General features: G+C 66.6%; 47 protein-coding genes and 1 pseudogene (1 of these 48 running past the window's edge). 32 read left to right on the top strand and 16 right to left on the bottom strand.

Features of this window, described 5'->3' with window-relative positions:
* From mnmA to AC07XS_RS04230, 5 genes are all read right to left on the bottom strand, one after another.
* Positions 1–1,044, bottom strand: a 1,044-nt coding sequence (gene mnmA, locus AC07XS_RS04210) for a tRNA 2-thiouridine(34) synthase MnmA (RefSeq protein WP_182713716.1), incomplete at its 3' end; no start/stop codon positions are given.
* Between the two features lie 92 nt (positions 1,045–1,136).
* Positions 1,137–1,421: a CtrA inhibitor SciP gene (gene sciP / locus AC07XS_RS04215; protein ID WP_054765220.1), complete on the bottom strand. Its 285-nt coding sequence runs from the start codon at positions 1,419–1,421 to the stop codon at positions 1,137–1,139.
* A 172-nt stretch (positions 1,422–1,593) separates the two neighbouring features.
* Positions 1,594–3,369 (bottom strand): flagellar hook protein FlgE, encoded by a 1,776-nt coding sequence (gene flgE / locus AC07XS_RS04220; protein WP_054765221.1) that lies wholly within the window; start codon positions 3,367–3,369, stop codon positions 1,594–1,596.
* 46 nt (positions 3,370–3,415) lie between these two features.
* A complete protein-coding gene (locus AC07XS_RS04225) occupies positions 3,416–4,138 on the bottom strand; it encodes a flagellar hook assembly protein FlgD (RefSeq protein WP_054765222.1) in 723 nt (240 codons plus the stop codon).
* A gap of 3 nt (positions 4,139–4,141) precedes the next feature.
* The gene (locus AC07XS_RS04230) at positions 4,142–6,163 is read right to left on the bottom strand and encodes a flagellar hook-length control protein FliK (RefSeq protein ID WP_287396397.1); all 2,022 of its coding nucleotides are present in this window, start codon (positions 6,161–6,163) and stop codon (positions 4,142–4,144) included.
* A 419-nt stretch (positions 6,164–6,582) separates the two neighbouring features.
* Between AC07XS_RS04230 and flgK the strand changes: the two genes are divergently transcribed.
* The 8 genes from flgK (at position 6,583) to AC07XS_RS04270 (ending at position 16,267) form a co-directional block, all read left to right on the top strand.
* A complete protein-coding gene (gene flgK / locus AC07XS_RS04235; protein ID WP_182713715.1) occupies positions 6,583–8,697 on the top strand; it encodes a flagellar hook-associated protein FlgK in 2,115 nt (704 codons plus the stop codon).
* Positions 8,694–9,659: a flagellin gene (locus tag AC07XS_RS04240; protein ID WP_152949832.1), complete on the top strand. Its 966-nt coding sequence runs from the start codon at positions 8,694–8,696 to the stop codon at positions 9,657–9,659. Before flgK ends, AC07XS_RS04240 begins: the two co-directional genes overlap by 4 nt.
* A 66-nt stretch (positions 9,660–9,725) precedes the next feature.
* A complete protein-coding gene (locus tag AC07XS_RS04245; protein ID WP_182713714.1) occupies positions 9,726–10,964 on the top strand; it encodes a putative DNA modification/repair radical SAM protein in 1,239 nt (412 codons plus the stop codon).
* Positions 10,965–11,245: 281 nt separating this feature from the next.
* Complete coding sequence (locus AC07XS_RS04250; RefSeq protein ID WP_182713713.1) at positions 11,246–12,556, top strand: UdgX family uracil-DNA binding protein; 1,311 nt, start codon at positions 11,246–11,248, stop codon at positions 12,554–12,556.
* A 218-nt stretch (positions 12,557–12,774) separates the two neighbouring features.
* Entirely contained in the window at positions 12,775–13,893 is a 1,119-nt protein-coding gene (locus AC07XS_RS04255; protein ID WP_182713712.1) for an MlaE family ABC transporter permease, read from the top strand.
* The gene (locus AC07XS_RS04260; protein WP_054765228.1) at positions 13,890–14,675 is read left to right on the top strand and encodes an ABC transporter ATP-binding protein; all 786 of its coding nucleotides are present in this window, start codon (positions 13,890–13,892) and stop codon (positions 14,673–14,675) included. The genes AC07XS_RS04255 and AC07XS_RS04260 overlap by 4 nt, the downstream gene beginning before the upstream one ends.
* A gap of 12 nt (positions 14,676–14,687) precedes the next feature.
* Positions 14,688–15,626: an MlaD family protein gene (locus AC07XS_RS04265; protein ID WP_182713711.1), complete on the top strand. Its 939-nt coding sequence runs from the start codon at positions 14,688–14,690 to the stop codon at positions 15,624–15,626.
* A complete protein-coding gene (locus tag AC07XS_RS04270; protein WP_182713710.1) occupies positions 15,623–16,267 on the top strand; it encodes an ABC-type transport auxiliary lipoprotein family protein in 645 nt (214 codons plus the stop codon). The genes AC07XS_RS04265 and AC07XS_RS04270 overlap by 4 nt, the downstream gene beginning before the upstream one ends.
* 10 nt (positions 16,268–16,277) lie before the next feature.
* Here AC07XS_RS04270 and chrA read toward each other — a convergent pair whose 3' ends face one another.
* The 3 genes from chrA to AC07XS_RS04285 are packed head-to-tail and all read right to left on the bottom strand — an operon-like array spanning position 16,278 to position 18,859.
* Entirely contained in the window at positions 16,278–17,465 is a 1,188-nt protein-coding gene (gene chrA, locus AC07XS_RS04275; protein WP_321207971.1) for a chromate efflux transporter, read from the bottom strand.
* Positions 17,466–17,498: 33 nt separating this feature from the next.
* Positions 17,499–18,155 carry a 3-oxoacid CoA-transferase subunit B gene (locus AC07XS_RS04280; protein ID WP_182713709.1) on the bottom strand — a complete coding sequence of 219 codons (657 nt, stop codon included), beginning with the start codon at positions 18,153–18,155 and terminating at the stop codon, positions 17,499–17,501.
* Positions 18,155–18,859, bottom strand: a complete 705-nt coding sequence (locus tag AC07XS_RS04285) for a CoA transferase subunit A (RefSeq protein ID WP_182713708.1) — start codon at positions 18,857–18,859, stop codon at positions 18,155–18,157. The genes AC07XS_RS04280 and AC07XS_RS04285 overlap by 1 nt, the downstream gene beginning before the upstream one ends.
* 275 nt (positions 18,860–19,134) lie before the next feature.
* Between AC07XS_RS04285 and AC07XS_RS04290 the strand changes: the two genes are divergently transcribed.
* The 6 genes from AC07XS_RS04290 to AC07XS_RS04315 all read left to right on the top strand — a co-directional run bounded on the left by AC07XS_RS04290 (position 19,135) and on the right by AC07XS_RS04315 (position 24,769).
* A complete protein-coding gene (locus AC07XS_RS04290) occupies positions 19,135–20,160 on the top strand; it encodes an SAM-dependent methyltransferase (RefSeq protein WP_182713707.1) in 1,026 nt (341 codons plus the stop codon).
* A gap of 22 nt (positions 20,161–20,182) precedes the next feature.
* Positions 20,183–20,596, top strand: coding sequence for a DUF2177 family protein (locus AC07XS_RS04295; protein ID WP_054765234.1), 414 nt, complete (start codon positions 20,183–20,185; stop codon positions 20,594–20,596).
* 89 nt (positions 20,597–20,685) lie between these two features.
* The gene (locus AC07XS_RS04300; RefSeq protein WP_182713706.1) at positions 20,686–21,600 is read left to right on the top strand and encodes a DUF459 domain-containing protein; all 915 of its coding nucleotides are present in this window, start codon (positions 20,686–20,688) and stop codon (positions 21,598–21,600) included.
* Between the two features lie 2 nt (positions 21,601–21,602).
* Entirely contained in the window at positions 21,603–22,865 is a 1,263-nt protein-coding gene (locus AC07XS_RS04305; protein WP_182713705.1) for a GDSL-type esterase/lipase family protein, read from the top strand.
* Positions 22,865–24,268, top strand: a complete 1,404-nt coding sequence (locus tag AC07XS_RS04310) for an MBOAT family O-acyltransferase (RefSeq protein WP_182713704.1) — start codon at positions 22,865–22,867, stop codon at positions 24,266–24,268. Before AC07XS_RS04305 ends, AC07XS_RS04310 begins: the two co-directional genes overlap by 1 nt.
* A 15-nt stretch (positions 24,269–24,283) precedes the next feature.
* Entirely contained in the window at positions 24,284–24,769 is a 486-nt protein-coding gene (locus AC07XS_RS04315) for a hypothetical protein (RefSeq protein ID WP_182713703.1), read from the top strand.
* A 49-nt stretch (positions 24,770–24,818) separates the two neighbouring features.
* Here AC07XS_RS04315 and AC07XS_RS04320 read toward each other — a convergent pair whose 3' ends face one another.
* Positions 24,819–25,280 (bottom strand): peptidylprolyl isomerase, encoded by a 462-nt coding sequence (locus AC07XS_RS04320; RefSeq protein WP_182713702.1) that lies wholly within the window; start codon positions 25,278–25,280, stop codon positions 24,819–24,821.
* 72 nt (positions 25,281–25,352) lie between these two features.
* Between AC07XS_RS04320 and AC07XS_RS04325 the strand changes: the two genes are divergently transcribed.
* Entirely contained in the window at positions 25,353–26,063 is a 711-nt protein-coding gene (locus AC07XS_RS04325) for an RlmE family RNA methyltransferase (RefSeq protein WP_182713701.1), read from the top strand.
* Positions 26,064–26,070: 7 nt separating this feature from the next.
* Here AC07XS_RS04325 and AC07XS_RS04330 read toward each other — a convergent pair whose 3' ends face one another.
* Positions 26,071–26,619 (bottom strand): DUF2061 domain-containing protein, encoded by a 549-nt coding sequence (locus AC07XS_RS04330; protein WP_054765241.1) that lies wholly within the window; start codon positions 26,617–26,619, stop codon positions 26,071–26,073.
* Positions 26,620–26,746: 127 nt separating this feature from the next.
* Between AC07XS_RS04330 and guaB the strand changes: the two genes are divergently transcribed.
* The 11 genes and pseudogenes from guaB (at position 26,747) to AC07XS_RS04385 (ending at position 39,888) form a co-directional block, all read left to right on the top strand.
* The gene (gene guaB, locus AC07XS_RS04335) at positions 26,747–28,204 is read left to right on the top strand and encodes an IMP dehydrogenase (protein ID WP_182713700.1); all 1,458 of its coding nucleotides are present in this window, start codon (positions 26,747–26,749) and stop codon (positions 28,202–28,204) included.
* Between the two features lie 4 nt (positions 28,205–28,208).
* On the top strand, positions 28,209–28,610 hold the full coding sequence (locus tag AC07XS_RS04340) for an MAPEG family protein (protein ID WP_152949845.1): 402 nt from the start codon (positions 28,209–28,211) through the stop codon (positions 28,608–28,610).
* 1 nt (position 28,611) lies between these two features.
* Complete coding sequence (locus tag AC07XS_RS04345) at positions 28,612–29,913, top strand: RsmB/NOP family class I SAM-dependent RNA methyltransferase (RefSeq protein ID WP_152949846.1); 1,302 nt, start codon at positions 28,612–28,614, stop codon at positions 29,911–29,913.
* A complete protein-coding gene (locus tag AC07XS_RS04350; protein ID WP_152949847.1) occupies positions 29,913–30,617 on the top strand; it encodes a 5'-methylthioadenosine/S-adenosylhomocysteine nucleosidase in 705 nt (234 codons plus the stop codon). Before AC07XS_RS04345 ends, AC07XS_RS04350 begins: the two co-directional genes overlap by 1 nt.
* Positions 30,614–32,176 (top strand): glutamine-hydrolyzing GMP synthase, encoded by a 1,563-nt coding sequence (gene guaA / locus AC07XS_RS04355; protein WP_152949848.1) that lies wholly within the window; start codon positions 30,614–30,616, stop codon positions 32,174–32,176. The genes AC07XS_RS04350 and guaA overlap by 4 nt, the downstream gene beginning before the upstream one ends.
* A 217-nt stretch (positions 32,177–32,393) precedes the next feature.
* A pseudogene (locus AC07XS_RS04360) lies at positions 32,394–32,513 on the top strand (IS5/IS1182 family transposase); the annotation flags it as partial.
* Positions 32,514–32,726: 213 nt separating this feature from the next.
* The gene (locus AC07XS_RS04365) at positions 32,727–33,272 is read left to right on the top strand and encodes an RNA polymerase sigma factor (RefSeq protein ID WP_182713699.1); all 546 of its coding nucleotides are present in this window, start codon (positions 32,727–32,729) and stop codon (positions 33,270–33,272) included.
* Positions 33,250–34,194: a FecR domain-containing protein gene (locus tag AC07XS_RS04370; protein WP_182713698.1), complete on the top strand. Its 945-nt coding sequence runs from the start codon at positions 33,250–33,252 to the stop codon at positions 34,192–34,194. The genes AC07XS_RS04365 and AC07XS_RS04370 overlap by 23 nt, the downstream gene beginning before the upstream one ends.
* A 95-nt stretch (positions 34,195–34,289) precedes the next feature.
* Entirely contained in the window at positions 34,290–37,580 is a 3,291-nt protein-coding gene (locus AC07XS_RS04375; protein WP_182713697.1) for a TonB-dependent receptor, read from the top strand.
* 53 nt (positions 37,581–37,633) lie between these two features.
* Positions 37,634–38,926, top strand: a complete 1,293-nt coding sequence (locus AC07XS_RS04380; protein ID WP_182713696.1) for a dicarboxylate/amino acid:cation symporter — start codon at positions 37,634–37,636, stop codon at positions 38,924–38,926.
* Positions 38,923–39,888: a dienelactone hydrolase family protein gene (locus AC07XS_RS04385; RefSeq protein ID WP_182713695.1), complete on the top strand. Its 966-nt coding sequence runs from the start codon at positions 38,923–38,925 to the stop codon at positions 39,886–39,888. Before AC07XS_RS04380 ends, AC07XS_RS04385 begins: the two co-directional genes overlap by 4 nt.
* Positions 39,889–39,943: 55 nt before the next feature.
* On the opposite strand, the gene AC07XS_RS04390 is transcribed toward AC07XS_RS04385, so the two are convergent.
* Both AC07XS_RS04390 and AC07XS_RS04395 read right to left on the bottom strand, forming a co-directional pair.
* The gene (locus AC07XS_RS04390; RefSeq protein ID WP_321207969.1) at positions 39,944–42,520 is read right to left on the bottom strand and encodes a M14 metallopeptidase family protein; all 2,577 of its coding nucleotides are present in this window, start codon (positions 42,518–42,520) and stop codon (positions 39,944–39,946) included.
* Between the two features lie 627 nt (positions 42,521–43,147).
* On the bottom strand, positions 43,148–44,446 hold the full coding sequence (locus AC07XS_RS04395) for an MFS transporter (protein ID WP_182713693.1): 1,299 nt from the start codon (positions 44,444–44,446) through the stop codon (positions 43,148–43,150).
* 68 nt (positions 44,447–44,514) lie between these two features.
* On the opposite strand from AC07XS_RS04395, the gene AC07XS_RS04400 reads away from it, so the two are divergent.
* Complete coding sequence (locus AC07XS_RS04400) at positions 44,515–44,757, top strand: TonB-dependent receptor plug domain-containing protein (protein ID WP_152949854.1); 243 nt, start codon at positions 44,515–44,517, stop codon at positions 44,755–44,757.
* Here the strand turns inward: AC07XS_RS04400 and AC07XS_RS04405 are convergent.
* Positions 44,739–46,313 carry a sodium/sugar symporter gene (locus AC07XS_RS04405; protein WP_182713692.1) on the bottom strand — a complete coding sequence of 525 codons (1,575 nt, stop codon included), beginning with the start codon at positions 46,311–46,313 and terminating at the stop codon, positions 44,739–44,741. The genes AC07XS_RS04400 and AC07XS_RS04405 overlap by 19 nt on opposite strands.
* A gap of 130 nt (positions 46,314–46,443) precedes the next feature.
* Here AC07XS_RS04405 and AC07XS_RS04410 point away from each other — a divergent pair, with 130 nt between their 5' ends.
* The 4 genes from AC07XS_RS04410 (at position 46,444) to AC07XS_RS04425 (ending at position 51,895) form a co-directional block, all read left to right on the top strand.
* Positions 46,444–46,629 (top strand): hypothetical protein, encoded by a 186-nt coding sequence (locus AC07XS_RS04410; RefSeq protein ID WP_054765350.1) that lies wholly within the window; start codon positions 46,444–46,446, stop codon positions 46,627–46,629.
* 106 nt (positions 46,630–46,735) lie between these two features.
* Positions 46,736–49,666 (top strand): TonB-dependent receptor, encoded by a 2,931-nt coding sequence (locus AC07XS_RS04415; RefSeq protein ID WP_054765351.1) that lies wholly within the window; start codon positions 46,736–46,738, stop codon positions 49,664–49,666.
* A gap of 64 nt (positions 49,667–49,730) precedes the next feature.
* Entirely contained in the window at positions 49,731–51,020 is a 1,290-nt protein-coding gene (locus tag AC07XS_RS04420) for a purple acid phosphatase family protein (RefSeq protein ID WP_182713691.1), read from the top strand.
* Positions 51,020–51,895, top strand: coding sequence for a glycerophosphodiester phosphodiesterase family protein (locus AC07XS_RS04425; protein WP_182713690.1), 876 nt, complete (start codon positions 51,020–51,022; stop codon positions 51,893–51,895). The genes AC07XS_RS04420 and AC07XS_RS04425 overlap by 1 nt, the downstream gene beginning before the upstream one ends.
* A gap of 387 nt (positions 51,896–52,282) precedes the next feature.
* On the opposite strand, the gene AC07XS_RS04430 is transcribed toward AC07XS_RS04425, so the two are convergent.
* The 3 genes from AC07XS_RS04430 to AC07XS_RS04440 all read right to left on the bottom strand — a co-directional run bounded on the left by AC07XS_RS04430 (position 52,283) and on the right by AC07XS_RS04440 (position 56,929).
* Entirely contained in the window at positions 52,283–55,288 is a 3,006-nt protein-coding gene (locus tag AC07XS_RS04430) for a TonB-dependent receptor (protein WP_182713689.1), read from the bottom strand.
* 157 nt (positions 55,289–55,445) lie between these two features.
* Entirely contained in the window at positions 55,446–56,429 is a 984-nt protein-coding gene (locus AC07XS_RS04435; protein ID WP_054765356.1) for a FecR family protein, read from the bottom strand.
* On the bottom strand, positions 56,426–56,929 hold the full coding sequence (locus tag AC07XS_RS04440; RefSeq protein WP_182713688.1) for a sigma-70 family RNA polymerase sigma factor: 504 nt from the start codon (positions 56,927–56,929) through the stop codon (positions 56,426–56,428). The genes AC07XS_RS04435 and AC07XS_RS04440 overlap by 4 nt, the downstream gene beginning before the upstream one ends.
* A gap of 246 nt (positions 56,930–57,175) precedes the next feature.
* On the opposite strand from AC07XS_RS04440, the gene AC07XS_RS04445 reads away from it, so the two are divergent.
* Positions 57,176–57,671 carry the 5' portion of a tryptophan halogenase family protein gene (locus AC07XS_RS04445; RefSeq protein WP_182713687.1) on the top strand. Its footprint extends 1,010 nt past the window's final position, so 496 of the gene's 1,506 nt are visible here — the first part of the coding sequence; its start codon is at positions 57,176–57,178; its stop codon lies off the right edge, out of view.

Genomic DNA, 57,671 nt, shown 5'->3' on the forward strand with positions numbered 1-57,671 from the left:
CTGGCGGGTCGAGCGGACGCGGGCCAGGACGGGGAGGGCGGACGCAGCGGCCTCGACGAGGGTGGCCTCGTCGCCCAGCCAGTTGGTCTCTTCCAGCGTCAGAGACGCGGTCAGCAGGGCTTCGCGCGGGCCGACGACGACGCGGCGGGTTTCGGGCTCCAGCCTGACGACGAACAGGGGCTCGCCCACCGCGACGTTCAGGCCCCGGCGCTGGCCGATGGTGTAGTCGGTGATGCCGGCATGGCGTCCCAGCACCCGACCGTCCATGTGCACGATCTCGCCGGCCTCGCGCCCTTGCGGGCGCAGGCGGTCGATCAGGGTGCGGTAGTCGCCGGAGGGCACGAAACAGATGTCCTGGCTGTCCGGCTTGGCGGCGATCTTCAGCCCCAGTTCGGCGGCGACGCCGCGCACCTGGGGCTTTTCCAGATCGGCCAGCGGAAAGCGCAGATAGTCGAGCTGGTCCTGGGTGGTGGCGAACAGAAAGTAGGACTGGTCGCGCGAATGGTCGACCGCCTTCCTCATCTGCGAGCGATTGCCGACGGCGGCGCGGCGGACGTAGTGGCCCGTGGCCATGGCCTCGGCGCCCAGGTCGCGGGCGACGTCCAGCAGGTCGCGGAACTTGACCGTCTGATTGCAGCGGATGCAGGGAACCGGGGTCTGGCCCTTCAGATAGGAGTCGGCGAATTGGTCGATCACCGCGTCCTTGAACCGGCTCTCATAGTCCAGGACATAGTGGGGGATGCCTATGGTCTCGGCGGCTAAACGGGCGTCGTGGATGTCCTGACCCGCGCAGCAGGCGCCCTTCTTCTTCAGGGCCGCGCCGTGGTCGTAGAGTTGAAGGGTCACGCCGACGACGTCATAGCCCGCCTTGTGCAGCAGGGCGGCGACGACGGTGGAATCGACCCCGCCGGACATGGCGGCGACGACGCGCGCCCCGACCGGCAGGCCGACCGCCGCCCGAGCGCTCTCGACCGCCGCATCCATGTCAGTGCGGCGGATGTCGGGAACGGGGCAGAGATCTTCGACCAGGGTCATGGCCGCCATTTAGTGCGGAACCGGCGCGATTTCGAGGCTGGGAAACGAAAAGGGCCGCATCCGTCGCCGGACACGGCCCTCTTCGTCTTCGGGGAGAAGCCTTAGGAGCGGTAGCTCTGGATCCGCGTCGTGCGCAGGCCCTGCATGCCCCATTTGTCGATGGCCTTCTGCCAGGCGAGGAATTCTTCCGCCGTCAGGCGGTACTTCGCCAGGGCGTCGTCCAGGCTGAGCAGGCCGCCGCGAACGGCGGCGACGACCTCGGCCTTGCGGCGGATCACCCACCGGTCCGTGTTGGCCGGGGGCAGATCGTTCAGGGTCAGGGGCGTGCCAGTCGGTCCGACCACGTATTGTTCGCCTTTGCTATTCAGGCGTCGCTCTTGCAACATGGGCTTATGCCTCTTTCACCATCACCGTAGTGAGATGACTGTAGGCCTGCCCCTCTAAGGTCGGTTTAAGCGTCGTGGTGAAGGAACGGATAAAATCCGACCTCGCCAGAGGGACTCTGTAAACCTTGCTTGAGCGACGATTCATTAGAACTAACGGTTACTTACTGGCCGATCAGCGTTTGATGTTGATCAGTTCAGCGAGCATTTCGTCCGCCGTGGTGATGATCTTGGACGAGGCGGAATAGGCGCGCTGGGTCGTGATCAGGCCGGTGAATTCCGCCGACAGATCGACCGTGGAAGACTCCAGCTGCTGGGCGGCGACCTTGCCCGCGCCGCCGGTGCCTGCGGCCTTCAGATTGTAGGTGCCGCTCTCAAGGCTGACCGCATAGGCGTTGCCGGACACCTCCTTAAGGCTGTCGGGGCTGGGGAAGGTGGCGATGGCGACCTGGGCGATCCGACGCATCACGCCGTTGTCGAAGATGGCGGTGACGAAGCCGCCCTCGTCGATGGTGATCTCGCTCAGATTGCCGAAGGCCGTGCCGTTGGTGACCGTCGATTGGACCACCGAGGCGGTGTTCAGCTGGCTTAGGCCGCCCGCGGAGGTGTTCAGGTCCAGGGTCACGGTCTGGGCCGCGATGCCCAGGCCGTCGGCCCATTTGACCTTGCCGTTGTCGCTCGGATCAGCGGGGTCGATCGTATTGTTCGGATCGGATTCCAGGAAGTTCAGGCTCGCCTGTTCCGGATCGTCGAACAGCCCCTTGCCTGCGGGCCAAGCCTGCATGGTCTCGATATCCAGGCGGCCTGAGGGGGTGAAGGCGATAAGGCCGGTCTTGATCTGACCGTGGGAGTAGGGCGCGCCGGTGACGACGTCGCTGGCCGGCACGGCCACCACTTCCGCATACCATTGGTTCGGTTCGGCGCTCTTCAGGAAGCGGATTTCCAGGTTGCGCTGGCCGCCTTTCGAGTCCGACACCGGGATGTTCATCTTGAAGTCCGGCTTGACGCCCACCGGATTGTCGTCCTCGGCGTTGTACATGGCCATGGAGTTGGCCGAGGGGTCGTACTTGGTCTTGGCCACGCCGTCCGTCGACATGCCGATATCGGCGAAGTTGATCGCGAAGGGCGTGCCCGCGACAGGCGGCGTGCCGCTGGTCGGGGTGATGGTGAGGGCCGTCGCGGTTGCGGTGGCTGAACCGTTGCTTCCCGCAGTGGGGGTGAAGCCCGTCAGGGCGCCGGCGGCGTAGGTCGCGGTGCCGGTGATCTTGGTGATGCCCGTCTTGATCGTCACCTGATAGGTGTTGGCGCCGGTGCGGACGTAGGAGACGTCCACATCATGTTCGACCGGCGGGGTGGCGGCGTCATCGACGCCGTTATAGCGATTGGCGGCGGCGGCGGAGGAAACCGTCTGGGTCGAACGCAGATTGGCGTTGATCTGAACCCGGGTCGTCGGTTCGGCGGTGCCGCCGACCTGGCCGATGTTGATCGAGCGCAGGCGCGACAGGTCGGACGGATCGGTCGAGATGTCGCCGTTCGAATCCACCGGCCAACCCTGCAGATAGAGGCCGGCGCTGTTCTTCAGATAGCCCAGATTGTCGACCCGGAAGGCGCCGGCGCGGGTGAACAGGCGGGTGTCGGTGGCGCCGACGTTCTCGGCCTGGGTGGTGGTGACGAAGAAGCCCTGGCCGCTGACGGCCAGGTCGGTGTTCTCGGTCGTCCGCTGAAGCTGGCCTTCCTGGCTCACGAAGGAACGGGTCGCCGACATCACGCCGCCGGCGGAATAGGAGCCGCCGGTCCGGGTCTGGCTGTTGACCAGGGTCTGGAACTCGCCCTGCGAGCGCTTGTAGCCGACGGTGTTGACGTTGGCGATGTTCTGGGAAATCGCCGCCAGGGCGGCGGAGTTGGCGGCCAGGCCGGACACGCCGGCCAGCATTGCGCTGTTCAAGCTCATGAATACGCTCCTTGAATGGAAGTCATCGGGAAGGCGGCGGAGCGCATCATGCGGCCGCCTCCTCGGTCGGGACGTCCGGCTTCTCCGTATCGTCATTGTCTGCGCGATCCGTGATCTCGTTCAGCGAAATCACGGTCGAAAGCGGAAGGATGGAATCGCCGATCACCAGATAGGGGGCGCCGTCGTACATCTCGACGCCGGTGACGCGACCGCGGATCAGGGCCTGGCTTTCGACGGCGGCGCCCGCCTCGTTGGTGGCGCTGACCTTCAGGGTGTAGACACCGCCGTCGTCCAGCTGATCGCCCTGGGTCGTCTTGCCGTCCCAGACGAAGTCGTGCAGGCCCGTCGTCTTGTTCGGGGCGTCGCCTTCCCAGACGACCTTGCCGGCGCTGTCGACGACCTGCAGCTTCGCGCTCTCGGCGTTGGAGGCCAGTTCGTAGCTCCAAGTCGCCTTGCCTTCGTCCAGGGTGGTGGCGGTCCAGGCGGCGGTCACCTGTTTGCCAATATAGTTGGCGGCGTTGTCCAGGCCGCCCCCCGTCTGGGCGGCGACCAGGCTTTTCAGCAGGTCGTTGGTCAGCAGTTGCTGCTCGACGCCCGCCATCTGGGTCAGCTGGGCCGTGAACTCATTGGAATCCAGCGGCGACAGCGGGTCCTGGTTCTTCATCTGGGTGGTCAGCAGGGTCAGAAAGGTCTCGAAGTTCGAGGCCATCATCGCCTTGCCGCTGTTCAGGCGGCCTTGGGCGTCGACGGAAGAAATCGCGGTGGCCATGTGTCAGACCCTCACATCGACGCGGTCGCGCGTCTGGGAATGGTTGGTCCAGGCGCCCGGAGGCGGCGAGACGGGGAGATCGGTCTCGGCGGTCAGCCGGGCGGCGCCGGTGAATAGGGCCTGGCGTTGCTGGTGCTGACGCTCAAAGCCGCCGCCGGACGAGGAATCGCGCTGAGTAAAGTCGAGGGAGTCGTTCGACAGTTGGAAACCGGCGTCCTGAAGCTGGCGACGCAGTTCATCGGCCCGGCCGCGCAGTTCGGCGGCGGCGGCGGGATTGTCGAACGCCAGTCGAGCCGCAAGTTGGCCGTCGGACCCGATCTCAAGGCTGACGTCGACCCGCCCCAGATCCTCGGGCGTCAGAACCATGTCGAACCGCGTCGAGCGGCCTTCCAGCTTGCGCGCCATCTGGGCGGCCAGATGGGCCGTGGTTTCGATGGTGGCGTGCGAGAGGGCGGAGGCGGACGGCGCCGGACCCGATCCTGCGAGGGTCTCCGCAGCGTGGGCCGTCTTATGCCCTTCGATCGGCGTCGCCGCATCGGAGGGGGCGGGAGGAGCCGACGGAACGGCGGCCTCGGCCGACGCCGCAGCGGCGGGAGCCGCGGTCTGAGCCGAGGACGAAGGCGAGGATGGCGCCGCCGGCGCGGCCAGGGCTGAGGCCGCAGCCGTGTCGGCGTTAGACAACGAGCCGGCCGGGAGCGCCTCGGCCGAGGCCGGCGTGGGAGACGACTCTGCCGCCGGACGACGCTGAGGCGCCGGTTGCGGCGTCGGCTGCGGTGACGTGGAGCCGGCCTTGGCGAGGCTGTCTCGGGACGCCGCCTCGGCGGTCGCAGGCGTCGCGGCGTTCACGGACGTCTGCGCCGTCTGCTCTTCGGCGGGGACGGCCGCCGTTTCGATCGCTGCGATCGCCTCCAGGGCATCGGCCGCCGTCAGGACGGACGCGACGATCGGAGCCGCGGGCGACGCCGGCGCTACTGCAGGCGCAGGCGTGATCGCCGGGCGAACCGTGACCTTGACGTCCAGTCGGGTCGGGTCGATGTCGGGTTTCGCCCCAAAGTCTGGAGCGAGGCTCTGGACGGGGGGCGTCGCGGGCGATTGAGGCTTGGCCTCTTGAGCGACCTTGGCCCCCGTAACCGTAGGCTGTTCTGCGACCTTGGCCTCGAGGGGCGGGGGCGAGGAAGAGCTGGAGGCGAGGTCCGGCGTCGGCTTCATCGTCGCGCCATGTTCGATAGAGGCGGCCGCCTTCAGGGCCGTGGCGACGTCTGACGACGTCTCGGGCTTATCGGACGAAGGCGTCTTCGTGACGGAGACGGTTTCCATCGCGGCAGTCGGCGCTGTTTCAGGCTCGGCCTTCAATGCGACGTGAGCGATCGTCGATTGGACCGGCGCAGCGGGCGCGGCCTGGGTCGCCGACTGCGGGGCGGTCGTCATTGGCGTGGACGCGTCCTCTGGCCCGGCTGCCGTGCCGGCGGTCTCGCCGCTTACGTCGCCAGTTGCAGCCGCCTCTTCTTTGTTTGAGATCGACGGGAAAGAGACCAAGGACGCCGCCGGTTCGGCTGAGACGGTCGCTTGATCGACGCTGATCTCGGCCGTGTCGCCGGGCTGAAGGACCACAGGCGGCGGGGCAATCGGCGCCGGCGCAACCGGCGCAATCGGCGGAGCCGCGAGCGCCGCTTCCGTGTCGGACGCGGGCTCGACGGAGGCTTCAGGCAAGACGGGCGCGGGCGTACCGCCTGATGCCTCGGCGACCACGGGGCCGGGCTGAGCGGTCGCCGTCTCGACGACAGGGTCAGCGGTCTGCGCCGCGTCCTGTTCTTCCGCCATGACGACCACCAAGGACAGAAGCGTCGCCGCACGGTGGGCCGGTTCGACGGGCGTCGCCTCGGTCTTGCCCACGGCCTGAAGCACGTCCCCCAATTTCGAAGAGAACAGCCCAGCGGTTTCGTCGGTCACAGCGCCGGACGCAGCCTCTGGCGCTCCGGTCGAAACCGGAAGCGGGGCGGCGAACAGGGCGGATGCAGACGGCATGAGGGCGCAGGCGGCTTTCAGATGGGGCGGCGCCTGCTGCGCCTGGTGATTCCGTCAGCCCGTCGCAAGCCTCAGGCCAGTTCTTCATTCCTTGTTTTGTAAAGAAAAATCGCGCTCGCCCTGCTCGTGTCGCTCATCAGCCTGGGCCTTTCTTGCCGTGCTTTCGCCCCTTTTTGCCCGGCGCCGATCGCCGTGAGGGCGCTGCAAGCTTACGGCGCGCCCGGTCGGCGCCGCCGACACAGCCGCAGTCTGGCCTGACCCTTGCGCCGCATCTTCACCATGAAGTCTGTGCTGTCAGCTATGTCGTTTAAAAACAACGCTCTCCCTGGGCGTCGTCAATGCGTCGCCAGGCAAGATTTGCGCGCGACGGGGCAGGGGCTGCCGGGCGCCGGGTCGCCCGAGGCGAAGGGGATGCGTCCATGTCGCTGACGTCCATCATGAATATTGCGACGTCGGGCCTGCAGACGGCTCAGGCTCAGTTGCGGGTCACGTCGGACAACATCGCCAACGTCAACACCGCCGGCTATGTGCGGAAAGTCGTCGATCAGACTTCGGCGGTAACCCAGGGGCGCGGCGCTGGCGTCGACGCCGCGCGCGTTCGGCTGGCGACGGATCGCTTCCTTCAGGCCGCAGGCATGGCCGCCAAGTCGGATGCGGCGCGCGAGACCGTTCGCTACGAGCTTTACGATCAGATCCAGACCCAGTTCGGCGACCCCAGCGGCAACGGCGGCTTCTTCGCCGACATCGACAAGCTGTTCGCAAGCTACGCCACCCTGGCGGAAAGTCCGACGTCGTCGGCGGCGCGTCAGGACACCGTCTATAAGACCCAAGCTCTGTTCAATGAGGCCGCCGGCATCGCCGCCCAGATCCAGTCGGCGCGGCAGGAGGCGGACGGGCGGCTGCAAAGCGCGATCGAGACGGTGAATCCGCTACTGGAACAGATCGATACGCTGAACAAGACGATCTCGGCCGGGTCGATCATCAATCAGGACGTCACCGGCGCTCAGAACGCGCAACAGACGCTGATTAACGAGCTGTCCAAATATATGGACGTCAAGATCGAGCAGCGGCCGAACGGCGGCGTCACGGTGCGGACGGGCACCGGCATGACCCTGGTCGGCGACGGGCACGCCACCCTGTCCTATCAGGCGGCCGGCACGGTCGACGCCACGACCGCCTTCGCCGACATCATGATCACCGAGCCCAACGGCACGCGCTGGCCGCTGCTGGACGGGGTGTCGTCGGGTGAGATTCGCGGACTGATCGATCTGCGCGACACCGATGCGCCCAAGGCCGCGGCGCGGCTGGGCGAGCTGACGGCGAAGCTGGCCGATGAGATGAACCGCGCGCACAACGCCCACAGCAGCGTGCCGGCGCCGGCCAGTTTGAACGGGCGCAACACCGGCCAGTCGCTCGAAAACGCGCTGACGGGCTTCACCGGCAGCACCACCATCTCCGCCGTGAACAGCGCCGGGGTGGTGCAGGGGTCGGCGACGATCGTCTTCTCCGGCGCCACCATGACCATCAACGGCGTCGCGGCTGATCCGACCACCTTCCTGGCGACCTTGAACGCTCAGCTGGGCGGAACGGCCACCGCCACCTTCTCGGACGGCCGTCTGAGGCTGGAAGGGCAGGGCGGGAACGGAGTGGCCGTCGCCGACGACGCCGCGACGCCGAGCGCAAAGGGCGGGCGGGGCTTCTCCCACTGGTTCGGACTGAACGATCTGGTCAGCACGACCACGCCCACCTTCTATGAGACGGGTCTGACCCTGGCCTCGCAACACGGCTTCGACCCCGGCGAGAGCCTGACCTTCCGCATCGGCAGCGAGACGGGATCGCGTCTGCGCGACGTCACCGTGGCTGTGCCCGCCGGGACGGGCACGATGGGTGAGCTGCTGACCGCCCTGAACGATCCGGTCACCGGCATGGGACGCTACGGCGCCTTCAGCCTGGACGCCGCCGGCGCGCTCAGCTTCAGGGCCTATGACGGCGGCACGACGATGAGCATCGTCAAGGACGCCACCACCCAGGCGCCGTCGGGCCTGTCGATGTCGCAGCTGTTCGGCCTGGGCGGGACCGGGGCGACCCGCGCCGGCGCATATTCAGTGCGCAGCGACATTCAGCAGGATCCGGGCAAACTGGCCCTGTCCCAGTTCAATCTGTCAGCGGCGGCGGGCACGGCTGCGCTGAGCAAGAACGACGGGCGCGGCGGCCTGGCGCTGGCCGACGCCGGCAAGAAGAACGTCAACTTCGCCGCCGCCGGCGGTATGGGCGCCGCGACCAAGACGGTTTCGGCCTATGCCGCCGATTTCGCCGGCGACATCGGCGCCAAGGCGTCTGCGGCCAAGACCCGCAGCGAGACGGCCGAGGCCCTGGCGAAGGAGGCCGAAAGCCGCAGATCCTCCGCCGAGGCCGTGAACATGGACGAGGAACTGGTCAATATGACCACCTTCCAGCAGGCCTATAACGCCTCCGCCCGCCTGATCCAGGCGAGCAAGGACATGTACGACACCTTGATCGGGATACTGAGATGACACGTGTCGCCACTCATGCGGGCTATCAGTCGGCCCTGTTGAACCTGATGAGCGCCCAGAGCCGGGCCCAGCAGGCCCAGGAGCGGATCGCCAGCGAAAAGATCGCCACCGACATGGCGGGCTACGGCCGCAGCGCCGAGCAGTTGACGACCCTGACCGCGACCCAGGAACGGCTGGAGGGCTTCATCGGCGCAGGCCAGAGCGCGGCGGCGCGGCTGGACGCGCAGGACCTGGCCATGGGGCGGATCTACGAAGGCGGCGCCGGCGCGCGCGAAGCCATCGCCAACTCCCTGGCGGCCGGCGGCGTGACCAATCTGATGACCGAGCTGCAACTGCACTATCAGACCATCCAAGGCGGGCTGAACGCTCAGCATCAGGGCAGCTATCTGTTCGGCGGCGGCAACAGCGACGACGCTCCAGCGACCGCCTCCACCATGGCTGATCTGGCCGCCGCTCCCTCCACGGCCTCGACCTTCGCCAATGACACCCTGAAACAGAAGTCGCGCATCGACGAGAACACCTTGGTCGAGACGGGCTTTGTGGCCAGCGAGCTGGGCGGCGGTCTGACGGACGTGTTTCGCACCATCCAATCCTACCAGAACGGCAATGCTGTCGTCATAGACGGCGTGACCTATACCCCCGCCGCGCCCGGTTCGATCACCGGCAAGCCGACCGCTGAGGTAGAGGCCTTTTTGAAGGCGACGCTGAAGGCTCTGGACGCCGCCAATACGGAAGTCACCAACCAGACCGCGAAGAACGGACTGGTTCAGAACCAGGTCAAGTCCGCGCTGGACGCCCATGAGTCGCAGAAGATCGCCTTGGAAAAGCTGATGAACGACAAGACGGGCTATGATCCGGCCCAGGCGGTCACTGATCTGCAGATGGCGCAGGTCGCGATACAGGCGTCGGCCCAGGTGATCAACACGCTGCGCAGCACCTCCCTGCTTGACCTGCTCCGTTAAGCCTTCCCCAAAATAGATTTAAAGCCACGCTGGACGGCGTCGCCGATTGGAACGTATCATGAACATATGGCGCGTCTCGATCTCCGAAAGAAGCTGTCGATCCTTGCAGATGCGGCCAAGTACGACGCCTCCTGCTCGTCGTCGGGGACGTCGAAGCGGGATTCGGTCGGCGGCAGGGGGATAGGGTCAACCGAGGGCATGGGAATCTGCCACGCCTATACGCCGGACGGGCGCTGCGTCAGCCTGCTGAAGATACTGCTGACCAATTTCTGCATCTACGACTGCGCCTATTGCATCAACCGGGCCTCGTCGAATGTGGAGCGGGCGCGGTTCAGCGTGGACGAGGTGGTGGACCTGACGCTGAACTTCTATCGCCGGAACTATATCGAAGGGCTGTTCCTGTCGTCGGGGGTCATTCGCAACAGCGATTATACGATGGAACAGCTGGTTCTGGCGGCCAAGACCTTGAGAGAGGTCCACGACTTCCGCGGCTATATCCATCTGAAGCTGATCCCCGAGGCGGACCCGAAACTGGTGGAGATGGCGGGGCTTTACGCCGACCGGCTGTCGGCCAATATCGAACTGCCGCGCGACGAGGCCCTGGCGCGGCTGGCGCCCCAGAAGGACGTCGCGGTCATCAAGAAGGCGATGGGGCAGGTGCGGCTGGGCGTCGAGGCGGCCAAGCCGGGCAAGCGCGACAAGATCAAGCCGCCCAGGTTCGCACCGGGCGGGCAGAGCACTCAGCTGATCGTCGGCGCGGACGGGGCGCCGGACACCGAGATCCTGGACCGGAGCGCCTCGCTCTACGGCGGCTATGGTTTGAGGCGGGTCTATTATTCGGCCTTCAGTCCGATCCCCGACGCCAGCTCGGTCCTGCCGCTGTCGAAGCCGCCGCTGATGCGCGAGCACCGGCTGTATCAGGCGGACTGGCTGATGCGCTTCTACGGCTTTTCCGCCCCCGAGATCGGGGAGGGGACGGCGGGCGGAATGCTGGATCTGGCGGTCGATCCGAAACTGGCCTGGGCGTTGAACCGGCGTGAGCAGTTTCCCGTCGATGTGAACCGGGCGCCGCGCGAGATGCTGCTGCGGGTGCCGGGCCTGGGGGTGAAGGCGGTGGACCGGATCGTGTCGGTGCGGCGGTATCGGACGCTGAGGCTGGAGGACGTCGGGCGACTGACCCGATCGGTGGGCAAGGTCCGGCCCTGGATCACCGCGCTGGACTGGACTCCGGGCAGGCTGACCGATGCGGCGGATCTGAAGGCGCGCGTATCGACGCGGGCGCCGCAACAGTTGAGCCTGTTCTGATGCGGACTGCGGTCTTGGCGTCCGAAACGGACTTCGACGGGTGGCGGACGGCGGCGCGCGAAATGCGGCTGGCGGGAGTGGAGCCGGCGGCGGCGCGGTTCGTGGTCGAGGGGGCGGCGGCGTCGGGGCAGGGCGGCTTGTTCGACGAGCCAGCTCGTTTTTCTCACTCGCCCCCCACACTTCATCATCCTCGCCCTTGTGGCGAGAATCCATACGCCGTGACGAAGAGGGGGGGCACGCTGGCGACACCGGGAGTAGGGATTCTCGGGACAAGCCCGAGGATGACGGATTTGGGGAATCGCGAACGGGCGGAGTCTGGCTTCTCGGCGCCCGCCGCCTTCGTCGACCTGGCGCGCGAGGTGATCCTGCATCGGTCCGCCGACCGGTTCGATCTGTTGTACCGGCTGCTGTGGCGCCTGCGGGACGAGCCCGATCTGATGAAGGTGATCTCCGACCGGGACGTGGCCGAGGCGATGGAGCGGGCCAAGACCGTCAGTCGGGCCTCGCACAAGATGAAGGCCTTCGTCCGGTTCCGGCAGGTCGAGGATGGGCGGGGCGAGGCCTGGGTCGCCTGGTTCGAGCCGCCGCATCGGGTGCTTGAGAAGACCGCCCCCTTCTTCCAGCGCCGGTTCCCGACCATGCGCTGGTCGATCCTGACCCCGGACGGCTCGGCGTTTTGGGACGGGGAGCAACTGGCCTTCGGCCCGCCGGCCACCCGCGACATGGCCCCGGCCGAGGACGAGATCGAGGAATTCTGGAAGACCTACTACGCCTCGACCTTCAATCCCGCCCGGCTGAAGGTGAAGGCGATGAAGGGAGAAATGGCCAAGGGATACTGGAAGAACCTGCCCGAGGCGGCGCTGTTCCCGGAACTGGTGGCGGCGTCGTCGGTTCGCACCGATGTCATGGTCGCCAAGCCCGCTCCCGAACCCAACGCCCGTTTCTCCCGGGCCATCGCGCCGGATCTGCACGCCGGGCGGCCCACAGCGGATGCGGTTCCCGATGATCTGAGCGAGGTCGAGCGCGGGGTGCAGGCCTGTCGCCGCTGTCCCCTGTATCGCGACGCCACCCAGGGGGTCTGCGGCGAGGGCCCCAGGGGCGCGCGGCTGATGATCGTGGGCGAACAGCCGGGGGATCAGGAGGATCTGGCCGGCCAGCCCTTCGTCGGCCCCGCCGGCGGGGTGCTGGACGCCGCCCTGGAAGAGGCGGGGATCGAACGCGCCGATGTCTATGTCACCAATGCGGTCAAACACTTCAAGCATGAGCCGCGCGGCAAGCGAAGGCTGCACAAGACCCCGAACGCGGGCGAGGTCCAGGCCTGCCGCTGGTGGCTGGACGCCGAGCGTCGCCTGATCCGCCCCAGGCTGGTGCTGGCCCTTGGGGCGACGGCGGGACTGGCGGTTCTGGGTCGCAAGCCGGCCGTGACGAAGGAGCGGGGGCAGGCCCTGACTCTGGAGGACGGTTCGGCCGGCATGGTCACCGTTCACCCCTCTTATCTGCTTCGCCTGCCGGATGCGGATTCGCGGGCGGAGGCGCGTCGCGGATTCGTCGATGATCTGATCGCCGCGAGTCGGCTTATAAGCCGGTCCTAGAACCAAACCGGGTCGGCGGCGTTTTAACACGCCGCCAGCGTGGCGGCTGGAGGGGTGATGAGGCGCGCAGGTTCGACACAGTGCACGGGGAAAGCACGGCGCCAATGTCATCGCACGTTGACTAAGGTCCAAGGCTTCACCATTAGCCGAGGCGGGATTTCGGCTGTTCCTTGCGCGGCTTGGGAGCGTTCGAAGGCCTTTCTGACTGCCGGGGCGCGATGAGCCAGACCGATTACGAAATCACGGATGCGGGCGGCGGCGCGGCGAAGCTTCGTCTCATCGGCGACTGGACGACGACGGCCCTAGGGCGGCTGCCGCAGCGACTGGACAAGGATCTGAACGGGCGGAAGATCGAGAGCCTGGACACCCGCGACCTGGGCCGGTTCGATACGGCCGGCGCCCTGGCCCTGGTGAAGGCTTCGCAGCACGGCGTGCCGAAATCGGCCTGGGCGGACCGACCCGAGGCCGGGCGCATCTACACGATGATCGAGGCGCTGGAGCGCAAGAGTCAGCCGCCGCCTCAGAGACCCAACGCCTTCACCCGCAGCTTCGCCAAGATCGGGCGGGGCGTTGACGACTTCGGTCAGGAGGCCATGCTGTCCCTGGCCTTCCTGGGTCGGTTGATGGCGGCGGTGGTCGAGGCCGCCAAACATCCGGGCGGCATCCGCTGGCCCGCCTGGGTCAGCCAGGGCGAGCGGGCCGGGCTGGACGCCATTCCGATCGTCATGGTGACGAACTTCTTCATCGGCGCGGTGGTGGCCTTCATCGGCGTGGACCTGCTGACCGACTTCGGGGCGCAGGTGTTCGCGGTGCAGCTGATCGGCGTGGCCATGTTCCGCGAGTTCGCCGTGGTGATCGCCTCGGTCCTGCTGGCCGGGCGGTCGGCCTCCGCCTTTGCGGCCGAGATCGGCTCGATGCGTATGAACCAGGAGGTCGACGCCATGCAGGTGATGGGCGTCAATCCGTTTCAGGCCCTGGTGGTGCCGCGCTTGGCGGCCCTGGTGCTGATGCTGCCGCTGCTGACCTTCACGGGCATGATCGGCGGCCTGATCGGCGGGCTGATCGTCTGCTGGAGTTCGCTGAACCTTGGGCCGGCCTTCTTCTTCCAGCGTCTGGTCGAGGACGGCAGCATGGCCCAGCACATGATGGTCGGTCTGGTGAAGGCGCCGGTCTTCGCCCTGGTGATCGCGGCCATCGGCTGCCGCCAGGGCATGTCGGTGGCGGGCGACGTCGAAAGCCTGGGGCGACGAGTGACGGCGGCCGTGGTGCAGGCGATCTTCGCCATCATCCTGCTGGACGCGGTCTTCGCCCTGATCTTCCTGGAGCTGGACATATGACCGACGCTCCCCAAGCCAAGACCGAGACCCTGATCGAGGTGCGCGGTCTGCTGAGCCAGTTCGGCGAACGCACTATCCATGAGAATCTGGACCTCGATCTGGAACGCGGCGAGGTCCTGGGCGTGGTCGGCGGGTCCGGCGCGGGCAAGACGGTGCTGCTGAACACCATCATCGGCCTGAAGGAGCCCGAGGGCGGGTCGGTCAAGGTGCTGGGCTATGACCGCGCCACCCTGACCAGCGATGAGGCGGCCGACATCGAGCGCAGGACCGGCATCCTGTTCCAGCAGGGCGCGCTGTTTTCGTCGCTGAGCGTGCTGGAGAATGTGGCGTCGCCCCTGGTCGAACACACCAAACTGCCCAAGGCCGTCATCTATGAGCTGGCCGAGCTGAAGATCGCCATGGTGGGTTTGAAACCCGAACACCATCATCTGAAGCCCGCCGAACTGTCGGGCGGGATGAAGAAGCGGGCCGGTCTGGCGCGAGCCCTGGCCCTGGACCCCGAACTGGTGTTTCTGGACGAGCCCACGGCCGGGCTGGACCCGATCGGAGCGGCGGCCTTCGACGAGCTGATCCGTCAGCTGTCCGACGACCTGGGCCTGTCCGTCTTCATGATCACGCACGACCTCGATAGCCTGTACGCCATCTGCGACAAGGTGGCGGTGCTGGCCGACAAGCGGGTCGTCGAAAAGGCCACGGTGAAAGAGCTGGAAGGCTCCGATCATCCGTGGATCAAGGAATACTTCCTGGGGCCGCGCGGTCGCGCGGCCGTCAAGGCGGCTTGAGGAGAGCCAGGTATGGAAAGAGACGCACACTACGCCGCCGTCGGCATCGCCACCGTCGCCCTGCTGGCGGCCCTGGCGGTGTTCACCATCTGGCTGGCCCGGCTGCAGTTCAACAGCGACTATGACCTGTACGACATCGTCTTCTACGGGCCGGTCAACGGCCTGTCGGAAGGGGGCGAGGTGCATTTCAACGGCATCCGCGTGGGCGAGGTGACCGACCTGAACATCGACACCAAGCGCGGCGACCAGGTGATCGCGCGGGTGCGGGTTGACGCCTCCACCCCGGTGCGCGTGACCTCGCGCGCCCAGCTTGAGCCGCAGGGGATCACGGGTCTGAACTATATCCAGATCACGGCCGGCTCGCCCAACAGCGCCCTGCTGAAGGAACAGTACCCCGACAATGTCGTGCCCGTGCTGCAGAGCCAGCCGTCGCCGATCGCCGAGCTGCTGAGCGGCTCGGGCACGGTCCTGGCCCAGACGGTGGACGCGCTGAACCGGATCAACCGGGTCATGTCCGACGACAATATCCGCAGCTTCTCGACCAGCGTGAAGAACGTCGAAGCCCTGACGACCGAGCTTGAGGCGCGCAAGGCCATCTTCGCCGAGCTGGAGGAGGCGATAAAGAACGCCAACGCCACCATTCTGGAATACCAGGGGTTGGCCGCCGACATGCGGGCCGTGGTCAATACCGACGGCCGCGAGGCCATCGCCAACATCAACCAGGCCACGGCGGAGGCGCGGGTCGCCATCGCTTCTGCCAATCGCTCGATCACCGGACTGGAGCGGCCTCTGGGCGACTTCGCCACCTCCAGCCTGCCGCAGCTGAGCGGAACCATCGAGGAACTGCAGGAGGCGACCCGGTCGCTTCAGGCCCTGATCGACGACGTCCGCGCCAGCCCGCGAGACTTCATCGGGAAACCGCAATCGAAAGAGCTGGAGGTGCAGCCGTGATCCGTTCCCTGGTTCAACTGGGCGCCGTCGCCGGCGTCGTGGTCTCGCTGAGCGGCTGTTCGCTGCTGTCCACGCCGGACCCGGTGCAACTGTATCGGTTCGGTCTGCCCATGGATGCGCCGTCCGCCGAGGGCGACACGCCGGCCCCCCTGTCGGTGTCGATCCGGCGCATCGAGTTCCCGGAGGCCAGCAGCGACGACCGGATCCTGGGAGTGACGGGCACCGAGACAGCCTATATCGGCGGGGCGCGCTGGGTGTCGCCGGCTGCGACCCTGTTCGACGACAGTCTGAAGGCCGCCTTCGCCAATCGGGCGGATCAGATCCGGGTGCTGGGCCGCCGCGAGCCGGGCACGCCGCCGCTGGTCCTGCAGGTGACGGTCACCACCTTCGAGGCGCGTTACGCCGCGCCGGGCGCGACGCCGGATGTGGTCATCACGGCCCGGGCCCAGCTGCGCTCGACCCCTGAGCGCCGAGGCGAGGGCGCCATCCGGCCGGAAGAGGGGCGCTCGGTCGAACGGGTCTTCACCGTGACCCAGCCGGCGAGCGAGAACCGGGTCTCGGCCATCGTCGCCGCCTTCGATACGGCGACGCGCGACATCAACACCCAGATCGCCGACTGGACCATCCGCTCGGCGCGCTGAGGCCGAGGCTTCAGCCGAAGAGCAGCCGGCCGCCCAAGGCGCCCGAGACGACGAGGACCGGCGCCGCCCAGCGGCCCTTGGCGAAGAAGGCTGCGACCAGGGCGACGAAGAACAGCAGGCCCGCGCCCCACAAGGACGGGGCGCGCTGGGCGGTGGACCACATCAGCTGGACGGCCGTGGCGGCGATGACGCCCGTCACCGCCGCCGCCACCCCGGCGAGGGCGCGGTGCAGAGGCGGGTGGTCGACGACCGCCTCCAGCCGTTCGAACAGGATCATCGAAAAGGCGAAGGCGGGCAGGAACATTCCCGCCGTCACCGCCAGGGCGCCGGCCCAGCCGCCCGCGAGATAGCCGACGAAGGTTCCGAAGATCACCAGGGGGGCGGGCAGGACGCCGGCGACGGCGACCCCGTCCAGGAAGGCGCCGTCCGAGATCCAGCCCCGCCCCACCGTGTCGGCGCGCAGATAGGGAATGGCCGTATAGGCGCCGCCGAAGGTCAACAGGCCGCCCTTCAGTCCCGCCAGGAAGAGGTCCAGGCCTCCCGCCGGCGCGCCCGTCGGTTGGATCAGGGGCGTAGAGAACGCCCCGTCGCCGCGCAGGAAAACGGCCAGAACGACGGCGGCGACGGCGAGGCCTGCGGCGATCCAGGGCCGACCGCCGAAGGCGTAGACCAGACCCCCGGCGACCAGGGGGATCCAGAAGGGGGCGCCGATCAGGCTGGCGGCGCAGGCGAAGGCCGCGACCAGCCACAGCAGGCGATCCTGAAGCGCATGACGTCCGATTCGCCGCACGGCCCAGACGATCAGGGCCAGGACCACGATCTGCATGCCCAGGAGCGGGCCGGCCCAGGCGGCGCTGTCGGCGACCAGCCGCCCGTAAGCCCAGGCCGCCGCCAGCATCAGGAGCAAACCGGGCGCCATGAAGCCCAGGCCCGCCAGCAGGCCGCCGAGACGGCCCCGCGCCATCATGCCCATGTGGACGCAGAGCTCGTGCGCCTCCGGGCCCGGCAGGGCCTGCATGACGGCCAGCAGGCGATTGAACCGGGCGCCGGACATCCAGCGCTCGCGCTCCACCAGGTCGCGGCGGATCATGGCGATCTGGGCCACAGGCCCGCCGAAGGCCAGGAGGCCGAAACCGAGGAATTTCAGGAAGAGGGCCGCCAGGGACAGGTGGGGGACCTGGGGTTCCAGTTCATCCACGGCGCTGGCCTCCGAGCAATCGCGGGGGCCGGGTCAGCCCGCCTTCAGCGCCTCGGAGACAGTATAGGCCGCCTCGGTCTTGGCGGCCACCTCGTCCAGGCTGACGCCCTCGGCCAGTTCGATCAGCTCCAACCCCGCGCCGTCCGGCTTGACGTCGAAGGTGGCCAGGTCGGTGATGATGCGGCTGACCACGCCCGTTCCGGTCAGGGGAAGGGTGCAGGATTTCAACACCTTGGACTGGCCGTGCTTGTTGGCGTGCTCCATGACGACGACCACCCGCTTGACGCCAGCGACCAGGTCCATGGCGCCGCCCATGCCCTTCACCAGCTTGCCGGGGATCATCCAGTTGGCGATGTCGCCGTTCTGGGCCACCTCCATGGCGCCCAGGATGGACAGGTTGATGTGGCCGCCGCGGATCATGGCGAAGCTGTCGGCGCTGGAGAAGTAGGAGGACTCCGGGATCTCGGTGATCGTCTGTTTGCCGGCGTTGATCAGGTCGGGGTCCTCGTCGCCCTCATAGGGGAAGGGGCCCATGCCAAGCATGCCGTTCTCGGACTGGAGCGTCACGGTCATGCCGGCGGGGATGTAGTTGGCGACCAGGGTCGGAATGCCGATGCCGAGGTTCACATAGAAGCCGTCCTGCAGCTCCTGGGCGGCGCGTTCAGCGAGTTGTTCGCGGGTGCGGGGCATTATGCAGTCTCCCGGCTGCGGACGGTGCGCTGTTCGATGCGCTTCTCGGATACGGTCTGGACCAGGCGGTCGACATAGACGCCCGGGGTGTGGATGTGGTCGGGGTCCAGAGAACCGACGGGGACGATCTCCTCGACCTCTACGACGGTGACCTTGCCGGCCGTGGCCATCATCGGGTTGAAGTTGCGGGCGGTCTTGCGGAAGACGAGGTTGCCGCGCTCGTCGGCCTTCCAGGCCTTGACGATGGACAGGTCGGCGACCAGGCCGGTCTCCATGACATAGTCGCGGCCGTTGAAGTTGCGGACCTCCTTGCCCTCGGCGACCAGGGTGCCGACGCCGGTGGCGGTGAAGAAGGCGGGGATGCCGGCGCCGCCGGCGCGGATGCGTTCGGCCAGGGTGCCCTGGGGGTTGAACTCCAGCTCCAGCTCGCCGGCCAGATACTGGCGCTCGAACTCCTTGTTCTCGCCGACGTAGGACGAGATCATCTTGGCGATCTGGCGAGTGCCCAGCAGCTGGCCCAGGCCGAAGCCGTCGACCCCGGCGTTGTTGGAGATGACCGTCAGGCCCTTGACGCCGCTGTCGCGCAGGGCGGCGATCAGGTTCTCGGGGATGCCGCACAGGCCGAAGCCGCCGGACATGACCGTCATGCCGTCGAAGGTCAGACCCTCCAGCGCGGATGTGACGTCAGCGTAGATCTTACCCATCGCTCTCCCTCTTTTCATCGCCTGATGAATATCGGCGTGTTGGGCCACGCCTAACCCGGCGCGGACGACAGGGCAAGCGGGGGATGGTTCGCCCGTTCGGCCGTCCGCAAAAAACAGTGTCCGAACTGTCCGGACTGTCCGATTTCCCCTCGAGACGCGCGACCTTCGGAGAGGTGGGGAAGGGCAATCCAGGCGGCAAGGGAGGCGCAGCATCCGCAAGAGGCCACCGGGCGTATGATTTTCGAAACCGCCGCAACCGCCGATCAGAGCCTCCGATGAACCTGACCAATGTCGCGATCCGTCAGTTTCAGGACGCGCCGTTCCCGGACGTCATCACCCGCCCGGCCATCGACAGCCTGGTGACGGAGGCGCGCAGGCGGCTGGACAAGGACGGCCCGCACGACGAAGCCGCCTTCGCCGCAGAAATGGCCCGGCGCGCCATCGCCGAACACGCCGACGCCGCCAACGCCCAGCACTACGAACTGCCGCCCGAGTTCTTCCGCCTGTGCCTGGGCGAACGGCTGAAATATTCGTGCTGCCTATATCCGACGGGAACGGAGACGCTGGACCAGGCCGAGGTCGCGGCCCTACTGGAAACCTGTGCCCACGCCGATCTGGCGGACGGGCAAACCATTCTGGAAATGGGCTGCGGCTGGGGCTCGCTGTCGCTGTGGATGGCCGAGACCTATCCTCGGGCGCGGATCACGGCGGTGTCGAATAGCCACGGCCAGCGCAAACATATCGAAGGCGAGGCCCGAGCGCGGGGGCTGACCAATCTGACGGTCGTGACCCAGGACATGAACCGGTTCGACACCGACCAGAGGTTCGACCGGATCGTCTCGGTCGAGATGTTCGAGCATATGGCCAACTGGCGCGCCCTGCTGACCAAGGCCAAGTCCTGGCTGAAACCGGATGGGCGGATGTTCATCCACGTCTTCACCCACCGCGACGCCCCTTATCGGTTCGACCACACTGACAGCGGCGACTTCATCGCCCAGCATTTCTTCACCGGGGGGATCATGCCCAGCCGCGGACTGATCCGGCAGTTTCCCGACCTGTTCGCGGTCGAGCAGGAGTGGACCTGGAACGGCGGCCATTACGCCCGCACCGCCAATCACTGGCTGGCCAATATGGACCGCAACGCCGGGCGGGTCGCCGTGCTGATGCGCGAGACCTATGGGGCGGACGCCAAGCTTTGGACCCGGCGGTGGCGGCGCTTCTACCTGGCGACCGCCGGTCTGTTCGGCAACGACGGCGGCCGCACCTGGGCGGTCAGCCACTATCGCCTGAAACCGGCCTGAAAACCCGTCTGAGGAGTTTGTCGTGATCAAATATGTCTTCGCCTATCTGGGCGCCGGGATCACCTTCGCGGTGATCGACGCTGTCTGGCTGACCACCATGACCAACCGCTTCTACAAGCCGGTGTTGGGCCCGATCCTGGCCGAGAAGCCGGACATGAAGGCGGCCGTGCTCTTCTATCTGATCTCGATCGCCGGGACGGTCTTCCTCGCCATCGCCCCCGCCTTGAAAGAGGGAAGCTGGACCAAGGCGGCGATCCACGGGGCGGTCCTGGGCTTCGTCGCCTACGCCACATATGACCTGACCAACCAGGCCACCCTGGCCGCGTGGCAGACCAAGCTGACCGTCGTCGATCTGATGTGGGGCACGGTCCTGACGACGATCTCGGCGACGGGGGGCTATTTCGCCGCGCGCTGGGCCGAGGGGCGGTTCGGCTGAAACTTCCGTTCGCCTGACAAGAGTCAGCCATGGCGCCCGGCGCATGTTAAGCTATAGGTAACCGCTTTACGTCGGAGGGGCGCCCCACTTTGCGTGTCGGCATAAACGGACTGACCTGGGCGCTGGTCGTCGGGGTGGTGATCGGCCTGGCCCTGACGCCGGACGGGCGCGGCTGGCTGCGTCATCCCACCCTGATGCTGGGCGGATCGGCCGTCGCCTCGGCCAGTCCGCCTGAGAACCGCGCGCCTTCGCCCGAAACCGCCGCACCGCCCGACGCGCCGACGCCGGCCGTTCAGCCCCTGGTCACGCCCTTGAAGGCGCGACTCGCTGAGGGGCGTCTGAGCGTGGGGGTGTTCGGCGATTCCATGGCCGACGGCTTGTGGGCCGCCCTCTATCGCGATCTGAACCACCAACCCGGCGTGACGGTGACCAAGTTCAGCGAGGTCTCCACCGGTCTGTCGCGCTACGACTATGTGGACATTCAGGCCAAGACCGAGCGCCAGCTGCGCGAGACCCCGGTCGATGCGGCGGTGGTGCTGTTCGGCACGAACGACGCCCAGGGCATCAGCCTGGACGGGGTGATCCACGACTTCGGCACGCCGGGCTGGAAGGCCGCCTACGCCAAGCGGATCGACGACCTGGTCGGCCTGCTGCGCGCCAATGACGTCGCCGTCTATTGGGTCGGCCTGCCCAAGATGAAGCGCACCGGGTTCGACGCCAAGATGGCCGTGATCAATGCGGTGGTGCGCGAGCGGATGAAGGCTCTGAGCGTGCCCCTGATCGAGACGTCCGCCCTGACGGCGGATGCGGCGGGCGACTACGCCGCCTATCTGCCCGGCCCCAGCGGGCGGCCCCAGCTGATGCGCGCCAATGACGGCATCCACATGAGCATGGCCGGCTATCTTCGGATCGCCGCCCCGGTGGCCGAGCGGTTGAAGCGCGACGCCGGCCTGATCGAGGTGAAGACGGCCGATCCGCGGCTCGACACCCCGCCGACCGGCTGATCATGAGTCTGGGGGCCGTGGGGGCGGCGATACTGATCCTGGCGGGGCAGGCGGACGTGCAGGCCGGAACGGGCGCGGTCGCCTATAGGCCGGTCGCGGCGCCGACGCCGGGCGTGTCTTCGATCTGTCCGGACGGCCTGTGCGGCGAGGCGGCCCTGGAGGGGCTGTTCCAAGCCCTGGAGGCGACGGAGGCCGGCGCGCGCGACCGCCCCGTCCATATCCTGCAGATCGGCGACAGCCATACGGCCGGCGACCGGATCACCGGCGCCGTGCGCGCGCGCTGGCAGGCCCGGTTCGGCGTTGGAGGACGAGGCGTTCTGCCGCCGGGCGTCCCCTACGCCGGCTATGCCCCGATGCAGGTTGAGGTGACGACGACCGATTGGCCGCTGCGGACGGATGTGTTGTCTGGCGGTCGTCTGCCGGTCGGCGTCGGGTTCACAGGCAGCGAGGCGGACGTCGCGGACGGCGCGGTGATAACCATCGCGGCCGAAAACAGCGCGGCCTTCGACAAGGTCCAGATTTGTGGAGAGGGTTGGCCGAAGGACGCCGAACTGACTCTGACGGGTAGCGCGGGCTTGCGGACGATGGTGTTTCCCGGTCCCCGCGACGAAATCTGGCAACCCGTTTGTCAGACCGCGATCTTCGACACGCTGCAGACGCGGCTCGAGATTCGCCCGACGGGCAGGGTGAAGCTCCATGACGTGCGGCTGACGCGACAGGGGCCGGGCGTGGAGCTGTCCAATCTCGGCGTCGTCGGAGGGACCATTCAGGATTTGGTGCTGAGGAACGGCGACTGGACGCGATTGGAGCTGGACGCCTGGCGACCGGACCTGGTCATCATCGCCTTCGGCGTCAATGATGGGTTCGCGCCGAACTTCGACGCCGACGACTATGAGTCCTGGCTGCGCGGAGCCTTGGCGGGCCTGCCTTCGGGCCTGCCTGTACTGATCCTCGGCGCGCCGGAGGGACTGAAGGCCGGAACCGCCGGACCGTGCGGCGGACGGGCCGCGCCCGCATCTCTGGCGGTGGTCCGGGACGTGCAGCGTCGCGTCGCGAGCGAGACGGGCGTCGCATTCTGGGACTGGTACGGACGCATGGGAGGCGACTGTTCGGCGGAGCGGCTGGCGACTGCGCCGGAACCCTATATGCGGCCCGACCGGGTGCATTTCACTTCCCAGGGGGCGGAGTGGATCGGCGGGGTGCTGAGCGACGATCTGCTGGCCGCCTATGACCGCTGGAAGGCGGCGAAGGGGGAGGCGGACTGATGCTGTTTCCGACCCTGGCCTTCGCGGTCTTCTTCCTGTTCGTCTATCTGGTCAGCTGGAGCCTGGATCGAGAGAACGGGCGGCGCAAACTGTTCCTGCTGCTCGCCAGCTGGTTCTTCTACGCCCAGTGGGACTGGCGGTTCGTGGGGCTGCTGATCGTCTCGGCCGTGCTGAACTGGGGCGTGGCGGCCCTGGTCGTGCGCAGCGACCGGTCCGCGCGGCGCAAACTGTGGGTCAGTCTGGGCGTGGCGGCCAATCTGCTTATCCTGGGCTTCTTCAAGTATTACGGCTTCTTCGTCGAACAGGCTGTTGATCTGCTTGCCCAATTTGGTTGGGAGCGGGACCTGCCCCTGTTGCAGGTGGTGCTGCCGGTGGGGATCAGCTTCTTCACCTTCCAGGGCATCAGCTATGTGGTCGACGTCTATCGCGGCAAGACGGCGCCGGCCGAGAGCCTGCTGGACGTCATGCTGCTGATGAGCTTCTTCCCGCACCTGGTGGCTGGGCCCATCGTGCGGGCCTCGGACCTGTTGCCCCAGTTCGCCCGGGTGCCGCGGCTGACGCGCGAGATGGCGACCCATGGGCTGCTGCTGATCGTCTGGGGCCTGTTCAAGAAGACCGTGATCGCGTCCGAGCTGGCGACGCGGCTGGTGGATCCGGTCTTCTTCGATCCTGCGGCCTATGGGGCAATCGACATAGCGGCGGCGGTCTATGCCTATGCAGTTCAGATCTACTGCGACTTCTCGGCCTATTCGGACATGGCCATCGGCGTCGCGGCCTTGCTGGGCTATTCCTTCCCGCGCAACTTCGACCAGCCGTACCGGGCGGCCTCGATGCAGGCCTTCTGGCGGCGGTGGCACATCAGCCTGTCCAGCTGGCTGCGCGACTATCTGTATGTGCCGCTGGGCGGGGGGCGCAAAGGGCTTTGGTCGTCGTGCATGAATGTGATGATCACCATGCTGCTGGGCGGGTTGTGGCACGGGGCGGCCTGGACCTTCGTGGCCTGGGGCGCCCTGCACGGCGGGGCGCAGGTGGTGGAGCGTTTAGGGCGCGCGTTGGTCAAGGACCGCAAGGTCGTCCCGACCTGGCTGGGGGTTCTGATCACCTTCCACGTCGTCTGTCTGGGCTGGATTCTGTTCCGCGCCGAAACCTTCGATCTGGCGATGCAGATGTTGGTCGGCCTGGGTCGGTTCGAGGGCTTCAGCCTGTTGACGCCCTTTGTGCTGGCGTTGATCGTCGGCGGACTGGCGATGCACGGACTGCCGCCGCGCGCGGTGGAGGGGCTGGCCGAACGGCTGAAGACGGCGCCGTCGCCGACCCTGGGCATCCTCATCGGACTGGCGATCCTTCTGGTCGAGGCGATGCGGCCCGAGGGCGTGGCGCCCTTCATCTATTTCCAGTTCTGAGGCCTTGATCCGACGATGAGCGAGCCGACGGACCCGATCGACCCCTTTCCCACCCGCGCCCAGCCGCCGGTGTCGCCGTTTCCGCCGCTGGAGGAGCCGACGGCCGCCGATCCGCCCAGCGACTGGATCGACGCCGCCGACGCCCATGACTTGCCGACGCGGGAGAACGCGCTGGTCGCCCTCGGTCGTTTCGCCTTTCCCCCCGCCCCGCCGTTGGACGAGGAAGGGGAGGCGGCGCGCGCGCGGCGGTGGACCAGCCAGACCGTGCTGGTCGCCTGCGTCTTCCTGATGATCTTCAACGCGGGATCGGTGCAGAACTGGGCGCGCCAGCAGCCGCCGGGCTGGACTCAGTCAACGATTGATCGACTCGCGACGGTCTGGGTCGAACAACTGGCTCTGCTGGGGGCGGACCAGCCGGTCGAGGCGCTGCGGCAGCTGTGGCGCGAGGCGCAGACGCTGCGGTTCGACGGCGGCCGGGACAAGGCGGCGCCGGAGGCCTGAGATCGCGCCGACGGCCAAGGCCGGCGCGATCTTTCGGTGTGGAGCCGGCTTAGTTGACCGTCGCCTTGACGATCTTGCCGGGGCTGCGCGGCGGCTCGCCCTTCGGCAGGGCGTCGACGTGTTCCATGCCGGACTCGACCACGCCCCAGACGGTGTACTGACGGTCCAGGAAGGTGGCGTCGTCGAAGCAGATGAAGAACTGCGAGTTCGCGCTGTTCGGATCGGCGGTGCGGGCCATGGAACAGACGCCGCGCACGTGCGGCTCGGCCGAGAATTCCTGCTTCAGGTTCGGCTTGTTGGAGCCCGAGGTGCCGGTGCCGGTCGGATCGCCGCCCTGGGCCATGAAGCCGGGGATGACGCGGTGGAAGACGACGCCGTCGTAGAAGCCTTCCGAAGCCAGTTCGGTGATGCGGGCGACGTGGTTGGGGGCCAAGTCGGGGCGCAGCTTGATGACCACGTCGCGGGCTTCGCCGTCTCCGGTGTCCAGGGTGAAGGTCAGGGTGTCGGCCATTTCGGTCGTCCTCTCGGGGTTGATTTGAGGCGGGACATAGCCCGCAACGCCGGTCGGGGCTATGTGGGAACGATGAGTGAAGACGAAAAGCCTCAAGAACGCCGTCGAATGGTGCGGCCGCCCAGCGGCGGAACGGCCGCCGGTCGCGGCATGGGCACGAAGATGAAGACGGCCGACACCAAGTCCATGTCGAGCCAGCAGTGGATCAAGCGCCAACTGTCCGACAAATGGTCCGAGCGGGCGCGGGCGGAGGGCTGGCGTTCGCGCGCCGCCTTCAAACTGATCGAGATCGACGACAAGTTCCGCCTGATCAAGCGCGGGTCCAAGGTCATCGACCTGGGCGCGGCGCCGGGCGGCTGGGTCCAGGTGGCGCTGAACCGGGGCGCGGGCGCCGTGGCCGGGGTGGACCTGTTGATGATCGAGCCGATCCCCGGCGCGACCCTGCTCCAGGCCGACTTCACCCACCCCGGCGTGGATCAGCAGCTGATCGAAGCCATCGGCGGACAGCCGGACCTGGTTCTGTCGGATATGGCGCACAACACGGTCGGCCACCGCCAGACCGACCACCTGAAGATCATCGCCCTGATCGAAATCGCCGCCGACTTCGCCATCCGCACCCTTCGGCCCGGCGGCGCCTTCGTCTCCAAGAACTTCCAGGGCGGCGACGCCGGGGGCGTTCTGGCGCGACTGCGCGAGGAGTTCGAGACGGTGAAGTACGTCAAGCCGGAGTCCAGTCGGAAGGACAGCGCCGAGGTGTTTCTGGTGGCGTTGAATAAGCGCTAGGCGGCCTTCAGGCCGTCGCGGGTCTACGGGCCGCGCGGCGTTCTTCCATCCGCGACCAGACCCGGTCGTGCAGGGTGAAGAAGACCGTCTGAACCAGGGGCTCGATGACGCCGATGGCCAGGGCGGCGCGGATGTCCTGGGTCAGGGCGAAGGCCACCAGGACGGCGACGGTGAAGTGCATGACGCCATAGGTCACGGTCTTGACCGCCACCTGTTTCAGCGAGCGGGGCAGGGCGTGGCTGTGGCCATGGCCGTGGTTGTCGTGGACGCGGGCCTGTTCCTCGGGCGACATGATGTCGAGCCGAGCGGTGAAGGCCTCGGCCGCCTCTTCGATGTTCGAGGCCATGCGGCGGCGTTCGATCCGGTGCCAGACGCGGTCGTGGATCGAATAGGCGATGGTCTGGAAGAAGGGCTCGACCATGCCGACGGCCAGGGCGATGCGCCAGTCGCGGGTGATGGCGAAGGCCACCAGAATGGCCACCACGAGGTGCATGACCCCGTAGCTGGCGATCTTCAGGGCCAGTTTTCGTGCGGTGCTGAGGATGACGCCGACCATGATGCGAGAATGGTCATTGGGGCGCTGGGTTGCAAACCAATAAAATCTATCGGGTGCATAAGCCGCAAGACCCTTGCCCCCGACCCCCGCACCCCGTTATACGCGGCCCGCAAAACGGAGACTCCCCATGGAGATACGCGAAGGACTGACCTTCGACGATGTTTTGCTGGAACCCGGCCCGTCCGAGTTCATGCCGGCGATGGTCGACGTCTCGACCCAGCTGACGCGCGACATCAAACTGAACATCCCGCTGCTGTCGTCCGCCATGGACACGGTGACGGAAAGCCGCCTGGCGATCGCCATGGCCCAGTCCGGCGGCCTGGGCGTGCTTCACCGCAACATGACCATCGAGGAGCAGGCCGATCAGGTCCGCGCCGTCAAACGCTATGAGAGCGGCATGGTGGTCAATCCGGTGACGGTGAGCCCCACGACGACCTTGGGCGAGGTGCGCGAGATCGTCGAACGCAAGAAGATCACCGGCTTTCCGGTCGTCGATCCCAAGTCGGGCAAGCTGGTCGGCATGCTGACCCACCGTGACATGCGTTTCGAGAGCGATCCGAACGTCACGGCCGCCTCTCTGATGACCACCGGCGACCTGATCACGGTGCGCGAGGGCGCCGGCCGCGAGGAGGCGCGCGAGCTGCTGCGCACCCGCAAGATCGAGCGGGTCATCGTGGTGGACGAGGATTATCGCGCCGTCGGCCTGATCACCATGAAGGACATCGAGAAGGCCCAGGCCTTCCCGAACGCCGCCAAGGACGAGCAGGGCCGGCTTCTGGTCGGCGCCGCCTCGACGGTCGGCGACGCCGGCTTCGAACGGGCCATGGCCCTGGCCGAAGCCGGATGCGACGTCGTCGTGATCGACACCGCCCACGGCCACTCGGCCTCGGTCGCGGCGGTGGTCGAACGGATCAAGCGCGAGAACAATCGGCTGCAGATCATCGCCGGAAACGTCGCCACCTATGACGCGACACGGGCCCTGATCGACGCGGGCGCCGATGCGGTGAAGGTCGGGATCGGTCCGGGCTCCATCTGCACCACCCGCATCGTCGCCGGCGTGGGCGTGCCCCAACTGACCGCCGTGATGGACGCCGCGCGGGCCGCCAAGGGCTCCGGCGCCTCGGTGATCGCCGACGGCGGGATCAAGTACTCGGGCGACTTGGCCAAGGCCATCGCGGCCGGCGCGAACGTGGCCATGATGGGCTCGATGTTCGCCGGCACTGACGAGAGCCCCGGCGAGGTCTTCCTGTACCAGGGCCGGTCCTACAAGTCGTACCGCGGCATGGGTTCGGTCGGCGCCATGGCGCGCGGCTCGGCCGACCGCTATTTCCAGAAGGAAGTCTCGTCCGAGAAGCTGGTGCCCGAGGGCATCGAGGGCCAGACGCCTTACAAGGGGCCTATTGGTCCGGTTTTGCACCAGCTCGTCGGCGGGCTTCGCGCCTCGATGGGCTATGTCGGCGCCGGCACGATCCCGGACTTCCAGGACCGCGCCCGCTTCGTGCGCATCACCGGCGCCGGCCTGCGGGAAAGCCACGTCCACGACGTGATGATCACGCGCGAGGCGCCGAACTACAGACAGGGATAAGGCCATGACGACCGAACTGACCTATCTGGCCCTGACGCTCATCCTGGCCCTGGTCCACATTCTGGCGCCGGCCCTGGGGCGGACGGCGCAGTTCGGTCTGGCCTGGAACGCCGGCGCACGCGATACGCCGGCCGGGCCGTCCCGCCCGGTGGTGGGGCGCCTGGAGCGGGCGCAGTCGAACCTGTTCGAGACCCTGCCCCTGTTCATCGGCGCGGTGCTGATCGCCCATGTGGTCGAGGCCTCCGGACCCCTGACGCTGTGGGGGACGACCCTCTATTTCTGGGGTCGCGTCGTCTATTTGCCGCTCTACGCCCTTGGCGTTCCCTATATCCGGTCGCTGGTCTGGCTGGTCTCGATCGTGGGACTGGTCATGGTGCTGGCGTCCCTGTTTCTTCTGAAAGCCTAGATTGACCCCAGCCGCCCGTCTCGCCGCCGCCGCCTCCGTTCTGGACGCCATCGCCCAGGGCCGCCAGCCGGCGGAAACCGTCCTGAAAGCCTGGGGGGGCGCCAACCGATACGCCGGGTCCAAGGACCGGCGCGCCATCGCCGACCGCGTCTACAAGGTGCTGCGGGCGCGCGGCCGCCTGTCCTGGATCATGGGCGGGCGCGAGGACGGCCGGGCCCTGGTGATCGGGTCCCTGCACGCCATCGACGGCCTGTCGCTGGAAGAGATCGAGGCCCTGCATGCGGGCGACGGCTACGGGCCGCGGCCCCTGTCGAAACAGGAACGCGGCCGGATCACGGCGGGGGAGGGGGAGCTTCCCGGCTGGGTCGCCGCCGGCCTGCCCGAGTTCGTGGTCGAGGATTTCAAGGCGACCTTCGGCGAGCGTTGGGCCGAAGAGGCACGCGCCCTGATGGCGCCGCGCGCCCCGATCGACCTGCGGATCAATGACTCGGCCGCCACGGTCGAGGAGGTCGAGGCCGAACTGAAGGCCGCCGGGCTGGACGTTTCGCGCACGCCCTGGTCGGCCGTCGGCCTGCGCGTGCCGTCCGAGCCGCCGCCCAATATCCAGGCGCTGGAGGGGTTCAAGTCCGGCAAGTTCGAGATCCAGGACGAGGGTAGTCAGGTCGTCTGCTGGCTGGCCGGGGCGCAACCCGGCGCGACGGTTGTGGACTATTGCGCAGGCGGCGGCGGCAAGACCCTGGGTCTGGCCCAGGCCATGAAGGGGGAGGGGAGATTGACGGCCTCCGACGTGGTCAACAAGCGGCTGGAGAATATCCGCCCTCGCCTGCAACGCGCGGGCGTCGAGGCCGAACTGGTGCTGATCGGCCAGAACGGCGGGGGGCTGGAGGCGCTGAACGGCCAGGCCGATCTGGTCTTCGTCGACGCCCCCTGTTCGGGCTCGGGCACCTGGCGGCGTCGGCCCGAGGACGCCTGGCGTCTGACGGCGGACGAGGTCGAGAAACTGCACGCCGTTCAGGTCCGTATCCTGAGCCAGGCGACCAAGCTGGTGAAACCGGGCGGGCGTCTGGTCTATGTCACCTGTTCGATGCTGGCGCGCGAGAACGAGGCCAGCGCCGACGCTTTCGAGGCCGCCCATCCCGAGTTCAAACCGGTCCCGGTCGCCGACCTGCTGGGCGCGCCGCAACTGACCGACGCCGCCCGGACCAGGTTCGCTGAACTGGCGTCCGGCGCGCGGCTGCGGCTGTCGCCGGCCTCGGCCGACACCGACGGCTTCTTCGCCGCCGTCTATCAGCGGGCCGCCTGATGGGGGCGGCGCCGGTTCGGCACGGCGAGATTTCGGTCCTCTACGTTATGGCCGCGCCCGCCGAATACGGCGACTGTCTGCGCGCCCGCATCCAGCCCCTGATGACCGGCGTCGGCCCGGTGGAGGCCGCCGTGGCCCTGACCGCAGCCCTGGCCCGGCTGGAGGCGGCGGGCGATCTGCCGGATCTGATCGTCTCCCTGGGGTCGTGCGGCTCGCGGGTGCTGGAGCACGCCTGCGTCTATCAGGCTTCTTCGGTCGCCTATCGCGACATGGACGCCAGCCCTCTAGGCTTTCCCAAGGGGGTGACCCCGCTGCTGAACCAGCCTGCGGTCCTGCCCCTGCCGTGCCCCGTCCCGGGCCTGCCGACCGCCAGGCTTTCGACCGGCGCCAATGTCGTCTCCGGCGTCGCCTATGACGCCATCGACGCCGAGATGGTGGATATGGAGACCTGGGCCCTGGTCCGGGCGGCCCAGACCTTCGGCCTTCCTCTGGTCGCCTTGCGCGGCGTGTCGGACGGCCGGACCGAGCTGAAGGCGCTCGAGGACTGGACCTCCACCCTTTGCCATGTGGACGAGAACCTGGCCGCCGCTCTGGACCGTCTGATCGCGGTGCTGGAGGCCGACGGCCTCGCCGCCCTTGAAATCCCGGCCGCACAAGGCCAAGACCCCGCGCAACCTCCCGCCCCGGATTCGATCACGCCATGACCTTGCCGCACGACCACCGATCAGTCCTCATCGTCGACTTCGGCAGCCAGGTGACCCAACTGATCGCCCGCCGCCTGCGCGAGGCCAGCGTCTATTGCGAGATCCATCCGTTCCAGAAGGCCGAGGCGGCCCTGGCGGGGATGAACCCGGCGGCCATCATCCTGTCGGGCGGGCCCGAGAGCGTCCACGAAGAAGGCAGCCCCCGCGCGCCCCAGGCCGTGTTCGAGGCCGGGGTGCCGGTCCTGGGCATCTGCTACGGCGAGATGACCCTGTGCGAACAGCTGGGCGGCAAGGTCGAGGGCGGCCATACGCGCGAGTTCGGCCGCGCCGCCATCACGGTCCAGAAGGACTCGCCCCTGCTGGCCGGTCTGGCCCCGGTGGGCGAGGACGAGGAAGTCTGGATGAGCCACGGCGACAAGATCGTCGCCATCCCCGAAGGCTTCGACGTGGTCGCCTCGTCCGAGGGCTCCCCCTATGCGGTGATCGCCGACGAGACGCGGCGCTTCTATGGCGTGCAGTTCCACCCGGAGGTGATGCACACCCCGCGCGGCCACCAGATGCTGAAGAATTTCACCCACGGCATCGCCGGGCTGAAGGGCGACTGGACCATGGCCGCCTATCGCGACGAGAAGATCGCCCAGATCCGCGAACAGGTCGGCGACGCCAAGGTGATCTGCGGCCTGTCCGGCGGCGTCGACAGTTCCGTCGCCGCCGTGCTGATCCACGAGGCCATCGGCGACCAGCTGACCTGCGTCTTCGTCGACACCGGCCTGCTGCGCAAGGACGAGGCGAAACAGGTCACCACCCTGTTCCGCGAACACTACAACATCCCGCTGATCCACGTTGATGCGTCCAAGGAATTCCTGGGCGAGCTGGCCGGGATCTCCGACCCGGAAACCAAGCGCAAGACCATCGGCCGCCTGTTCATCGAAGTGTTCGACCGCGAGTCGGCCAAGATCGAGGGCGCCGAGTTCCTGGCCCAGGGCACCCTCTATCCCGACGTGATCGAGAGCGTCTCCTCGTCCAGCGGCAAGGCACACGTCATCAAGAGCCACCACAATGTCGGCGGCCTGCCCGACTATATGAAGCTGAAACTGGTCGAGCCCTTGCGCGAACTGTTCAAGGACGAGGTCCGGGCGCTGGGCCGCGAACTGGGCCTGAGCGACGCCTTCGTCGGCCGCCACCCCTTCCCAGGACCGGGCCTGGCCATCCGCATCCCCGGCGAGATCACGCCGGACGCCGTGGCGACCCTGCAGGACGCCGACGCCATCTATCTGGAGGAGATCCGCAAGGCGGGCCTCTACGACGACATCTGGCAGGCCTTCGCCGTCCTGCTGCCGGTCAAGACCGTCGGCGTCATGGGCGACGCCCGCACCTACGAAAAGGTTCTGGCCCTGCGCGCCGTCACCTCGACGGACGGCATGACGGCCGACTTCTACCAGTTCCCCTGGGACGTCCTGGCCAAGACGGCGACGCGGATCATCAACGAGGTCCGCGGCGTGAACCGCGTGGTCTATGACGTGACGTCCAAGCCGCCGGGCACGATCGAGTGGGAGTGAGAGGCGGCGGGCATGCGGGTGCGACCTCTGGCGAAGGTGGGGGTTGCTGACAGGGCGACATTGGCGCTCCGGCTCGGCCAATGCGATCCTGTAGGACTACGGCGGTAGATTTGCAGGACGTATGCTCAGCCTATGCTCTTGAGTTGCGCCAGTTGTTGGCGCTCGATCCGCACTTGCCCACCCGTGCCCCGGTCGAAATCGCTGCGATCGGGACATCCGCCTCAAGCACTTCCGCCGCGTCGCAACCCGCTTCGACAAGCTGGCAAGAGACATCCTCGCCGCCGTCCTGCTGACCTCGACCCGCCTCTGGCTCAGGGCTTATGAGTCCAGAACCTAGGCGAACGGAGCGTGGGGGGGGGGGGGGTCGTTTTTATCGACCGTCGACGCCGGCTTTGTAACAACTGCGCGACAGCGCCCGAAAAAAGGAGGGCATCCTCCCGGTGCGGGTGATTTCAGAGATCGCGGGCTTGCTGCCTTGTGAAGGCGCGTGCCAGTCTCTGTGGCCATGGGGGTTTCAGAAGACACAGCGCGTTGGCTTGCGCGAAGCGTGATGCCGCATGAGCCTGCGCTGCGCGCATGGTTGCGCCGGGCGGCATCGCCAGCCGACGTTGATGATATCGTGCAGGAAACCTACGCGAAACTGATCGGTGTCGCGGATGTCGGATCCATCCTTAACGTGCGCGCTTATCTTTTTCGCACGGCCCGGTCTGCTGCAGTCGATCGCTTAAGACGGAAGAGCGTGGTGCCGCTCGACGCCGTCGCAGATATTGACAGACTTCAGGTGGCGGCAGATGCGGTGACGCCAGAAGACGAAGTCGCGGGCCGAAACGAACTTCGGCTTCTCGCGAAAATGATTGACCGCCTTCCCGATAAGACACGCCGCATCTTCATTCTCAGTCGGGTCCAAGGACGCTCTCAAAAAGAGATTGCGCGGGAGACGGGATTCCCGGAAAGCACCGTCGAAAAGCACATAGCCAAGGCCTTTGTCCTCTTGATGGCCGCATACGCCGATGGAGGATATGATGCTCCAGATGCGTCTAGGTTGCGAAACGTGCGGATCGGACGAAGGGCGGATGGCAGAGACGGAAACGGCTGAAGAGATCGATCGCCGCGCCGCCCAGTGGGCCGCGCGGCTTGATCGTGGGCCGTTTTCACCGGCGCATCAGCGGGAATTCGACGCCTGGGCGGGAGAGGACCCACGTCGCCTGGGCGCGTTCGCCCGCGCCCGCGCCATAGCGGTTCATACCAGACAAGCGGCGGCCTTGGCAGGCGGACCCGTCGCCGAACAACCGATGGTCGCGCGACGCTCTCTGCTGGCGGCGGGCGTCGCTGTGGCGATGTTGAGCGGAACGGGTCTGGCCGCCGCCTACTGGCGGCGGTCTCAACGTCTCGACACGCAGCGCGGCGAGATTCGCTCGGTAACGCTGGATGACGGCAGCGTCGTGACGCTCAACACCCTGTCGCAGGTCAGCGTCCGCTATACGCGATCTGTCCGGGAAGTCGTCCTCATGTACGGCGAAGCCCTGTTCGAGGTGGCCGTCGATCCCGTGCGGCCGTTCGTCATGCGGGCTGCGGGCGCGGTGCTGACCACCTATGACGGCGCATTCCTGCTGAAGCGGCTGAATCAGGCGCCGCTCGAGATCGTCGCCTTGGCGGGATCGGTCCATATGCGGGTCGGGCGGGACAGGGCGCACATCCTGACCGCCAACCAGCTGATCAGCCTGGCCGGCGGCGAAGCGACCAGCCCTCGTTTCGTCGATGCGCCCCAAACCGGGCGGCTTCTCGCCTGGCGTGACGGAAAGATCGAGTTCCACAACGACAGCCTCGAACAGGCGGCCGCCGAGTTCGCGCGTTTCAGCGACGTTCCGATCCTGCTGGCGGATCGGGACGTGGCCGAAATGAAGATCACCGGCCTGTTCGAAGCGAACGATCCTGCGGCCTTCGCCCGGGCGGCGGCGCGCAGTCTGAACCTCCGCGCGGAAATCAGCTCGACCCGGATTCAGCTTCTTCACGGTTAAATATTTTCCGGACGCTGGAGGATTTCTGATCCCTGAACCGTCTTGTCTATGTCCGGTGCGCCGGGGGAACATAGACAGACGGATCGGGGGATCTCATGGTGTCGTGGAAGAGTTGGCTGGCGGCGGGCGTCGCCGGCGGGGTGCTTGTCGTGGCCGCCCATGGGGCAGCTGCTCAGGTGAGGCAGTTCAATGTGGCGGCCCAGCCGCTCGCTCAAGCCATTCCTGACTTGGCGCGTCAGGCGGGCGTGACGATTTCAGCGCCCACCGGCCACCTCACGGGCCGCGTCGGACCCGCCGTCTCGGGGCAGATGGACGTCGAAGACGCGCTCAGCCGCCTGCTTGAAGGCACCGACCTCTACGTCGCCTCGCATGAGGGATCGACCATCATCCTGCAAAAGCGAACGCACGGCGACGGACGCGCAGCCGAGGTCGAAGAGGTCGTGGTCGTCGGTAGCCGGATCAGGGGGACACGCATAAACGAAGCCCTGCCGGTCACCGTCGTCGATCAGTCTGATCTGGATGCGATCGGCGCCGCAGACGGCGACGATCTTTACCGCTCCATCGCACAGATGGGCGACGTCGGTTTCAATGAGGCGGACAGCGACAACGGCGGGATCAACAATGCGCGGGGCGATGTGGCTTCGATCGATCTGCGTTCGATCGGCACGGGCAATACGCTGGTACTGCTGAACGGCCGGCGATTGGTGCCTCACCCCGGTACGCAGATTGAAGGCTATGTGCCGGTTCAGACGGTCAACACCAACGCCATCCCGACATTCGGCCTGCGTCGGGTCGAGGTTCTCGCGGACGGCGCTGCGGCGCTTTACGGCACCGACGCGGTGGCCGGCGTCGTCAACAACGTCCTGCGCGACAACTTCGAAGGCTTCACGGTCCAGGCCGCCATGGGGCACGACGAAGGGGGAATGGAGGAATATTCCTTCGATTTTCAGGCTGGCAAGGACTTCAACAACGGCAAGACCAACGTCTCAATCATGGGCGGCTACCTGACCCGGGATCCGCTCTACATCTGGGAACGCGACTATGCGACGGTCGCGGGACGGGTGGCCGCCTTCAACGGCCGCGCCTCTGGCCTCGACTATGGGACCTACAGCACGATCACGGCCTGGGCTGAGGGCATCAAGCTGGATCCGACGACCTACAAGAACGCGGGAACCACCACGCGCGTCAACGGAACGACCCTGACATCTACCGCCGGCACCTTCCACGTTCAGCCCAGCACCAACGCCGGCTGCATCACCGGCGCCTATACGACGGGGACCTGTTTCGACAACTCAACCCTGTCGACGACGAGCGAGGACAACAATCTCCGATATGGTCTGGACTCTATGCGGACCATCAGTTCGGCGGTGGACCGCGCCAATCTGTTCACCTTCATCAACCACGAGTTCGATAACGGCGTCGAGTTCTTCGGAGAGCTGAGCTACTACTGGGGCGAGACTTGGTCGCAGCGCCAGCAGGACACGCCGCTGGACACGCAGCGCGTCCTCATGTCGCCGACCGCCTACTGGAATCCTTTCGGCGCCACGGGCGTGACGGCGCGGCTGAGCGGATTGTCCGGGGTGCCGACAACGGGTTCAGCGATCCAGATTCAGGACTACCGTTTCGCCGATCTCGGCTATCGGGAGGTCGAGGTCGAAAACGTCACCACCCGATATCTGGGCGGTCTGCGCGGCGAACGCTTCGGCTTCGATTGGGAAAGCGCCTTGCTCTACAGCAAGGCCGAAACGACCGACGAAATGGACGGGGTCAGCATGACCTTGCTCCAGGACGCGATCAATAGGACGACGCCTGACGCCTATAATCCCTTTGTGGGCGGCGATCTGAACAGTCCCCGGAACGGCGCGACGGGTTTGAATAACCAGGAGACGATCGACAGTTTCATGGTCAAGGTCTACCGCTATGCCGAGACCGAGCTCATGCAGTGGGACTTCAAGGTCTCCAAGGGCGACTTCTATCCGGTGCCGGCTGGACATGTGGGCCTGGCGGCGGGGGTAGAAGCGCGTCGCGAAACCTTCGCTGAAGATCGCGACCCGCGTCTGGACGGAACGATCACCTTTACGGACCTGGCAGGCGTCGTATCCCAGAGCGACGTGATGGGCGTGTCCTACACCCCGGACAGCTCGGGCGCCCGCAACGTCTACTCGGCCTTCCTCGAACTGGCCGTACCGGTCGTTTCGCCCGAGATGAACATCCCGCTGGTGCAGTCGATCGACCTCCAGATTGCGGGTCGCGTGGAGAACTACACCCTGTTCGGGACGGTCGGGGCCCCGAAGATCGCGCTGGCCTATCGCCCGACGCCTTGGCTGATGTTCCGCAGCGCCTGGTCGGAAGGCTTCCGGGCGCCCAACCTGCTGCAACTCCACCAGCCGGATTTCGAACGCTCCAACAGCCGGCGTGATTACGCCGCCTGTGCGGTGCAACTCGCTATCGGCGCAATCCCGACGCTGACGACCAGCAACGACTACTGCACCAGCGAAGATCGGATCGAAAAACGGTCGGGGAACACGGACCTCAAGGCGGAGACCTCCGAGAACCTCAGCCTGGGCCTGGTGTTCGAACCCGAACTCTGGTCCGACCGGTTCGGCGACCTGACGCTGACCGTCGATTACTGGAAGATCCGGCAGGAGGATCTGGTCGGAATTTTCGGCGGTACGAACCAACTGATCAGGGACTACTACCTGCGTCAGATCGGTAGTTCGAACCCCAATGTGGTTCGCGATACGCCCAACGCCCAGCAGATCGCCGATGCGGCCGCAGCGGGCCTCGCGCCCGTCGGCGACCTCTTGTACATCACCGACGAGTACATGAACCTGCAGCCGCGCGAGTCTGAAGGCCTCGATTTCCGCCTCTTCTACACGCTGCGCGACACCCCGGTCGGCGACTGGCGGCTCAGCCTCAACGCCAGCCAGAAGCTGAAACTGTATCAGGAGGCCAGCGAACAGCATCAGATCCTGCTGGACGCCCTGGCCGACGGCACGATCGCGGGCGTGACGGTCGGCGGCGTGGAAGACCTGATCGGACAGAACGGCCGGCCGGAATGGAAGTTCACCGCGTCCCTGACGTGGGACCTGGGGCAGTGGACCTCAGGCTGGTACACCAGCTACGTCTCCGACTTCGTCGACACCAGCGCCACCTATGTGGATACCGACGACTATTGGGTGGTGGACGAGTGGCTGACCCACAACCTCTATGTCCAATACGAATTCGACAAGGGCGGCCCGCTGGACGGCGCCCGGGTCCGGATCGGCGCGCGCAATCTGTTCGACGAGGACCCGCCGCTGGCCGACGACCGGTTCGGCTACAACGGCAGCGTCCATTCCAACCGCGGCCGCTGGTGGTACGCCAGCATCCGCAAGTCCTTCTAATGGCGACGCCCGGGCGAGGCTGAGGCCTCGTCCGGGCCTCTCTGGAAATCGACATGTCCTCCCTTGCGCCTTCGGCGGGCTTGGCCCGACCGGTGCGGATCGTCACGCGCCTATGGTTCGCCACGCCGCTGTGGCGACGGATCCTGCTGGGTCTGGGGCTGGGCGTGCTCGCGGGCCTGGTGCTCGGAGAACGCGCCCAGGATCTGAAATGGATCGGCGACCTCTTCGTTCGGCTGATCCGCATGTTGGTGACCCCGCTGGTGTTCGTGACCGTCGCCGCCGGCGTGTCGGCCATGTCCGACCCGGCGCGTCTGGGAGCGGTCGGTCTCAAGACCATGGTTCTCTACTTCGGCTTGATGCTGGTGGGCGCCGCCGTCGGTCTGGGCCTGGGCGCGCTGATCCAGCCGGGCGCCGACGTCGATCTAGCGGGCGTCGCGCCCGCGCCTCTGGCCGACGCACAGGATCTCGCCGCCGTCCTCGCCGACATCGTGCCTTTGAACCCGATCGCGGCCATGGCCGAGGGCGACATTCTCGCCGTCATCTTCTTCGCCCTGTTGATCGGCTCCGCTCTGTTGGTGACGGGCGAGGACGGACGCCCCTTGCAGAAAGTTCTGGAGTCCGGATCGGCCGTGCTTCTGCGCGTCGTCCAGTTCGTAATGGAGCTGGCGCCGTTCGGCGTCTTCGCCCTCATCGCCTGGGTGATGGGAACCAGCGGGCCGTCGGCCTTCGTCAGCGTCCTGCGGCTGTCTTGCTGTGTTGTTGTCGGCGCGGCGTTTCAGACCTTCATCGTTCACGGCGCCGTACTGCGTCTTCTGGCGCGAACGCCGGTTCTGCCCTTCTATCGCGACATCGTAGACGCGGTGGCGGTGGCCTTTTCGACCTCGTCCAGCGCCGCGACCCTGCCTGTGGCGCTGCGGGTGGCCCAGAGAAATCTCGGCGTCAGCCCGGCGATCGCCTCGACGGTCTTGCCGCTCGGAGTGACCCTGAGCATGGACGGCGCCGCCCTCTACGTCGGCCTCTTGGCCGCCTTTTCCGCCCAGGTTTTCGGCGTGGCCCTGGGGCCAGCCGACTATCTCGCCATAATGGCGGTCACCGCCATGGTGGCCCTGGGCGCCGCGCCCGTGCCTTCGGCCTCCCTGTTTCTGCTGGCGGCAGTGCTTTCAGTCATCGGTCTAGGGCCGGAGCAGACGGCCTTGATCGTCGGCTTCATCCTGCCCTTCGATCGGCCCCTGGACATGATCCGCACCGTGCCGAACTGCACCAGCGACCTGGCCGTCGCCGTCGCCGTCGCGCGGATGGAGGGCGAACTGGATTTCACAGCCTACAAGGAGAGACCGCTCGAATGACCCGTCCTCAACGCCATCTCTCGGCGCTCCTCGCCGCCCTTCTGGCCGCGGCGCCGGCCGTCCAGGCGCAGGAGCAGCCGCAAGCCCCGCTGAAATCTGATGCAGTTCACCACACGGTGATATCGAACACCGCCGTCCGGCAGGACTCGGCCACGGCTGAACAGCGGCTCGGCGAGCGGGTCGTGTTTCGCAGCATGGACGAGCCGCGAACCGAACTGGTCGGCTATCTGTTCCGGCCCGAGGGACCAACGCCCGAATCCGGCGCGCCGGCGGTCGTCCTGCTGCACGGCAGGGGCGGGGTCTATTCGTCCCTGGCCGACGGGGTCTATGAGGCGCGGAGCCTGACGCTGCGACTCAAATTCTGGGCCGCGTACTGGACCGACCGGGGGTACTACGCCCTTGTCGTCGACAGTTTCGGGCCGCGAGGCTATCCGACCGGTTTCGCGGCCGGGACCTACAGTTCGCGACCGCCAGAGATCAACGAAGTGACGATCCGCCCCCTGGACGCCTATGGCGCGCTGCGGTTCCTGCGCAGCCTGGAGGGGGTGGCGGATGACCGGATCGGCCTGATGGGCTTCTCCAACGGCGCCAGCACTGTCCTTTCGGCCTTGGCTGACGACAAGCCCGGCGACATGCGGCGGATCGGCTTCCGGGCGGGTCTCGCCCTCTATCCGGGCTGCGGCCTCCAGGGACGGTTCCGGCGGGAGTACAAGACCTATGCGCCGGTCGAGGTCTTCATGGGAACGGCCGACCAGGAGGTGTCGCCCGAAAGCTGCCGGACCCTGGTTGATCGCGCTCAAGCGGCGGGCGCTTCAGTGAACCTGACCCTCTATCCGGATGCGGCCCACGGATTCGACGATCCCAGCCGCAGCCGCCAGGCGGTCGCCGCCAACGCCGCCGCGACTGAGGATCTTCGCGTCCGCGTCGATCGCTTCTTCGAAGTTCAGCTGGCGCCCCGCTGACTCCGGGGCCAGGCGAGAGGGGCGTCGGCGTCAGGCCGACGCCCCTTTTCCCGATTCAGGAGCCCGCCGCTGTCGCCGGGCCGTAGAACAGGGCGTTGAACAACAGCCGCACCGAGGCCCGCGCCTGCGCGCGATTGATCACGTCCGGCCCCAGGATGATCAGCCGACCCTGCCCCATAGGCGCATCGACCACGGCGGCGGCGCCGGCCAGTTTCTCGGGCCCTATGGCCCAGCCGCTCGACACCACAGGGGTCGCTGGGTAACGGGCGGCGATCCGGGCGCCGTCGCGCACGGTGAAGGCCGCGTTTTCGTCGAAGAAGACATCCAGTCGCGCCGGCAGGCCGTAGGCCAGGGGCTCGGCCGGATCGACGTCCATCGCCAGCAAGGCGCCGGGGATGAAGAAGTCGGTGGAGGGCAGGGGCCTGTCCGCGTTCGAGAGCACGTCCTCGATCGGCGCCCCCAGGGCCAGGGCCAGTTTATGGGCCGATCCTGCGGTCACGATCGTGCCCCCGGCCTCAGCGAAGCGGGTCAGTTGCGGCAGGGTCTTCTCTCGCGTCACGGCGCCCAGCCAGGACCGATAGGCTTCGGGAATCGTCTCGGGATCCGGCTGTCCGCGCCCGCTCCCGTTGGGGAAGTCGCCGGGCAGCAGATCAGGCGCGAACACCAGGACGTCGAAATCCCTGTTCAGGTCACCTGCGTCGAGACGCTGGGGGTAAACGACCTCGAAGGGGAACTCGAACTGCTCCAGCAGCCAACGGGTCCAGCCTGCGGACATGGAGCCGCCGTAGCGATCCACCAGACCGATCCGCACCGGCTTCAGCGCCATGGCGTCGCCCGCCGGCGCGCGCGACACCGCCTCGGCGTTCAGGCCCAGCTCGGCGACCGCCTGTTCGACCAGGACGCGCGACGTCTCGCTTTCCGGAATCCACAGGGCGCCGGGCGCCAGGGTGCGCGCGCCGAGACGAACCTCGGTCTTCTGCCAGAACACCGGCTGCCCCGCCTTCAGCAGACGGTTGCTCAGGATGAAGCTGTTGATCGCTGCATGATCGACGACGAAGCCCGCGTCGCCCCGTCCGCGAATCTTACCGGCGGGCACGGCGATCAGGTCCGGCACGCGCTCCAGCGGCGCCTCGAACGGATCGAAAATCCGGTCGAACCTCACCCCCATCTGCAGCGCCAGCGTATAGCCGGTCGCGTCATAGGGCAGGACCGGGGGACCGCCGGGATATCGCAGGTCGTGCGGATGATCCTGCGGTTCGAACATGTCCAGCACATGCGGCCGATAGGCCTGGTTCGTCCGCACGACGAACGACCCCGCCGAATAGGAGGTTCCGGCGATGGAGAAGGCGCGGGTCGCGCGATCCACGTCCACCCCGGTCTTGATCAGGCTGTTGAGGAAGGCGATCGCCGTCGGCAGATCGGCCTGGTCCGCCGGGATGACATAGGCGCGCGGATCGCGCAGCGCCGGATCGCGCAGCACCTTGTCGTAAAGGGCGGGATCGGCGGTGCGGCCGGTCTGGCCCGCAGCCGCCTTCAGGGCGTCGATCCGCGACGGGGTGACGCGCCAGGTGTCGGTCTCGCCCCGCGCGATGGCGTTCGCCCCCATACGCCAGATGTTGAACAACAGCCGGTCGCGATTGCGCGAGGCATAGTCCAGCACCGCCCGATTGATCGACAGCGAATAGTCGATCGACTGCCGGAACCGCCAGGTCTGCGGTGCGATCGGGGCCGGCAGATCGTTCCGCGGCAACTGGTTGTCCGGAACGAGGGCGATGCGGCTCGGCGTCGGGTGCCCGGTGATCTCCGTCAACAGGCCGATGGCGTTATGGAAATAGGTGATCGACCGCTCCATCCCGTTGTTCCAGGTCGAATAGGGGGCGCCGCTGCGCATGGTCGCGCCGGGCTTGCCCTCGGCGACCAGCCGGTTGTGCATGGCGGCGGCGACTTCAGACAGGGTGGTCATCGCCAAGGGGTCGTAGTTGTAGTTGAAGGGATCCCGGAACGGCGGCATGAACACGACCGTCCCGGCCGGCGCCGGCTGATGGTGGTTGTAGACGATCTGAGGGAACCACTCCCGGAACAGCATCCGGTTGACGTTGGTCGTCTCCGTCATCGCCGACAGATAATAGTCGCGATTGTTGTCGTGGCCGACGTAGGCCTGATAGAGGCGCGGCAGGCTGGCGAACTCCCGCTTCGCCGGGTCCTCCTCCCGCATGTACCAGTCCGCCACCAGATCCCAGCCGTCCGGATTCAGTGGCGCGAACAGGATGATGACGTCGTCCAGCACCCGCAGGGCCTCGGGATCCTGAGCCGTCACCCATTCATGGACGGCGGCGATCAGGGCCTGGGGCGGCACGGTCTCGGTCGCATGCAGGCCGCCGTCGATCCAGACCACGGCCTTGCCCTCGGCCGCCAGGGCGCGCGCCTCGGCTTCGTCCACGCCTTCGGCCTTGGCCAGACGGCGGGCGATGTCGCGATAATGATCCAGGCGGGCGATGTTCGCCGGAGACGAGACGGCGGCCACATACTGCGTCCGCCCCTCGGTCGTCTTGCCGACCTCCATCAGCTTCATGCGGTCGGACTGGGCGGCGAGCGTGTGGAGATAGGCTTCGAACTGCCGATAGTTGATCAACTGATAATCGTCGCCGACGTCATGTCCAAACGCCGCATTCGGGGAGGTGATATGGTCCGTGTGAGCGGCTGCTGGTCCCCCAAGCAGCGCGCTCGCGATTACAATCGCCGCCAAAATTCGGTTTAACATCTTCTATCTCCGTTCCCGTCCATTGATTTGGACGCACGGCGACCCGGGTTTCCTCCAACATGGCAACGCAGGCGCTCTAGGAAACGCATCGCACAAACGGGACCATGTCGCGGAGCTTGTCTCCTGGCAGGGCCGTCGGGTTTTCTAGATCCACGGTCGGCAATCGCACTCCTTTGGTTGGAACCCGCAGACGCTAGCTCGCTTGGGTGATCGACGCCATCGGTGGTGTTCACGACGCCGCCATAAGAGTGGCCCACCAGAATAACGTCGCCCTATTCCGGTCCTGCGCGAGGTCGATGGAACCTCCTTGGTCGCTACGCCCGACCACGAGCCGGCCGCCATGATCGCCTATGTGGAGGGACTTGGGCGCCGACCGGCCGTCAAGCCGACGGCGCCCGACTGAGCCTTTGATCTGTGTCAGGCCGGCTGTCGGATCCGCGCCCTCGCTTTCCCATATGATCGGCCAGATCGCGACATCAGATGGGATGTCGACGCTGTTCAGGATGTGCGAGGTGGTGATGCGCCCATGGTTTCGGAAGCCAGCGTGTCGCCCGTTTCGCGAGGCGCAGCCCGTCGCGCCAGAATGATCATTCCTATCGACGTCAGGACGGGGCCGGCGGCCATGAAACCGCGCAAATCCTTCGGGGTGGCGTCCGGATGAATTGCGGCGGCGACGATCAGCACGCCCAGCGCCAGGGTGATTTTCGCCAGGGCGCTGAAGATGGCGAAGGCCGGGCCCTGACGGTGGATCGGAAGGCGGGACGCCCAGTCGCTGAAGCTGGCCCATTTCGCCATGCCCAGACCGCCGTTGCCCAGGCCGAACAACCAGGCGCCGATGACGAAGGCGATCGGCGCGTCGAACGGCGCCAGGAGGAAGACCACGGCCCCGGCGGCCTGGAGCAGAGCCGAAACCGTGAAAAGGGCGACGCGGCGCGACGGTGGAAAGACCATGAGCCAGAGCGGTTGGCCGCAGCAGACGCCTGCTGCGGCGGCGATGATGAGGGCGCCGCCCGTCGTCGATGAAGCGAAGGCGCGGGTCGCGAAGTAAGGCTCCAACTTCTGAAACAGAGAAGGGCCCAACATCATCAGGACCATCATGGCGAACAGGGGCCATAGGGCCGCCAAGCCGAGGCCCGGTCCTTTCAACGAAGCCTGCACGTCAAGGTCGGCTGGATCCGAGCCCCTCAGGCGCCGGTTCAACAGACCCGCCGTCGTGATGGCGATCAGGGCCGCGATCAGCGCCAGGGCGATGAGCATGACGCCGCCGCCGCCGCGCCGCTCAGCAGCGATCAAGGGACCGACCACCACGGCCACGCTCAGATTGCCCAGGCCGCTGGCGAAGATGCGCGTGACCGCGACACGCGACCGCGCCTCAACCTCTGCGGTCGCATTGGCCATCAGGGAGTTTTGAGAGACGTCATAGACGGCGAAGGCGAGGCGAAACAGGACGCCCGTCGTCAGGGCCCAGCCGACGCGCATCGGAAAGGGAAGCAGGGCGGTTGCGACCACCCCCACCAAGGCGACGCCGCTAAAGATCGCGCCGAGGGATTGCAGGCCAGCTGCGCGCCTCATGCCCGCCGACCGGCGAAACAGAATCCGCCCAGCCTGAAGGTCGAAGATCGCGCTGATAAGAAAACCGATCGCCAAGACGCCGGCCATATGGGCGGGCGTCAGACCTGCAACCTCGGTCAGAAAGAAGGCGAACAGAACCTCTCCGCCGTACCAGAACAGACTCTTTCCGTAGTGAGCTGCACCATAGACGGCGGTTGTGGACCACCGGTCACGCCTGCCCAGCACCGAAACGCCCCCCGTCTCCCGGAAGCTTTTCTGACGCGTCCTAGAGGCTTTCACCTTAGCAGCCGCTTGTGACGGTCTCGCAACTGGGGCGCTGGGCGTCGCCGCAGCCAATCTGGGCGGTTTGGGCAGGCAATACCTTAGTCCTGGTCAATGGACGAGGCATCGCCGGCGCGGCCGGGATCAAAGACGGTTTCGCAAACCTGAGCGGTATTCCGCTGAGCGCCGCGGAGCGCGCGGATATCACCCAGGCGGGTTCCTCGGCCGTTTACGGATCAGACGCCCGTCGCTCACCTCACCACCAGATCGAATAGACGAGGATCAGGAAGGCGATGACGCCGAGCCCGGCGAGGTTGAAGCCGAGCGAGGTCTTGTAGCTGATGTTGTCCAGCTTGATCTTCATGGCGTCGGGCTTGGCCGGCGCCAGCAGCGATACGACCACCGCCGCGATCAGCGAGACGATGAAGACGACGCCGACGCGGTTCATGAAGGGGAAGATGAACTGACCCGTCTCCTGCAGCCCCCAGAAGACGGCCGACAGAACCACCGAGCCGATGGCGGCGGTCAGGGCGCCGGCTTCGGACGCGCGCTTCCAGAACAGGCCCAGCATGAAGATGACGACGATGCCCGGCGTGAAGAAGCCCGTGAACTCCTGGATGAACTGGAAGGCCTGGTCGAAGCCGCCCAGCAGGGGGCGGGCGGTCAGGATGCCGATGATCACGGCGGCGACGGCGGCGATGCGGCCGACCGTGACCAGTTGATGCTCGGGCACGTCCTTCTTGATCTTGGCGTAGAGGTCCAGGGTGAAGATGGTCGAGATCGAATTCACCTTGGACGCCAGCGAGGCGATGATGGCGGCGATCAGGGCGGCGAAGACCAGACCCTTCAGACCGACCGGCAGCAGGTTCATCATCGACGGATAGGCCTGGTCCGGCGCCGACAGGTTCGGGGCCAGCACCAGGGCGGCCATGCCGGGCAGGACCACGATCACCGGCATGAGCAGCTTCAGATAGGCGGCGAAGGCGATGCCCTTCTGGGCTTCGGGCAGGGACTTGGCGGCCAGGGCGCGCTGGATGATGTACTGGTTGAAGCCCCAGTAGCTGATGTTCATGATCCACAGCCCGCCCAGCAGGACGGCGATCCCCGGCAACTCCTGATAGTGAGGATTATCCGGCGACAGGATCATGTCGAACTTGTCCGGGAACTCGGTCAGCAGGGTGTTGAAGCCGGCCAGCGCGCCGCCCGCGCCGCCTATGGTCGACAGGGCGATGAAGCCGATGATCAGGCCGCCGCAGACCAGCAGGGCCACCTGGACGATGTCGGTCAGGGCCACGGCCTTCAGACCGCCCCAGAGCTGATAGGCCAGGGCGAAGACGCCGATGGCGACGATGGCGTAGTCCTGGTTGAAGCCGGTGACGGTGTGGACGGCGATGGCGCCCAGCCACAGGATCGAGGTCACGTTCACGAAGACGTAGAGCAGCAGCCAGAAGACGGCCATCACGTTTCGGATCGTCGGCCCGTACCGCTGCTGCAGGAACTGCGGCATGGTGACGATCTCGTTGCGCAGGAAGATCGGCAGGAAGAATTTGCCGACGATCAGCAGGGTGAGCGCCGCCATCCATTCATAGGAGGCGATGCCCAGGCCGATCACATAGCCGGACCCGCTCATGCCGATGATCTGTTCGGCCGAGATGTTGGCCGCAATCAGCGAGGCGCCGATAGCCCACCACGGCAGGCTCTTGGAGGCCATGAAATAGTCGGTGGAGGTCTTCTGCTCGCCGCCCTTGCTGCGAGAAACCCACTGGGCCAGGCCGAAGATGAAGACCGCGTAGATCGCCAGGATCGCCAGATCGACGCTTGCGAGCGACATAGTGTATCCCCCCGTTCGGCCCATTCATTCGAGCTCGAACCGGAGCCTAGGTTAGGCCCCTGAACGTCGCAACGATTTTAATAGATGCGGCTGGACGTGCTGGAGCCGCTGTCCTTGGGGGGAGGCGGCGATGACCCGCTCGCAGATGTCGGCCGCCCGCGTCCTGCACGCGGCCTCTGGCCTGATGTTCTACGCTCCCTTGGAAGAGATTCCCGAGGACGAGCGTGATGCGACGCAGCGGTGGTCCGGCTCCGCTCAGGCGGTCGCCAAGTCGATAAGGCGTGGGCGGCGCCATCCAGGATTGCCCGTTCGGTAAGGATCGGCGACGCAGAGATGAAATGTTGATGACGCCTGTCAGCTTGGTCTGATCGCTCCGTCTCTCTGTCGTCTGCGCCTTCGGCAGACCTCGGGGGATCACACCAATGAACATCAAATCGCGCTATCTGGCGGCGGCGGGAAGCCTGGCCCTGGTCGCGGCCTTCCCGCAATGGGCGGCCGCCCAATCGCAGTCGCAGTCGCAGTCACGGTCCGCCACGACCGAGGCGGAAGAGGTCGCACAGCCCAATCCCGCCGTCCTGGATGACGTCGTCGTCACCGGCTATCTGCAAGGTCTGCGTCGGTCGATCGACGAGAAACGCAAGAATGACATGATCTCGGACAGCGTCAGCGCCGACGACATGGGCAAGCTGCCGTCGTCGAACCTGACCGAAGCCGCATCGCGCATTCCCGGCGTCTCGGCCGTTCGCAACCACTTCACCGGCGAAGGCGACCGGGTCGTGATCCGGGGCATGGCGACCGAGTACAACGCCTATGCCGTCAACGGCGTCCGCATGGGCGGCACGGGGTCGCCGAACGACAACTTCTTCCGCGGGGTCCGGCTCAGCTTCCTGCCGACCTCGGGCGTGGACGCCATCACCGTCTATAAGAGTCTGCTCCCCTATATGGACGGCGACGCCATCGGCGGGACGATCGACATCAAGACGCCGACGGCCTTCGATTACGCCCCGACCTATGCGGCCGGTTCGATCGAGGGAACCCTGCTGCAACAGCGCGATGACCGAACCTCATGGGCGGCGGACGTCGCCTTGGGCAAGCAGTTTTCGGACCGGTTGGGTCTCTACGTCACCGGCAACTATTCCGAGCGCGGGTCTCAGTTCGAGCAGATCGGCAACTCCGGGGACAACATGCCCCGCACCTGGTACAGCACGACCCACAGTCTTGATTTCGATCCCAAAACCTTCGTCGCGCGGGGTCTGGAGATGTCCACCGGCGACACGGATGTGACCCGCTGGGGTTTCAACGGCTCGTTGGACTACCGCGGCGACAACCACAGCTTCCACCTGCGTGGTCAGTACAATGAATATGAGGAAACGCAGTTCAGGAACCGTCTGAACTTCCGCAACGAAGGCGGAGGCAAGGTCTCGGCCCGTCTGGAGCAGAAGGACCAGACGCGAGGCGACCTGGTTCAGCCCGCTGACGCCGTCGTCGGCTACGACCCCAAGCTGGGGGCGATCTACAACTACACCCCCGCCCAGATCGTGGACCGCGACAATGACGGGAAGATCACCGACGCCGACAAGGGCGCCGCCGGCTTCTACAGCCTGAACGGCGCCTCGGGCGTCTGGGACCCCAAGGGCTTCCGTCTGCGCCGCTATTGGGAAGGCGGCACGACCGAGGGCGTGCTGCAACTGATCAACCTGGGTGGCGAAAGCCGGTTCGGCGCCTTCACCCTGGACTATGACGCTTCCCACTCGGAGTCCGAGGACAACATCATCGACAGCTACGACATGTATTTCGGCCGCAACGCCTATCTGTGGAAAGGCAATGAGGGGGTCGAGATCGTCAGTCAGGATGATCCGCAGTATTTGAAATGGGTGCTGAACCCCGCCGGCATGGCCGCCGTTCAGGATCTGAAGGAATACACCGCCTCCGGTCTGAGCGGCGAATACGGCGGCGCCAAGGAGATCTTGAATCAGGCCCAGTTCAACCTGCGCTACGAACCCGCCGGCTCCTGGCTGCAAGAGGTGCGGGTCGGCGCCAAATACTACAAGTCCGAGCGTGAACGCCGTAAGGGCACGCTGATCGACCTGGCGCCCAAGGGAACCATGGCCGACTATTCCGCCCTCTTCGGCGAACCGGTCACGGACATGTTCGACGGCCGCTATACCGGCCTCTACCAACTCGGCGCCGTCATCGACACGGGCAAGATGATGGCCGAGATCGATCGCGCCAAGGCAGGGAACTCCACCCTGCTGACCTTGAAAAACGAGGAGTCGCTCGATTACGACTCCACCTGGTTCTACGACGAACAGGTGGTGTCGGCCTATGTGATGGGTACGGCCCGTTTCGGCGCCGCCGAGATCATCGCCGGTGTTCGGATGGAGGACACCGACAACGAAATCCGCGCCTGGACGAAAGATCCGGTGCGGGGCGAAGACTACGCCCTGGACAACACCGGCTTCACCAACTGGCTGCCGTCGGTGCATCTGAACTATGATCTGACGTCCAACGCCAAGCTGCGCGCGGCGATCTGGACCAGCGTGTCGCGTCCGGACATCAACCGGATGACCTCGGTCAAGGAGTACAGCTACGACCGAGATCCCGACGGCGACGGCAAGGACAATCCGACCAAGGAGTGGGTCCTGACCGGCATCGTGCAGGGCAATCCCGGACTGAAGCCGATGACCTCGATCAACTATGATCTGTCGGCGGAGTATTACAACGGCCGGACAGGCGCCTATTCGCTGGCCCTGTTCTACAAGGACCTGGACAAGTTCCTGTTTCGCTCGTCGTCCTCGGTGATCCGCGACGGCACCTTGGGCGAGTTCGACGATCCATCCGGCATACCGGTCTCCATGCCGATGAACGGTCGCAAGGCCGAGATCCACGGCGTGGAGATCAACGCCCGTCAGCAACTGCAATGGCTGCCCGCGCCGTTCGACGGCCTGGGCGTGGCCCTGAACGCCACCATCCAGCGGTCGTCGGCCGAGACCGGCCTGTTCTGGCACCCGCAAGGCTACACCCTGCCGTTCATGGAGACCCCAGACCACATCGTGAACCTGGAAGTGTTCTGGGAACGCAACGGCTGGGAGGCCTATGTCGCCTATAACTATCAGGACAAGTCGCTCGAAGACATCGAGGACTTCGGCAACGACCCCTATGAGCAGGACTACCACTTTGTGGACCTGATGATGCGGCGTCAGATCACGCCGAACCTGACGGCGACCTTCAAGGTGCAGAACCTGATGGACAGCTATACCTACTACTACACCTTCGGCTCCGGGAAGGGCGGCGTTCGCGACTATATCGAGAACGGCCGCTATCTGAGCCTGAACCTGAACTGGCGTCTCTGACGACGTCCGGGCGCTCGCGGAAGACACCGCGAGCGGCCTCTTCTTCTCCAACCGAGGTATTCCCATGCGTCTGTCCCTGCGTCTCGCCGCGGCCCTGTCCTGCAGCGTTCTGGCCTTCGCCGTCGTCCCGGTCGCCCAGGCTGAGAGCCTGCCCGAACGGGTCATTGTCAATCTGACCGAAACGCCGGCCACCAGCCTGGCCTTCAACTGGCGCGCCGAAGCCGGGGGCGGGGAGGGGTTTATCGAATATGCGCCCCTGACGCCCGGACCGGCCTATCCTCAGACTGCGGTGCGGATCGCGGCGAAACGCACCGCTGCCGCCTTCACGACCCGCGATCAGGAGCAGGTTTCCGCCGACTACTACAGCGTTCAGCTGACCGGCCTGACGCCGGACACCCAATATGTCTATCGCGTCGGCCGTGAGGGCGCCTGGTCGGCGTGGCGTCAGGTCAGAACCGCCGCCGCCGAGGCCCGCCCCTTCACCTTCCTCTATGTGGGCGACGTCCAGAACGACATCCGCTCGATGGGCGGCCTGGCCGTGCGTCGCGCCCTGCGTCAGACGCCGGACGCGGCCTTCATGCTGTTCGCCGGCGACCTGATCAATCGGGCTGACAATGACGGGGAATGGGGCCAGTGGTTCGACATGGACCCGCATCGGCTGGCGGAGACCCCGTCGCTGATGACGCCTGGCAATCATGAATATATGAAGCCCGAAGGCGCGGAGGCGCAGCAGCTGGCGCCCCAGTGGCGGCTTCAGTTCAACCTGCCGGACAACGGCCCCTCCGAATGGCTCAGCGAAACCGTCTATCGCGTCGATTATCAGGGGGTGCGCGTCATCTCGCTGGACGCCGACATGATGGATGAAGACCCTCAGTCGGCGCGTGATCAACTGGCCTGGCTCGAGGGTCAGTTGACGGACAATCCGGCGCGCTGGACCGTCATCCTGATGCACTATCCGCTCTATTCGACGGCTAGGGGCCGAGACGGCGCCGAGTTGCGGGCGGTGCTTCAACCCGTGCTGGATCGCCATCACGTCGATCTGGTCCTGGCCGGTCACGACCACACCTATGGACGCGGGCGGCCGCACGATCAGGGCCCGGTCTATATGGTCTCCAACGTCGGGCCCAAACAGTATCCGCTGGGCGACATCGACTGGCCAGTCCGCAAGGGCAGCGGGATTCAGGTGTTCCAGCAGATCGAGGCGACGCCGGATCGGCTGACGGTGCGGGCCTTCACTATGGACGGTCTGCTGTATGACGCCTTCCAGCTCGACAAGACGGGGCAGGGCCCGGCGCGCCTGACCGATCTGAAGCCGGCGACCCCGGAGCTGATCCTGCGACGGGAGGACCGGTGATGCGCCGGCGCGTCGGTCTGGTCGGGCTGATCGCGATCGCGGGGCTGGCGGCGGCGCCGGCCCTGGCCGATCCGGTCTGTGGAGAGACTGCGGCCATGTCGCGTCTTCAGACCGACCTGGCCCAGCCGCGCGGCGTCTTGCTGATCGCGGCTCACCGGGCGGGGCATCTGGATGCGCCGGAGAACTCTTTGGCCGCCGTCGATGAAGCGGTGCGCGAGGGCGCCGACATCGTCGAACTGGACGTCAAGGTCTCGGCCGACGGCGTGCCCTTTCTCATGCATGATCGGACGGTGACGCGGACCACCGGCGGCGTCGGCGAGGCGGAAAGCCTCACCCATGGCCAACTGCGGGATCTGCGATTGGCGAACAGCGCCGAACCGCCGCCGACCCTGGTTGAGGCTCTCCGCAGGACGTGCGGTCGGGTGCTGGTCGATCTGGATATGAAGACGGATCGCGTCGCGGCCGTGGTGGCGGTGGTGGAAGGACTGGGGATGACCGACCAGGTCGTCTTCTTTGACTCGGACGGAGAGGTGCTGCGGGCGGTGCGACGGCTCCTACCCCGCGCGCACGTCATGCCGCGCGTCAGCCGTCCAGACGGTCTAGGGGCCGCGCTCGTGGGACTTCCGGATGTGCCAATCGTGCATGGCGATCCCGACTCCCTGACCTCGGACCTTCGGCGCGGCGTGCGCGGCCTGCCGGCGCGGATCTGGGTCAACAGCCTGGGCGAGGTGGATCACGCCGTGGCGAGCGGCGCGCCGGATATCTGCGCTCGTCTGGAGGGGCTGCTGGGGCTGGACGCCAACGTCATCCAGACCGACCGACCGCGCGCACTGCGGCGCGCCGTGACCGACTGCGGGCTTTCGGCGCGTCCGTGATGGAGGTCCTGCCGTCATGGGGGGACTGGAGGCGGGACGCCCTCGATCCGTCCCGCGTTCGGTCAGGCGGCTTTGGCCGGTCCAGCACAGGTCCGACCCCCGATCCGGTCGGCGGCCGGTTCAAGGCGGCGTCGGCGTCGGTGCAAGTGAGGACGCCCCGCCGGGGGTGGGGACTGATACTCGAGATCGTGTTGGGCGAGGACGCCTGGTTCTGCGTCAGCGACGAGACGGGCCTGTGTCCCACGCGCCGCCACAGGGTCAGCGCCGGCGCGCCCTTGCGCCTTCGCCTTCCGGTTCGGGCGGACGGTGGCTACGACCTGACCGTCTCCCGCCTGGGCGGTGACTTCAGGGAGCGATTTTCGGGGCGGCTGACGTCGAAAGAGCGGGTCAGAAGCTGCGGCTGATCGCCAAGGTCACTGTCGGCCCAGTAAGGATGTATTCGCGCAGATCCTCCGATCCCGAACCGAAGGTGTACCAATAGGTATGACTGTTCAGCAGATTGCGGACCTGGATCGAAGCGAAGCCGTCTGCGCCCCACCGCCGCCGAAGACTGACGTCCACAAAGCTGTAGGGCTGTTCGTACGGGTCGTTGGCGAAACTATCCATGCCTTCCAGGAAGCCCGACTGGCGGTTCCAGCCGGCCGCCGCCTCCCATCCGCCGCCTTGCCAGAACAGTTCGACGCTCGCCAGGGTCTCGGGCGTCTCGGTGAAGGGGAGGCGATCGCCGCGGCGCCAGCTGATGTTGGCGTCGGCGCGGCTGACCTGCCAGGTCAGATTGGCCGAGACGCCCAGGCCGTCCAGCGGCGCGGGCGCCCAGTCCAGATTGTGACGGATCGCCAGTTCCATTCCGCTGATCCGCGCCTTGCGCCCGTTGGCGTAGGCCCGCACGGGCGCGCCGTTCTCCTCCCCCCGCTCTATCAGCCCGCCGTCGCGGATCGAGCTGGTGGAGGCCCGATAGAGGAAGTTGCGGATATCCTTGTGAAACAGGGCGGCTGACCAGGCCGTCGATCGACCATAGCGTTCCAGCGACAGATCATAGCCGACCGCCTCCATGGGTTTCAGATCCGGATTGCCCTGGCGGATTTCCTGAAGGGTCCAGTCGGTCTTGGGATTGGTCTTGCCGTCGCGGTCGGGATCCTGATCATAGACATACTGCCGCGCCGTCGTCATTCGGGCGATGTCGGGCCGGGCGAAACTGGTCCAGACCGCAGCCCGCAACACCCTGTCGCCGTCAAGGGCGCGCCGCAGATGCAGCGACGGCAGCACATTGGTGAAACTGTTGCGGCGATGGTCTCGGCCGTCGCCACGAAGCGCGTCCAAGATGGGATAGCTGACGTCGGATCGGGTGTGTTCGATCCGGACGCCGCCCGTGATCTGGGTCTCGTCCCATCGGGCGGCGGCCATGACATAGGCGGCGGCGTCCTGTTCCTTCAGCCGAAAGCGTTCTGTGCTGGTCTGAGCCTTGAACTTGGGATCGATGGTGAAATAGGCGCTGTCCCCGCGATAGGCCCGGTCGATCTCGGCCGCCATCCGCCGATTGTCCAGGACGACGCCCAGGCGGTGGTCGCCGACATAGCGGCCGTCGAACAGGTCGGTGACCGGCGTACCGAACAAGCCGTCCAGGTCGGCCAGGGTTTCCGGTCCGATCAGGTCGGGCCGGGCGGCGCCCGAGTTGCGGCGGCTGGAGCGCATGTATCGCCCCCCGACTTGTATCGACTCCAGCCAGCCGCTGCTCGGCGTATAGGTCAGATCGAACTGCGCCTGGCCCAGGGTTTCGGACGTGCGCTCCCACTCCTCGCCCAGATGTCTAAAATCAAAGGCGGCGGGGTCCTGAACCGCAGCCATGCCTGCGGGGTTGAGCCCCCACAGCCGAAAGCGCGGGTCGCCGGTCTCGATCACCTTTATCCCGCGATTGCCCAGCCATTCGACCGCGTCCGTCCGGAATTCCAGAAGCGCGCCGCCGTCCAAATCATCCCTTGACCGCGACAGCGACAGGTCATAGGCGATCCGCCAGGGACCGCCCCATCGCCGTCCGCCCAGGTTCAGGGAAGACAGGAGGCCCGATTCACGGGTCGATTCCCAGAACCGTCTCAATCGGAACCCCATCGGATCCCACACGCCCGAAGCGCCCGCCAGGCTGTAGACGGAGCGGACCTTGCGGTCGGCGTCGGTGATCCGTCCGTCTCCGTCCACATCCTTCACGTCTGCGGTCGAATAGCCGTAGATGCGCCCCAGGCTGGGATCAGACCCAACCACCATGGCGTCCGGCTGAGCCAGACCGGTTCTCCGGCTGTCCACCTGGACCAGCCGCTCGGTCCCCGCCAGGCCGTCGTTTCGGAAGTTCAAACGGTTTCGATACTCCTCGCCCTCATAGCGGTTGTACTGAAGCCGCAGGTGAAGGTCCTGGTGCGCGCCGCGCCAGTCCAGGCTTCCGTTCAGACCCAGGCGACGCACCTCGGTCTCGCCGACCGCCAACTCCATGCCCCTCATGACGAACCGGTCGAAATCCCAGCCGGTCGAATAGACGGTGTCGAACCAGACCGGCGGCAGGTCGTCGCTGTCGCCGCCGACCATCTCGAACTGCGAGCGGGCGTCGCTCCAGTTGGCGGCGACGAACAGACCCAGCCGATCGCCGAACCGATGCGAAACCGCCAGGGCCGCCTTGCCCGACTGCGGTCGGTCGAACCGGGTCAGCCAGCCGTGCTCGACCGACAGCCGCACATGGTCGTGGTCGGCGTCGAAGGCTGTGGGGGTCTGGATGTCGATCAGCCCGCCCAGGGCGTCGCCGTCCAGATCGGGCGTCAGGGTCTTTCGCACGATCAGGTTCTGGATTCCCTCGGGCGGCAAATAGCTGAGGCGGACGCCGCGATAGAATTTGTCCGCCCGCGACCCGGCTCCGCCCAGACGTACGCCGTTGATCCGATAGGCGTTCCATTCGGTGGACATGCCCCGAACCGTCAACCGGTCGCCCTCGCCGGTCTGATGGTTGCGGACGGCGTTGACGCCAGGCAGGCGCGCAAGACTTTCCGCCAGATTGTTGGTCGGCAGCAGGCCTTGATCATCGGCGCTGACCACATCGCTGACGCCGTCATAGGCGCGTTTGATCGCCAGGGCGTCGTCGATCGCGCCCTTGCGTCCCAGGACCACCACCTCTTCGAGCTCGGCCGCAGGCTGGGGCTGGGGCTGAGGTTGCGGCTGGGCGCGCTCGACGATCAGGGTCCGGCCCACGATCCGGCCCCGCAGATCGGGGTGGGCGGCCAGCAGCCGGTTCAGGGCGGTCCAGGCGGTGGTTCGGGCCTGTACCCCCGGCGTGCGGCGGCCCCCCACCAGATCGGCGTCCGCCAGCACCGCCAGACCCGATTGGCGCGACAGCGCCCGAAGAGCCTCGGCCATGGGGCCGCTGGATATCTGAAATCTATGGGCTGTTCGGTCAGGTGTGGACTGAAGGTCCCGAGCTTCAGCCTGTGCCGGCAGAAGTCCCGCCGCAAGCCACAGGCTCGTCGCCGCTACGGCGCTCCACAGCCTTGCACGGCCCGCCCCCATGCCTGGCTCACCGCTCGATCAGCAGACGGCCGGAGGCATCCCTGCGAAGGGTCAGGCCCTGCATGTCCGCGATGGTGGTCAGGACGTCCTGAGGCTCAGAGGCGGCGAACCGCCCGCTGATCCGGCGGCGGCTCAAGGCGGGATCGGCCAACTCGGCCTTCAGCCCCGGCGATCGGCGCTTCAACTCGATCAGCAGGTCGGCCAAGCTCATATTGTCCGCGTCGATCCATCCCTCGGTCCAGTCCGGCGTCGTCACATCGGCGTCCAGCCGCTGGATCGGCCCGGCGGCGCCGTCGCTCAGCAATCGGCGGCCGGCGTTCAGAACCTGGCGGCGCTCGGGATGGTTCAGTGGAACCACCTCGACCCGACCTTCCAGAACCGTGACCTCCACCGCCCCGCCGCTGCGTTCATCGACGTTGAAGCGCGTGCCCAGGGCCGTGATGCGGTGGGTCGCCGTAAGGACGGAAAACGGACGTTTGGCGTCCTTGGCCACTGAGAAGAAGCCTTCGCCGCTGAGCCAGACGTCGCGCCGCTCCGGTCCGAAGGCCGTGCGGACGCGGCTGTCGCCGTTGAGCTGGATCAGGGAGCCGTCCTCGAGCGCCGCCTGAAGACTTTGCCCCGCCACGCCCTCCAGCCTTTGTTCGACGACGACGGGCGCGGACGGCCACATCAGCACGGCCAGCGCCGCGCAGGCCGCCGCCGCTAAGCCGCCAACCCAAAGCCGTGAAGACCAGCGGTGGAACAACCGAGGCGCAGGATGGAGGCCGACGCGCCCAGAACGTCCGGCTTCGGCCGCCAATCTCGCACTGACCGCGGCAAGGGCGGGATCGGTCAGTAGGCGCTCCTGGGCGTCCAACAGGCGCGCGCGGTCCGGGGCCTCCGCAAGCCAGGCGCGCAGCGCCTGGTCAGCCGCTGCGTCCATCTCGCCGCAGCGGCGCCGGTCCGCCCACAGGGCGGCCTGTTCTTCCGGGGTGGGCGCAGACGGCCTCATCGGGTGCGCTCCATGTCCACCGCGCGGCGGACCTCGACGGCCGCGCGGCTGAAGTGTTTCTGGGCCGCCTCGACTGAAATGTTCAGCCGTGTGGCGATCTCAGCGTAGCTGAGATCAGCTGACTGTCTCAGCACGAAGACTTCGCGCCTCAGCCGCGGCATGCGCTGAAGCGCACGGGTGAAAAGGTCCGCTCTCTGCTTCATGTCGAGAACCTCGAATGGAGAGGGGGCGTCCGACGCCGCCGCCTCGTCGATCGTCTCGCCGGCCGAGGGAGAGGCGAGGCGCCTGCGATCGCTCAGCAGATTCAGGGCCACCCGGAAGGCGTAGGCCACCGGATCCTTCAGCGGCGCAGCCTGAGATCGCGCCAGGACGCGGGCGTAGGCCTCCTGACTGATGTCGTCGGCGTCCGCATCATTGTGGACGCGGCTGCGGACGAAGGCGCGCAGACGCACGGCGTTCTTGGCCAGCAGTCGTCCCGCACCCAAATCCTGAACTGACATCCCATCCCCGTGGGCCCACCCGTTGGGCCGCGCTTTTACGGCTCAACGATGACGTTCCGAAAACAGTCCGGCGAATAATCGCGGCGACGGCCTTCGCCGACCAAGACGGTCAGGCGCTCATTGACGGGGAGGGCCGACGACGACGGATGACGTCTTCTGACGCATCGCCCCAATTGCCGAGATCGCCGCTCTTGCCGAGTCGCGTCGCTTGCTGCCAAGTTTCCCGAAAAACGAGGAAATGTGAGCGTGCGCCAGTTGAAGAAGATCCTGATCGTCGGGGGCGGTTCGGCCGGCTGGATGGCGGCGGCCTTGTTCTCCCGCCTGTTTCGGGGGCTTTACGACATCACCCTGATCGAATCGGAAGCGATCGGCACGGTCGGCGTGGGCGAAGCGACCATTCCGGCCATCAAGACCTTCAACGCGCTGATCGGTTTGGACGAGGCCGACTTCATGCGGCGGACCCAGGCCAGTTTCAAACTGGGCATCCAGTTCATCGACTGGGACCGGATCGGCTCCAGCTACATCCACGGCTTCGGCGTCATCGGGCGCGATCTGGAGTGGCTGCGCTGCCACCAGTACTGGCTGAAGATGCGCGCTGCGGGTCGCGCGTCGGACTTCGCCGCCTATTCGATCAATACGGCGGCGGCCTTGCAGAACCGTTTCATGCGGGCCGATCCCCAGAGAAATGGTTCGCCGCTGGGCCATATCGCCCACGCCTTCCATTTCGACGCCGGTCTCTACG

Source organism: Brevundimonas sp. GW456-12-10-14-LB3, from assembly GCF_059424365.1.

Coding starts and splice junctions, on each gene's coding strand:
- AC07XS_RS04280 (WP_182713709.1), bottom strand. CDS start 18,155: ATGCCCCGCACCCGCGAACAACTCGCTGAACGCGCCGCCCAGGAGCTG.
- AC07XS_RS04385 (WP_182713695.1), top strand. CDS start 38,923: ATGACCCGTCCTCAACGCCATCTCTCGGCGCTCCTCGCCGCCCTTCTG.
- AC07XS_RS04265 (WP_182713711.1), top strand. CDS start 14,688: ATGGAAAGAGACGCACACTACGCCGCCGTCGGCATCGCCACCGTCGCC.
- AC07XS_RS04375 (WP_182713697.1), top strand. CDS start 34,290: ATGGTGTCGTGGAAGAGTTGGCTGGCGGCGGGCGTCGCCGGCGGGGTG.
- AC07XS_RS04380 (WP_182713696.1), top strand. CDS start 37,634: ATGTCCTCCCTTGCGCCTTCGGCGGGCTTGGCCCGACCGGTGCGGATC.
- AC07XS_RS04330 (WP_054765241.1), bottom strand. CDS start 26,619: ATGGTCGGCGTCATCCTCAGCACCGCACGAAAACTGGCCCTGAAGATC.
- guaB (WP_182713700.1), top strand. CDS start 26,747: ATGGAGATACGCGAAGGACTGACCTTCGACGATGTTTTGCTGGAACCC.
- AC07XS_RS04415 (WP_054765351.1), top strand. CDS start 46,736: ATGAACATCAAATCGCGCTATCTGGCGGCGGCGGGAAGCCTGGCCCTG.
- AC07XS_RS04290 (WP_182713707.1), top strand. CDS start 19,135: ATGAACCTGACCAATGTCGCGATCCGTCAGTTTCAGGACGCGCCGTTC.
- AC07XS_RS04435 (WP_054765356.1), bottom strand. CDS start 56,429: ATGAGGCCGTCTGCGCCCACCCCGGAAGAACAGGCCGCCCTGTGGGCG.
- AC07XS_RS04310 (WP_182713704.1), top strand. CDS start 22,865: ATGCTGTTTCCGACCCTGGCCTTCGCGGTCTTCTTCCTGTTCGTCTAT.
- AC07XS_RS04255 (WP_182713712.1), top strand. CDS start 12,775: ATGAGCCAGACCGATTACGAAATCACGGATGCGGGCGGCGGCGCGGCG.
- AC07XS_RS04370 (WP_182713698.1), top strand. CDS start 33,250: ATGGCAGAGACGGAAACGGCTGAAGAGATCGATCGCCGCGCCGCCCAG.
- AC07XS_RS04225 (WP_054765222.1), bottom strand. CDS start 4,138: ATGGCCACCGCGATTTCTTCCGTCGACGCCCAAGGCCGCCTGAACAGC.
- AC07XS_RS04440 (WP_182713688.1), bottom strand. CDS start 56,929: ATGTCAGTTCAGGATTTGGGTGCGGGACGACTGCTGGCCAAGAACGCC.
- sciP (WP_054765220.1), bottom strand. CDS start 1,421: ATGTTGCAAGAGCGACGCCTGAATAGCAAAGGCGAACAATACGTGGTC.
- AC07XS_RS04315 (WP_182713703.1), top strand. CDS start 24,284: ATGAGCGAGCCGACGGACCCGATCGACCCCTTTCCCACCCGCGCCCAG.
- AC07XS_RS04425 (WP_182713690.1), top strand. CDS start 51,020: ATGCGCCGGCGCGTCGGTCTGGTCGGGCTGATCGCGATCGCGGGGCTG.
- AC07XS_RS04245 (WP_182713714.1), top strand. CDS start 9,726: ATGGCGCGTCTCGATCTCCGAAAGAAGCTGTCGATCCTTGCAGATGCG.
- AC07XS_RS04420 (WP_182713691.1), top strand. CDS start 49,731: ATGCGTCTGTCCCTGCGTCTCGCCGCGGCCCTGTCCTGCAGCGTTCTG.
- AC07XS_RS04430 (WP_182713689.1), bottom strand. CDS start 55,288: ATGGCCGAGGCTCTTCGGGCGCTGTCGCGCCAATCGGGTCTGGCGGTG.
- AC07XS_RS04260 (WP_054765228.1), top strand. CDS start 13,890: ATGACCGACGCTCCCCAAGCCAAGACCGAGACCCTGATCGAGGTGCGC.
- AC07XS_RS04250 (WP_182713713.1), top strand. CDS start 11,246: ATGACGGATTTGGGGAATCGCGAACGGGCGGAGTCTGGCTTCTCGGCG.
- AC07XS_RS04230 (WP_287396397.1), bottom strand. CDS start 6,163: ATGCCGTCTGCATCCGCCCTGTTCGCCGCCCCGCTTCCGGTTTCGACC.
- AC07XS_RS04340 (WP_152949845.1), top strand. CDS start 28,209: ATGACGACCGAACTGACCTATCTGGCCCTGACGCTCATCCTGGCCCTG.
- flgK (WP_182713715.1), top strand. CDS start 6,583: ATGTCGCTGACGTCCATCATGAATATTGCGACGTCGGGCCTGCAGACG.
- AC07XS_RS04285 (WP_182713708.1), bottom strand. CDS start 18,859: ATGGGTAAGATCTACGCTGACGTCACATCCGCGCTGGAGGGTCTGACC.
- AC07XS_RS04405 (WP_182713692.1), bottom strand. CDS start 46,313: ATGTCGCTCGCAAGCGTCGATCTGGCGATCCTGGCGATCTACGCGGTC.
- AC07XS_RS04410 (WP_054765350.1), top strand. CDS start 46,444: ATGACCCGCTCGCAGATGTCGGCCGCCCGCGTCCTGCACGCGGCCTCT.
- AC07XS_RS04305 (WP_182713705.1), top strand. CDS start 21,603: ATGAGTCTGGGGGCCGTGGGGGCGGCGATACTGATCCTGGCGGGGCAG.
- AC07XS_RS04350 (WP_152949847.1), top strand. CDS start 29,913: ATGGGGGCGGCGCCGGTTCGGCACGGCGAGATTTCGGTCCTCTACGTT.
- AC07XS_RS04325 (WP_182713701.1), top strand. CDS start 25,353: ATGAGTGAAGACGAAAAGCCTCAAGAACGCCGTCGAATGGTGCGGCCG.
- AC07XS_RS04365 (WP_182713699.1), top strand. CDS start 32,727: ATGCCGCATGAGCCTGCGCTGCGCGCATGGTTGCGCCGGGCGGCATCG.
- guaA (WP_152949848.1), top strand. CDS start 30,614: ATGACCTTGCCGCACGACCACCGATCAGTCCTCATCGTCGACTTCGGC.
- AC07XS_RS04320 (WP_182713702.1), bottom strand. CDS start 25,280: ATGGCCGACACCCTGACCTTCACCCTGGACACCGGAGACGGCGAAGCC.
- AC07XS_RS04240 (WP_152949832.1), top strand. CDS start 8,694: ATGACACGTGTCGCCACTCATGCGGGCTATCAGTCGGCCCTGTTGAAC.
- flgE (WP_054765221.1), bottom strand. CDS start 3,369: ATGAGCTTGAACAGCGCAATGCTGGCCGGCGTGTCCGGCCTGGCCGCC.